General features: G+C 73.7%; 53 protein-coding genes (2 of these 53 only partly in view). 27 read left to right on the top strand and 26 right to left on the bottom strand.

Translation table 11 applies throughout. The annotated features are described in order from the left end of the window. A protein-coding gene (locus ACYP53_RS37860; RefSeq protein ID WP_459650720.1) for a class II fumarate hydratase crosses the window boundary here: on the bottom strand, positions 1–1,120 show its 5' portion. 287 nt of this gene lie to the left of the window's left edge; only the first 1,120 of its 1,407 coding nucleotides appear in the window; its start codon is at positions 1,118–1,120; its stop codon lies beyond the left edge, outside the window. Between the two features lie 349 nt (positions 1,121–1,469). Between ACYP53_RS37860 and ACYP53_RS37855 the strand changes: the two genes are divergently transcribed. After that, positions 1,470–3,437 (top strand): cholesterol oxidase substrate-binding domain-containing protein, encoded by a 1,968-nt coding sequence (locus ACYP53_RS37855; protein ID WP_459650719.1) that lies wholly within the window; start codon positions 1,470–1,472, stop codon positions 3,435–3,437. Between the two features lie 33 nt (positions 3,438–3,470). Here ACYP53_RS37855 and ACYP53_RS37850 read toward each other — a convergent pair whose 3' ends face one another. Then, positions 3,471–4,070, bottom strand: a complete 600-nt coding sequence (locus ACYP53_RS37850; RefSeq protein WP_189914104.1) for a helix-turn-helix domain-containing protein — start codon at positions 4,068–4,070, stop codon at positions 3,471–3,473. Between the two features lie 238 nt (positions 4,071–4,308). Between ACYP53_RS37850 and ACYP53_RS37845 the strand changes: the two genes are divergently transcribed. Both ACYP53_RS37845 and ACYP53_RS37840 read left to right on the top strand, forming a co-directional pair. Continuing rightward, positions 4,309–5,091, top strand: a complete 783-nt coding sequence (locus ACYP53_RS37845) for an AzlC family ABC transporter permease (RefSeq protein WP_459650718.1) — start codon at positions 4,309–4,311, stop codon at positions 5,089–5,091. Continuing rightward, entirely contained in the window at positions 5,091–5,399 is a 309-nt protein-coding gene (locus tag ACYP53_RS37840; protein ID WP_189914103.1) for an AzlD domain-containing protein, read from the top strand. Before ACYP53_RS37845 ends, ACYP53_RS37840 begins: the two co-directional genes overlap by 1 nt. A gap of 134 nt (positions 5,400–5,533) precedes the next feature. On the opposite strand, the gene ACYP53_RS37835 is transcribed toward ACYP53_RS37840, so the two are convergent. Then, complete coding sequence (locus ACYP53_RS37835) at positions 5,534–6,079, bottom strand: GNAT family N-acetyltransferase (RefSeq protein ID WP_459650717.1); 546 nt, start codon at positions 6,077–6,079, stop codon at positions 5,534–5,536. Between the two features lie 150 nt (positions 6,080–6,229). Here ACYP53_RS37835 and ACYP53_RS37830 point away from each other — a divergent pair, with 150 nt between their 5' ends. The 6 genes from ACYP53_RS37830 to ACYP53_RS37805 all read left to right on the top strand — a co-directional run bounded on the left by ACYP53_RS37830 (position 6,230) and on the right by ACYP53_RS37805 (position 12,353). Beyond that, positions 6,230–7,417, top strand: a complete 1,188-nt coding sequence (locus tag ACYP53_RS37830; protein WP_189913861.1) for an acyl-CoA dehydrogenase family protein — start codon at positions 6,230–6,232, stop codon at positions 7,415–7,417. Between the two features lie 197 nt (positions 7,418–7,614). Next, entirely contained in the window at positions 7,615–7,989 is a 375-nt protein-coding gene (locus tag ACYP53_RS37825) for a hypothetical protein (RefSeq protein WP_459650716.1), read from the top strand. Next, entirely contained in the window at positions 7,986–8,813 is an 828-nt protein-coding gene (locus ACYP53_RS37820; RefSeq protein ID WP_459650715.1) for an ATP-grasp domain-containing protein, read from the top strand. The genes ACYP53_RS37825 and ACYP53_RS37820 overlap by 4 nt, the downstream gene beginning before the upstream one ends. 188 nt (positions 8,814–9,001) lie before the next feature. Then, positions 9,002–9,880 carry an alkaline phosphatase family protein gene (locus tag ACYP53_RS37815; RefSeq protein WP_189913860.1) on the top strand — a complete coding sequence of 293 codons (879 nt, stop codon included), beginning with the start codon at positions 9,002–9,004 and terminating at the stop codon, positions 9,878–9,880. Between the two features lie 440 nt (positions 9,881–10,320). After that, the gene (locus ACYP53_RS37810) at positions 10,321–10,803 is read left to right on the top strand and encodes a hypothetical protein (RefSeq protein WP_459650714.1); all 483 of its coding nucleotides are present in this window, start codon (positions 10,321–10,323) and stop codon (positions 10,801–10,803) included. Between the two features lie 263 nt (positions 10,804–11,066). Beyond that, positions 11,067–12,353 (top strand): multidrug effflux MFS transporter, encoded by a 1,287-nt coding sequence (locus tag ACYP53_RS37805; protein ID WP_459650713.1) that lies wholly within the window; start codon positions 11,067–11,069, stop codon positions 12,351–12,353. Between the two features lie 155 nt (positions 12,354–12,508). Here the strand turns inward: ACYP53_RS37805 and ACYP53_RS37800 are convergent, their stop codons facing one another. From ACYP53_RS37800 to ACYP53_RS37755, 10 genes are all read right to left on the bottom strand, one after another. Further along, positions 12,509–14,251 (bottom strand): glycosyl hydrolase family 18 protein, encoded by a 1,743-nt coding sequence (locus ACYP53_RS37800; RefSeq protein WP_459650712.1) that lies wholly within the window; start codon positions 14,249–14,251, stop codon positions 12,509–12,511. Between the two features lie 598 nt (positions 14,252–14,849). Then, positions 14,850–15,425: a hypothetical protein gene (locus ACYP53_RS37795; protein ID WP_459650711.1), complete on the bottom strand. Its 576-nt coding sequence runs from the start codon at positions 15,423–15,425 to the stop codon at positions 14,850–14,852. 205 nt (positions 15,426–15,630) lie between these two features. Beyond that, positions 15,631–16,587, bottom strand: a complete 957-nt coding sequence (locus ACYP53_RS37790; RefSeq protein ID WP_459650710.1) for an ABC transporter substrate-binding protein — start codon at positions 16,585–16,587, stop codon at positions 15,631–15,633. Positions 16,588–16,627: 40 nt separating this feature from the next. Beyond that, complete coding sequence (locus tag ACYP53_RS37785) at positions 16,628–17,305, bottom strand: ABC transporter permease (RefSeq protein ID WP_189913855.1); 678 nt, start codon at positions 17,303–17,305, stop codon at positions 16,628–16,630. Continuing rightward, positions 17,302–17,970 carry an ABC transporter permease gene (locus ACYP53_RS37780; RefSeq protein WP_189913854.1) on the bottom strand — a complete coding sequence of 223 codons (669 nt, stop codon included), beginning with the start codon at positions 17,968–17,970 and terminating at the stop codon, positions 17,302–17,304. The genes ACYP53_RS37785 and ACYP53_RS37780 overlap by 4 nt, the downstream gene beginning before the upstream one ends. Then, positions 17,960–19,174 carry an ABC transporter ATP-binding protein gene (locus ACYP53_RS37775; protein ID WP_459650709.1) on the bottom strand — a complete coding sequence of 405 codons (1,215 nt, stop codon included), beginning with the start codon at positions 19,172–19,174 and terminating at the stop codon, positions 17,960–17,962. Before ACYP53_RS37775 ends, ACYP53_RS37780 begins: the two co-directional genes overlap by 11 nt. A 277-nt stretch (positions 19,175–19,451) precedes the next feature. Next, positions 19,452–19,838 carry a rhodanese-like domain-containing protein gene (locus tag ACYP53_RS37770; protein ID WP_189913852.1) on the bottom strand — a complete coding sequence of 129 codons (387 nt, stop codon included), beginning with the start codon at positions 19,836–19,838 and terminating at the stop codon, positions 19,452–19,454. Further along, a complete protein-coding gene (locus ACYP53_RS37765; RefSeq protein WP_459650708.1) occupies positions 19,832–20,371 on the bottom strand; it encodes a cysteine dioxygenase in 540 nt (179 codons plus the stop codon). The genes ACYP53_RS37770 and ACYP53_RS37765 overlap by 7 nt, the downstream gene beginning before the upstream one ends. A 198-nt stretch (positions 20,372–20,569) precedes the next feature. After that, a complete protein-coding gene (locus tag ACYP53_RS37760) occupies positions 20,570–20,647 on the bottom strand; it encodes a putative leader peptide (RefSeq protein WP_107086570.1) in 78 nt (25 codons plus the stop codon). 191 nt (positions 20,648–20,838) lie between these two features. Then, positions 20,839–24,033, bottom strand: a complete 3,195-nt coding sequence (locus ACYP53_RS37755) for a hypothetical protein (protein ID WP_459650707.1) — start codon at positions 24,031–24,033, stop codon at positions 20,839–20,841. Positions 24,034–24,467: 434 nt separating this feature from the next. Between ACYP53_RS37755 and ACYP53_RS37750 the strand changes: the two genes are divergently transcribed. The 4 genes from ACYP53_RS37750 to ACYP53_RS37735 all read left to right on the top strand — a co-directional run bounded on the left by ACYP53_RS37750 (position 24,468) and on the right by ACYP53_RS37735 (position 29,554). Beyond that, a complete protein-coding gene (locus ACYP53_RS37750) occupies positions 24,468–25,310 on the top strand; it encodes a nitrilase-related carbon-nitrogen hydrolase (protein ID WP_189913849.1) in 843 nt (280 codons plus the stop codon). A gap of 11 nt (positions 25,311–25,321) precedes the next feature. Beyond that, positions 25,322–26,752: a dihydropyrimidinase gene (hydA, locus tag ACYP53_RS37745; RefSeq protein WP_459650706.1), complete on the top strand. Its 1,431-nt coding sequence runs from the start codon at positions 25,322–25,324 to the stop codon at positions 26,750–26,752. A gap of 187 nt (positions 26,753–26,939) precedes the next feature. Continuing rightward, positions 26,940–27,953, top strand: coding sequence for a TIGR03842 family LLM class F420-dependent oxidoreductase (locus tag ACYP53_RS37740; RefSeq protein WP_189913847.1), 1,014 nt, complete (start codon positions 26,940–26,942; stop codon positions 27,951–27,953). A 44-nt stretch (positions 27,954–27,997) separates the two neighbouring features. After that, entirely contained in the window at positions 27,998–29,554 is a 1,557-nt protein-coding gene (locus ACYP53_RS37735; RefSeq protein ID WP_459650705.1) for an NCS1 family nucleobase:cation symporter-1, read from the top strand. Between the two features lie 93 nt (positions 29,555–29,647). Here ACYP53_RS37735 and ACYP53_RS37730 read toward each other — a convergent pair whose 3' ends face one another. After that, the gene (locus ACYP53_RS37730; protein ID WP_459650704.1) at positions 29,648–30,892 is read right to left on the bottom strand and encodes a glycosyltransferase; all 1,245 of its coding nucleotides are present in this window, start codon (positions 30,890–30,892) and stop codon (positions 29,648–29,650) included. Positions 30,893–31,070: 178 nt separating this feature from the next. On the opposite strand from ACYP53_RS37730, the gene ACYP53_RS37725 reads away from it, so the two are divergent. Together ACYP53_RS37725 and ACYP53_RS37720 are read left to right on the top strand one after the other, a co-directional pair. After that, the gene (locus ACYP53_RS37725; protein ID WP_189913844.1) at positions 31,071–31,337 is read left to right on the top strand and encodes a GlsB/YeaQ/YmgE family stress response membrane protein; all 267 of its coding nucleotides are present in this window, start codon (positions 31,071–31,073) and stop codon (positions 31,335–31,337) included. A 191-nt stretch (positions 31,338–31,528) separates the two neighbouring features. Continuing rightward, the gene (locus tag ACYP53_RS37720) at positions 31,529–31,795 is read left to right on the top strand and encodes a GlsB/YeaQ/YmgE family stress response membrane protein (protein WP_189913843.1); all 267 of its coding nucleotides are present in this window, start codon (positions 31,529–31,531) and stop codon (positions 31,793–31,795) included. A 16-nt stretch (positions 31,796–31,811) separates the two neighbouring features. Here ACYP53_RS37720 and ACYP53_RS37715 read toward each other — a convergent pair whose 3' ends face one another. The 5 genes from ACYP53_RS37715 to ACYP53_RS37695 form a co-directional block, all read right to left on the bottom strand. Continuing rightward, positions 31,812–32,744: an ADP-ribosylglycohydrolase family protein gene (locus ACYP53_RS37715; RefSeq protein WP_459650703.1), complete on the bottom strand. Its 933-nt coding sequence runs from the start codon at positions 32,742–32,744 to the stop codon at positions 31,812–31,814. Positions 32,745–32,858: 114 nt separating this feature from the next. Next, entirely contained in the window at positions 32,859–33,449 is a 591-nt protein-coding gene (locus tag ACYP53_RS37710) for a TetR family transcriptional regulator (protein WP_189913841.1), read from the bottom strand. Between the two features lie 79 nt (positions 33,450–33,528). Then, entirely contained in the window at positions 33,529–34,542 is a 1,014-nt protein-coding gene (locus ACYP53_RS37705; RefSeq protein WP_189913840.1) for an aldo/keto reductase, read from the bottom strand. Positions 34,543–34,744: 202 nt separating this feature from the next. Then, on the bottom strand, positions 34,745–35,047 hold the full coding sequence (locus ACYP53_RS37700) for a GNAT family N-acetyltransferase (protein ID WP_189913839.1): 303 nt from the start codon (positions 35,045–35,047) through the stop codon (positions 34,745–34,747). Beyond that, entirely contained in the window at positions 35,044–35,982 is a 939-nt protein-coding gene (locus ACYP53_RS37695) for a class I SAM-dependent methyltransferase (RefSeq protein ID WP_459650702.1), read from the bottom strand. The genes ACYP53_RS37700 and ACYP53_RS37695 overlap by 4 nt, the downstream gene beginning before the upstream one ends. Before the next feature lie 214 nt (positions 35,983–36,196). On the opposite strand from ACYP53_RS37695, the gene ACYP53_RS37690 reads away from it, so the two are divergent. The 8 genes from ACYP53_RS37690 to paaE all read left to right on the top strand — a co-directional run bounded on the left by ACYP53_RS37690 (position 36,197) and on the right by paaE (position 45,006). Beyond that, the gene (locus ACYP53_RS37690; RefSeq protein ID WP_459650701.1) at positions 36,197–37,648 is read left to right on the top strand and encodes a sensor histidine kinase; all 1,452 of its coding nucleotides are present in this window, start codon (positions 36,197–36,199) and stop codon (positions 37,646–37,648) included. Further along, positions 37,645–38,304: a response regulator gene (locus tag ACYP53_RS37685; protein ID WP_189913837.1), complete on the top strand. Its 660-nt coding sequence runs from the start codon at positions 37,645–37,647 to the stop codon at positions 38,302–38,304. The genes ACYP53_RS37690 and ACYP53_RS37685 overlap by 4 nt, the downstream gene beginning before the upstream one ends. A gap of 791 nt (positions 38,305–39,095) precedes the next feature. Beyond that, complete coding sequence (locus ACYP53_RS37680; RefSeq protein WP_459650700.1) at positions 39,096–40,724, top strand: M20 family metallopeptidase; 1,629 nt, start codon at positions 39,096–39,098, stop codon at positions 40,722–40,724. Positions 40,725–41,002: 278 nt separating this feature from the next. Continuing rightward, a complete protein-coding gene (gene paaA / locus ACYP53_RS37675) occupies positions 41,003–41,962 on the top strand; it encodes a 1,2-phenylacetyl-CoA epoxidase subunit PaaA (protein ID WP_373313680.1) in 960 nt (319 codons plus the stop codon). Between the two features lie 80 nt (positions 41,963–42,042). Continuing rightward, positions 42,043–42,309, top strand: coding sequence for a 1,2-phenylacetyl-CoA epoxidase subunit PaaB (gene paaB, locus ACYP53_RS37670; RefSeq protein WP_220450137.1), 267 nt, complete (start codon positions 42,043–42,045; stop codon positions 42,307–42,309). Next, on the top strand, positions 42,293–43,228 hold the full coding sequence (gene paaC / locus ACYP53_RS37665; protein ID WP_189913834.1) for a 1,2-phenylacetyl-CoA epoxidase subunit PaaC: 936 nt from the start codon (positions 42,293–42,295) through the stop codon (positions 43,226–43,228). The genes paaB and paaC overlap by 17 nt, the downstream gene beginning before the upstream one ends. Positions 43,229–43,332: 104 nt before the next feature. After that, positions 43,333–43,854: a PaaD-like zinc ribbon domain-containing protein gene (locus tag ACYP53_RS37660; protein WP_229928361.1), complete on the top strand. Its 522-nt coding sequence runs from the start codon at positions 43,333–43,335 to the stop codon at positions 43,852–43,854. Beyond that, positions 43,855–45,006, top strand: coding sequence for a 1,2-phenylacetyl-CoA epoxidase subunit PaaE (gene paaE, locus ACYP53_RS37655; protein WP_459650699.1), 1,152 nt, complete (start codon positions 43,855–43,857; stop codon positions 45,004–45,006). 76 nt (positions 45,007–45,082) lie between these two features. Here paaE and ACYP53_RS37650 read toward each other — a convergent pair whose 3' ends face one another. Together ACYP53_RS37650 and ACYP53_RS37645 are read right to left on the bottom strand one after the other, a co-directional pair. Beyond that, positions 45,083–46,225, bottom strand: coding sequence for an NAD(P)-binding domain-containing protein (locus ACYP53_RS37650; RefSeq protein ID WP_459650698.1), 1,143 nt, complete (start codon positions 46,223–46,225; stop codon positions 45,083–45,085). A 243-nt stretch (positions 46,226–46,468) separates the two neighbouring features. Continuing rightward, a complete protein-coding gene (locus ACYP53_RS37645; protein ID WP_189913831.1) occupies positions 46,469–46,840 on the bottom strand; it encodes a YbjQ family protein in 372 nt (123 codons plus the stop codon). 124 nt (positions 46,841–46,964) lie between these two features. Here ACYP53_RS37645 and ACYP53_RS37640 point away from each other — a divergent pair, with 124 nt between their 5' ends. The 3 genes from ACYP53_RS37640 (at position 46,965) to ACYP53_RS37630 (ending at position 48,961) form a co-directional block, all read left to right on the top strand. Beyond that, a complete protein-coding gene (locus tag ACYP53_RS37640; protein ID WP_189913830.1) occupies positions 46,965–47,894 on the top strand; it encodes a hypothetical protein in 930 nt (309 codons plus the stop codon). Then, a complete protein-coding gene (locus ACYP53_RS37635; RefSeq protein WP_459650697.1) occupies positions 47,834–48,100 on the top strand; it encodes a hypothetical protein in 267 nt (88 codons plus the stop codon). The genes ACYP53_RS37640 and ACYP53_RS37635 overlap by 61 nt, the downstream gene beginning before the upstream one ends. A gap of 75 nt (positions 48,101–48,175) precedes the next feature. Continuing rightward, a complete protein-coding gene (locus tag ACYP53_RS37630) occupies positions 48,176–48,961 on the top strand; it encodes an aminoacyl-tRNA hydrolase (RefSeq protein WP_459650970.1) in 786 nt (261 codons plus the stop codon). A 68-nt stretch (positions 48,962–49,029) separates the two neighbouring features. Here the strand turns inward: ACYP53_RS37630 and ACYP53_RS37625 are convergent, their stop codons facing one another. Beyond that, entirely contained in the window at positions 49,030–50,148 is a 1,119-nt protein-coding gene (locus ACYP53_RS37625; protein WP_459650696.1) for a fatty acid desaturase family protein, read from the bottom strand. 7 nt (positions 50,149–50,155) lie between these two features. After that, a complete protein-coding gene (locus tag ACYP53_RS37620) occupies positions 50,156–51,214 on the bottom strand; it encodes a ferredoxin reductase (RefSeq protein ID WP_459650695.1) in 1,059 nt (352 codons plus the stop codon). A gap of 87 nt (positions 51,215–51,301) precedes the next feature. Here ACYP53_RS37620 and ACYP53_RS37615 point away from each other — a divergent pair, with 87 nt between their 5' ends. After that, complete coding sequence (locus tag ACYP53_RS37615) at positions 51,302–52,441, top strand: PucR family transcriptional regulator (protein ID WP_459650694.1); 1,140 nt, start codon at positions 51,302–51,304, stop codon at positions 52,439–52,441. Positions 52,442–52,452: 11 nt separating this feature from the next. Here the strand turns inward: ACYP53_RS37615 and ACYP53_RS37610 are convergent, their stop codons facing one another. From ACYP53_RS37610 to ACYP53_RS37600, 3 genes are all read right to left on the bottom strand, one after another. Beyond that, positions 52,453–53,223: an ABC transporter permease gene (locus ACYP53_RS37610; protein WP_189913826.1), complete on the bottom strand. Its 771-nt coding sequence runs from the start codon at positions 53,221–53,223 to the stop codon at positions 52,453–52,455. Between the two features lie 67 nt (positions 53,224–53,290). Next, positions 53,291–54,046, bottom strand: coding sequence for an ABC transporter permease (locus ACYP53_RS37605; RefSeq protein ID WP_459650693.1), 756 nt, complete (start codon positions 54,044–54,046; stop codon positions 53,291–53,293). Then, on the bottom strand, positions 54,043–54,956 hold the 3' portion of the coding sequence (locus ACYP53_RS37600) for an ABC transporter ATP-binding protein (protein ID WP_459650692.1). It continues 4 nt past the right edge of the window; 914 of the gene's 918 nt are visible here — the last part of the coding sequence; its start codon lies off the right edge, out of view; its stop codon occupies positions 54,043–54,045. The genes ACYP53_RS37605 and ACYP53_RS37600 overlap by 4 nt, the downstream gene beginning before the upstream one ends.

The following is a 54,956-nucleotide window of genomic DNA, read 5'->3' as shown; positions in this document are numbered from 1 at the left end:
CGGACTCCAGCACGTTGCGGGCGATCACCGGGAGCATCACGTTCAGCTCGAAGTTGCCGCTCGCGCCGGCCAGCGTCACCGTCGCGTCGTTGCCGACGACCTGGGCGGCGACCATCAGCACCACCTCGGGCAGCACCGGGTTCACCTTGCCCGGCATGATCGACGAACCCGGCTGCAGGTCCGGCAGGTTGATCTCGCCGAGCCCGGTGCGCGGACCGGACCCCATCCACCGCAGGTCGTTCGCGATCTTCGTGAAGCCGACCGCCACCGTGCGCAGTTGACCGCTCAGCTCGACCAGGGAGTCCCGCGCGCCCTGCGCCTCGAAGTGGTTCCGGGCCTCGGTCAGCGGCAGGTCGGTGGCGCGGGCCACCTCCGCGATGACCGCCTCCGGGAAGCCGGGCGGGGTGTTGATGCCGGTGCCCACCGCCGTACCGCCGAGCGGGAGTTCGGCGACCCGGGGGAGCGTGGCCAGCAGCCGCTCCCGCCCGTGCCGCACCTGCGCCGCGTAGCCGCCGAACTCCTGGCCGAGCGTGACCGGGGTGGCGTCCATCAGGTGCGTACGGCCCGACTTGACCACCGTCGCGAACTCGGCCTCCTTGCGCTCCAGTGCCTCCGCCAGGTGCTCCAGCGCCGGGATCAGCTCGTGCGTCACGGCGGCGGTCGCGGCGATGTGGATCGAGGACGGGAAGACGTCGTTGGACGACTGGCTCGCGTTGACGTGGTCGTTCGGGTGGACCGGGCGGCCCAGCCGCTCCCCGGCCAGGGTGGCGATCACCTCGTTGGTGTTCATGTTGGACGAGGTGCCCGAGCCGGTCTGGAACACGTCCACCGGGAACTCGTCGTCCCAGCGGCCCTCCGCGACCTCCTCGGCCGCCGACACGATCGCCTCCGCCGTCTCCTCGTCCAGGACCCCGAGGCGGGCGTTCACCCGGGCCGCCGCCGCCTTGATCCGGGCCAGCGCGGCGATGTGCGCGCGCTCCAGCCGCTGCCCCGACACCGGGAAGTTCTCCACCGCCCGCTGCGTCTGCGCCTGCCACTTCGCGGCGGCCGGCACCCGGACCTCGCCCATCGAGTCGTGCTCGACCCGGTACTCCTGCGGCTTCGCCTGCTCGTCACCCATCGCGCGCTGCACCTCCTGTGCGGGCCGGCCGGCCCGGAACGGATCTTCCGATCACGACAGCCGCGCACGGGGCCCGGGTATTTCCGGCGGGGGTGATCGGGTTCCGGCGAGCCCGGCACGGCCCCCGACCGGCGGCGGCGCTACGCGTAGGCCGCCGTGGCTGCCCCACGCCGACCCTGCCCGGGGACCGTTCGGGTCACACTCACTCGAAGGAGTGATTCATCGGAGGTATTGCTTCAAACCGCCGTACGGCGCTTCGTACGCTCCTTCCGGGCCGGCGGACACCGCCGGCCCGCCCGGTCGGCCGCAGCTCGGCCCGGGGGGACCCAGCGCGAGGGCGGACGGACGGATGACCAAGGAACGACGGAGTACGGCGGGCACTTCGGGCACCGCGGGTGTGGTGGGCGTGACGGGCGGCGCCGGGGGCGGGCTCACCCGCCGGCAGTTGCTCGGCGCGTCGGCCGCGCTCGGCGGCGCGGCCTGGGTCCTGCGCGGCACCGTCGGACCGGACAGCGCCCGGGCCGCCGCGCCCGTACCGCCCGGACTGCCCGTCGGCACCGAGCTCTACCAGCGGGTCTTCCAGAACTGGTCCGGCGAGATCCGCACCGACCAGCTGTGGACCTGCGCGCCCCGCACCCCCGAGGAGGTCCCGGCGCTCGCCGACTGGGCGCACGCCAACGGCTGGCGCCTGCGCGCCTCCGGCTACCGGCACACCTGGGCGCCGCTCACCGTCGCCGACGGGACCCCGGAGAGCGCCCGCGTCCTGCTCGTGGACACCGCTCGCCACCTCACCGCCATCAGCGCCGACTCGCCCACCACCGTCCGGGTGCAGACCGGCGCCACCATGGAGGCCCTGCTCACGCACCTGGCCGACCGCGGCCTCGGCCTGACCGCCTGTCCGGCCCCCGGTGAGATCACCGTCGGCGGCGTGCTCGCGATCGGCGGCCACGGCACCGCCGTCCCCGCCGCGGGCGAGGTGCGGCCGGACGGGCACGGCTACGGCTCGGTGAGCAACCAGGTCGTCCGGCTCACCGCCGTCGTCCTCGACCCGGCCACCGGCCGCTACGCGCTGCGCACCTTCGACCGCTCCGAGGCGGACAGCGCCGCCTTCCTGGTGCACCTGGGCCGTGCCTTCCTCACCGAGGTCGTCCTGCGGGCCGGTGCCGACCGGTCGTTGCGCTGCGTCAGCCGGCTCGACATCCCGGCGAGCGAGCTCTTCGCCCGCCCGGGCGCGGCGGCCGGCGGTGGTGCCGGTGGTGGCGGTGGTGGCGGTGGTGGTGGCAGTGGTCTGCTCGGGGGAGTGCTGGGCGGTGTGCTCGGGGGCGGGGCGGGTGGCAGCGGACCGCGGACCTTCGCCGAGTTCGTGGAGCGCGACGGCCGGGCCGAGGCGATCTGGTTCGCCTACACCGACTACCCCTGGCTCAAGACCTGGAGCGTCGCCCCGGCCAAGCCGCTCGCCTCCCTCACCGTCGACCACCCCTACAACTACCCCTTCTCGGACAACGTGCCGGAACCGGTGGCCCGGCTCGCCGGCGACATCGTCTCCGGCGCCTGGGGATCGGCCCCGCTGTTCGGCCAACTCCAGTACCTGGTCGCGAAGGTGGGGCTCACCGGAGACATCACGGACGTCCTCCTCTCCGGTGGACTGCTCCGGGGGCTGCTCAGCGGCGACGTGCTCACCCATCTCCTCGCGGGCGGGCTGCACTCCGACCTCTGGGGCCCCTCGCGCACCCTCCTGCAGTACGTCCGGCCCACCACCCTGCGGGTCACCGCGAACGGCTACGCGATCCTCGCCCGGCGGGCCGACCTGCAGTGGGTGGTCAGCGAATTCGCCGCGTACTACCGGACGTTGCTCGCCGACTACCGGTCCCGGGGCGAGTATCCGGTGAACGGTGCGGTGGAGATCAGGGTCACCGGCCTGGACGACCCGGCGTACTCCGGCGTCCCCGGCGCCCGGCCCCCGCTGCTGTCCGCGCTGCGCCCGCGCGCCGACCGTCCGGAGTGGGACACGGCCGTCTGGCTCGACGTCCTCTCCTTCCCCGGCACCCCCGGGCTGGAACGGTTCGCCCGGGACCTGGAGCAGTGGCTGCTGCGTACCTTCGACGGCACCAGGGCGGGCCTGCGGGTCGAGTGGTCCAAGGGCTGGGCCTACACGGCCGACGCCGCCTGGTCCGACCCGGACCTGATCGACCGGGTCATCCCCGACGGCCTGCGGGCCGGCGGCGGGTCCGGCTGGGACGAGGCGGTCGCCGTCCTGGACCGGCACGACCCGCACCGGGTGTTCGGAAACCCCTTCCTGGACCGGCTGTTGAAGTGATCCCCGGCCGACCGGTCAGTGGCTGACCAGTCGTCAGATGTGTTCCATCACGATCACCGCCAGGGTGTTCGGGGCCAGCGCGCGGAACACGTGCGGGGCGTCGCCCGGGTAGCTCACGTAGTCGCCCGGGCCCAGCTCGACCGGCGCCTCCGTCGGCCCGGCCAGCGCGCGCCCGGAGCCGATCATCACGTGCTCGACCGTGCCGGGCATGTGCGGGTCGGAGGCCCTGGTCTCGCCCGGCTGCGCCTCGATCCGATAGATGTCGCGGCGGGCGTTGGGCGGGCAGGAGGAGAGCACGGTGGCCGCGTAGTCGGCGCGCTCGGAGTGGGTCACCGGGCCCTCGCCGGCCCGGATCACCTTGACCACCGGGCGCGGCGGGTCGACCAGCCGGCTGAACGGCACGTTCAGGGCGACGCCGAGTGCCCACAGGGTCTCCACGCTGGGGTTGCCGGCGCCCGATTCCAGCTGGGAGAGCGTCGACTTGGCGATTCCCGCGCGCCGGGCCAGCTCGGCCATCGACAGCCCGCTGCGCTCGCGCTCGCGTCGGATCGAGGCGGCGATCTGGCCGATCAGCTCGGTGCCGGAGCCGCCGGCCGGGGTGGCCGCCGCGGCCGGGGTGGTCTGGTCACTCATGCTCGCCACTCACGCTTTCCTCTGGCTCCTTGCTGCTCCCCGGACACCGGCGCCTGACGCCTGACGCCTGACGCCTGACGTCCGGTGGCCGGTGCGTCCAGTGCCCGGCGCGGCCGGTGCCGTTCATGCTGCCACGGCTGTCCGGGCCTGTGGGGATGCCCGAGGCGATGGACGTTCGCTCTGTCGGTCCAATCGTTCGCCTTGACGAACCAGGGGCGATGGGTTCACTCTAATGGACATGCGTTCGCTACTCCGAACACTGGAGCATGCCACCCTTCGTGACATCGCCCTGGTCTGCCTGGCCGACGCCCTCGTCGGCGCCTCCTTCGGCGCGATCAGCGTCTCCGGCGGTCTGCCCCTCTGGGTGCCGATCGCGCTCTCCGTCCTCGTCTTCGCCGGCGGCTCCCAGTTCGCGGCGGTCGGCGTGGTGCTGTCCGGCGGCGGCGCGCTCGCGGCCGTCGCCACCGGGCTGGTGCTCAACGCCCGGCTGCTGCCCTTCGGTTTCACCGTGGCCGACGCCCTCGACGGCCCGTGGTGGCGGCGGCTGCTCGGCGCGCAGCTGATCACCGACGAGAGCGCCGCCTTCGCCCTGCAGCAGAGCGAACCACGACGGCGCAAGGCCGCGTTCTGGCTCTGCGGGATCGCCCTGTACGTGGTGTGGAACGTCTCCGTGCTGCTCGGCGCCGCCGCCGGCGGACTGATCGGCGACACGGACGCGCTGGGCCTGGATGCCGCCTTCCCGGCCGTGCTGCTGGCGCTCGTCCTGCCCTCGCTCACGGACCGGCGCACCCGTACGGCCGCCGTGGTGGGCGCGGTGGTGGCGGTCGGGGCGACGCCGTTCGTCCCCGCCGGGCTGCCGGTGCTGCTCGCCCTCGTCGGGCTGCTGTTCGCGGGGCGGCCGGGTGCGGGAGGCGGGGGAGACGGGGGAGAGGCGGATGACGTGGGAGAGGCGCGAGACGTGGGAGACATGGACGGCTCTTTGGCGCGAGTGGCGCCCGTGGCGAAGGAGGCGGTCCGATGATGCCGCTGTACGCGGTGCTGCTGCTGGCGGTCGGGACGTACGCCTTCCGGATCGCCGGGCCGCTGCTCGGCGGCCGGCTCGCCCTCTCGGACCGGCTGCGGCACCTGCTCGCGGTCGCGGCGGCCGTGCTGCTGGTCGCCCTGGTGGCGACCGGCGCGCTGACCCAGGGCCACGACTTCGCGGGGTGGGCCCGCCCGGCGGGCGTACTGGTCGCGGGAGTGCTCGCGCTGCGTCGGGCGCCGTTCCCGCTGGTGGTCGTCGCGGGCGCGGCGACGACGGCGGTGCTCCGCCTGTGCGGGGTGGGATGAGCGGGGCGGGCGGCTGACAGCCGACAGCCGAGGGCCGACAGCCGACAGCTTTCAGCGAACAGATAACAGCTGACAGATTTCAGATTTCAGATTTTGAAATCTGAAATCTGTCAGCTGTTACCCGCCGTCACCCGTCAGCCCCCCAGCGCCTTGAAGAAGATCGTCGTCGGGTGCGGAACCCCGTCCGGGTCCGTCGCGTAGTCCGGCACCGAGCCGACCCGGGTCCAGCCCGCCGCCTCGTACATCCGCTCCGCCGGACTGTCCGTCTCGGTGTCCAGCACCAGCAGCCGCAGGCCCAGTTCGCGCGCCCGCTCCTCCAGCGCCGTCAGCAGCCGACCGGCCAGCCGGTGCCCGCGGTCCGCCGGATGCACCATCAGCTTGGCCACCTCGCCCCGGTGCCGGCCGTTCGCGGTCGCCGCCGGGCGCAGCTGCACCGTCCCGGCCAGCCGCCCGTCCGCCTCCGCCCGGACCGTCCAGAGCAGCAGCCGCCCGTCCGCGAGGTCCGGGCCGAGCGCCCGCCACCACCCGGTGGCCGCACCGTGGTCCAGCGGCGCGAGGAAGCCCAGGGATGCGCCGCCGTGCACGGTGTCCACCAGCAGGGTGGCCAGTTCCGGCGCCACGCCGTGCAGTTCCTCCGCCGTCACCCGGCCGACGGCGTAGCCGGCCTCGAAGCCACTCATGTCGCTTTCCTCACTCGCTCGCGCTCACCCACCGCCCGGCCCGGTGCGGAATACTCGCCGGTACTCCGCCGCAACCGCCGGGACAGCAGAGACCGGTGGTCGTGACCGGCGGCCGAGACCGGTACCGCGCCGAGACTACAAGGAGCTTCGATGACGAAGCCGACCCGGATCGATCCGTCCGACCTGCTCGCCGTCGGCGACCTCCTCTCCGACGAGGAGCGGCTGATCCGTGACACCGTCCGCCGGTTCACCGAGGAACGGATCCGCCCGCACATCGGCGACTGGTTCGAGCGCGGGGTCTTCCCGGCCCGCGAGCTCGCCCCCGAACTCGGCGCCCTCGGCGTGCTCGGCATGCACCTCGACGGTTACGGCTGCGCGGGCGCCGGCGCGGTGGCGTACGGGGTGGCCTGCATGGAGCTGGAGGCGGCGGACTCCGGGCTGCGCAGCTTCGTCTCCGTACAGGGCTCGCTCGCCATGCGTTCGATCCACGCCTTCGGTTCCGAGGAGCAGAAGCAGCGCTGGCTGCCGGGCATGGCCGCCGGTGAGCTGATCGGCTGCTTCGGCCTCACCGAGCCCGACTTCGGTTCGGACCCGGCCAACATGCGCACCCGGGCGGTCCGGAAGGGCGGCGAGGGCGGCGACTGGGTGCTGTCCGGCAGCAAGATGTGGATCACCAACGGCAGCATCGCCGACGTCGCCGTGGTCTGGGCGCAGACCGAGGAGGGTGTGCGAGGCTTCCTGGTCGAGCGCGGCACCCGCGGCCTGACCGCCACCGACGTGCACGGCAAGCTCTCCCTGCGGGCCTCCGTCACCAGTGAGCTCGCCTTCGACGAGGTGGTCCTGCCCGCCGACGCGGTGCTCCCCGGGGTGGTCGGCCTGCGCGGGCCGCTCTCCTCCCTCAACGAGGCCCGTTACGGCATCCTCTGGGGCACCGTCGGCGCCGCCCGCGACTGCTACACCGCCGCCCTGGACTACGCGAAGAGCCGGATCCAGTTCGACCGTCCGATCGCCGGGTTCCAGCTGACCCAGCAGAAGCTGGTCGAGATGATGCTGGAGGTGGAGAAGGCCTATCTGGTGGCGCTGCGGATCGGCCGGCTGAAGGAGGAGGGCGCGGCCCGCGCGCCGCACGTCAGCTTCGGCAAGCTGAACAACGTCCGCACCGCGCTGGAGATCGCCCGCAGCGCCCGGACCGTCCTCGGGGCCAACGGCATCACCACCGAGTACCCGGTGCTGCGGCACGCCAACAACCTGGAGTCGGTGCTCACCTACGAGGGCACCAGCGAGATCCACACCCTGATCCTCGGCGAGGCCATCACCGGCGAGTCAGCCTACCGCTGACGAGCTACCCGCTGGCGAGCCGTCGCTGACGAGCTACCCGCTGGCGAGCTACCCGCTGGCGAGCCGTCGCTGACGAGCTACCCGCTGGCGAGCTACCCGCCGACGGGCCGTCGCCGACGGGCCACCGCCGACGAGCCCTCGCCGAGCGGGCAAAACCGGTGGCCGGGCCCGGCGTGGCCCGGCTACCGTCCCGGCTCATGAACAGCACGCCCGTCCCGACGCCCCCGACCACCACCCTCTGGCGCCCCACCGGCCCCGAGGAGCTGGCGCTGGTCGAGGCCGCCGACTGGCGTGCCTGGCCGCCCCGGCTGCCCGACCAGCCGATCTTCTACCCCGTTCTCAACGAGGACTACGCGATCCGGATCGCCCGCGACTGGAACGTGCCGGCCTCCGGCGTCGGCTACGTCACCCGCTTCGAGGTCGAGACCGACTTCCTCGCCCGCTACCCGGTGCGGCAGGCCGGCGGCCGGACGATCCTGGAGCTCTGGGTGCCCGCCGAGGAGCTGGACGAGTTCAACCGGCACCTCGTCGGCCGCATCGAGGTCGTCCACGAGTTCCGGCCCCGGTCGTGACCGGACCGGCGCCCGCGGGGACCGGCCCGGTCACGACCGACCGGGTCCTGCTCACCTCGGCCCAGCGGACCAGCACCACCGTGCTGCTCGCCGGGGCCGCCTCCCGACGCGGCCTGGACACCGCAGTCCTCAGCACCGGTGTCCCGGGCACGGTGGAGCGGCTCGCCGGGCGGCCGGTCCACTGGTACGGCGGGCCGCTCGCCGCCGCCCGGATCGCCGGTCCGCTCGGTCTCGCCCTGCTCGAACCCGCGGACGACTGGCTGGCCCGCCTCCCCGAGGAGTTCACCCGCCGCCGGATCGAGCTCACCACGCTCGCCGAGGCCTGGACGCTGCGCCACCCGGCCTTCGTCAAACCGCCCGCCGACAAGTCGGTGCCGCCCGCCGTCTACCCGGACGGCTCCCGGCTGCCGCGCACCGGCGAGCGGATCGGCCCGGACACGCCCGTCCTGGTCAGCGAGCCGGTGACCTTCGCCGCCGAGTACCGGCTGTTCGTCCGGGACGGCGAGGTGGTCACCGGCAGCCGTTACGCCCGCTTCGGCCGGCTCGATCCGGCGCCGGTCACCGCCGGGGCCCTCGCCTTCGCCCGCCGTCTGCTCGCCGCCGTCGGCGACACCCTGCCCAGCGCCGTCGCCCTGGACGTCGGTCCGATCGCCGACCCGTACGACCCGGCCGAGCACTGGGCCGTGGTCGAGGCCAACCTGCCGTGGTTCGCCCACAGCTACGCCGCCGACCCCCAGCGGGTGCTGGACGTGGTGCTGCGCGCCGCCGGACCGGCCGTCGAGCTGGCACCGGCCGACCGCCGCTTCGTCCGCACGGCCGGCTGACCGGCCGACCGGCGGTTCGTCCGTACGTCCGGCTGACCGGCGGTCGGCGGCCTTCCGACACCTGGCGGACACCCGCCGTTCGACGGCGCGACGCCGTTCGGTACGGCGGTCGGTGAAGCATGGCGCGGTCGGCGGCGCCCTCGGCGGGCGCGGCCCGGCCGTGCGCACGACCGAAAGGAACCCCCACCATGTCCGCTGTCCAGTGGCCCCGCCCCCGGGTGCTCGTCGTCGGCATCGACGGCGTCCGCCACGACTACCTGGAGCAGGTGCCGATGCCGCGCCTCCAGGAGGTCGCCCAGGCCGGGTTCCTGGTGCCGGTCACCGTGGCGGACACCACGCCGACCATGTCCGGGCCCTGCTGGGCGACCATCGTGACCGGGGTCGAGCCCGCCAAGCACGGCGTCTGGGGCAACCACCTGGGCGGCAACCGGCTCGACGTGTTCCCCGACTTCGCCACCCGACTGGCCCGGGGCGACCGCCGGCGCACCTTCGTCGCGGCGGGCTGGGACCCGCTGATGATCAACGAGTCGGGCGGCCCGCTCTTCCGCGCCCCCGGCCGGCTCTCGTACATCGCCCCGGCCGAGGACACCCCCGAGGCCTGGGAGGTCGTGGACGAGGAGGTCACCCGGGAGGCCGTCCACGTCCTCGGCACCGCCGACCCCGAGGCCTCCTTCGTCTACCTCGGTGCGGTCGACGAGACCGCCCACTTCCTCGGCTGCGGCGAGGAGTACCGCGCCGCCATGCGCACCGCCGACGAGCGTCTCGGCCGTCTCCTGGACGCCGTCCGGGGCCGGGCCGCGTACGCCGAGGAGCAGTGGACCGTCATCGTCGTCACCGACCACGGCCACGTCGACGCCGGCGGCCACGGCGGCCGCACGGTCGAGGAGCGGACGGCCTGGGTCGCCTGCGCCGGGCACGACATCCCGGCCGGACCGCCCGCCGGCGAGATCCGCCACCCGGACGTCGCCGCCCAGGTGTACGCCTCCCTGCTGCGTCCGATCGACCCGCACTGGACCCTGGACGGCCGTCCCTTCCCGGTCGCCCGACCGGTGCCGGCCGCCGTCTGACCCGCCGTCCGACCCGCTGCCTGACCCGCGGTCTCGGGTGCCTCGGGTGCCTCGGGTGCCCCGGGTGCAGCAGGCCGGGCTGCGCCGGCGCCGGGCTTGAGCGAGGCTCGATCGGGGCTTGGGCCGGGCTCGACCCCGGCGTGCCAAGCTGAGCGCCGGACCGGCACGTGCCCGGGCCGCCGAGGCCCGGCCTCCCTGCCGAAGGGCATACGCCTGAAGGTGGAGACCGTACCCCGTGGGTTGGAGAGAAGATCGCGACTTGGTGGTGACGTTCCGCCGGTGCGGCACGGGCCACGATGGTTGCACCGGACGGCGCAGCGCGTCGCCCGGGCCGGCGGCGGAAGCGTGAAAGGCCGTCGGCGGCGAGTACGGGACGACGGGCACAGGGCAAGGACACCGGCCGGGGGCACCGGCCACGGCCACGGAGAGGACAGTCGGGCATGAAGGGCATCGTGAGCAAGGTCGCGCTGGGAGTCGCCGGGACCGGCATGGCCGTGGCCGTGGCGGCCGTGGTCATCGGCCCGCGGGTGTCCGACTGGTACGACGGCCGTCACCAGGAGCAGGCCGCGTACGAGTCCGGCACCCAGGCCAAGGCCGAACGCCGCTCGATGCCGACCTGGCTGCCCGACAACGCCTCCGGCGTCAAGTACCTGATGTCCACCATCGGCGACGACCGCCTGCTGCGCGCCACCCTCCCCGAGGGACGGCTGCCGGCCGGCTGCAGCGCCGGGCTGCCGGGCAAGTCCGCGCACCCGGTGCCGTTGGCGCTCAAGGCCGGCTGGTTCCCGGAGGGCGTCGCGGCCAAGGCCACCGGCACCTGCGGCCACTACAACGTGGCGCTGACCGGCAACCAGCTCTACGCGTGGCAGGACGGCGCGGCGGTCCAGGCGGCGCTCCGCGCCGAGCACGTGGCCAAGCACTGAGCCCTCGGCACTGATCTCTCGGCACGGAGCACGAGCCCTCGGTACCGGGCACGCGCCGGACCATCACGCGCCGGACCATGGACGACCAAGCGGCCCGCCGGGCACCGGAAGGTGCGGGCGGGCCGCCGTCGTACGGGCACGGGACACCGCCGGCTGCGTACGGCGGACATACTGGGTGCACCCCTGCTGTCGAAACCCGACCGGGCTGCGATAGGACGGAACGCGAACGAACCCGTCGTCACCCCCCGTCCGTGAGGAGAGCCATGCCCGGCCCGACCGTCGGCCCCGCCGACGACACGTCGACCGCTGCCGCCACCGCCCCCGCCACCGGCCAGACCGGCATCGGCCGGGCCACGATCGCCGTGCTGGGCGGTCTCACCGCGCTCGGACCGCTCACCACCGACCTCTACCTCCCCGGCCTGCCATCGATCGCGGACGACCTCGCCGCCGAACCGGCCGCCGTCCAGCTCACCCTCACCTTCTCGATGCTCGGGGTCGCGGCCGGGCAGCTGCTGTTCGGACCGTTCAGCGACCGCTTCGGGCGCCGCCCGCCGCTGCTCGTGGGACTCCTCCTCTACACCGTGTCCAGCGTGGTGTGCGTGCTCGCCCCGAACCTGTCGGTGCTGATCGCCGCCCGCTTCGTCCAGGGCGCCGCCGGCTCGGCGGGGCTGGTGATCGGCCGGGCCGTCGCCCGGGACCGCTTCCAGGGCGTCGCGCTGCTGCGCTTCCTCGCCTCGATCGCCCTGATATCCGGGCTGGCGCCGATCCTCGCCCCGATCATCGGCGCGCAGCTGATGCGGTTCACCTCCTGGCGCGGCACCTTCGGCGTGCTCACCGCCCTCGGCCTGCTGCTCACCCTGGCCGCGTTCGGGGCGCTGCGCGAGACGCTGCCGGCGCAGGCCCGGCACGGCGGCGGGGTCGGCTCGACCCTGCGGACGATGGGGCGGCTGCTGCGCAACCTGCCGTTCCTGGGGCTCGCGCTGACCAGTTCCCTCGCCTTCGGGGCGCTGTTCGGCTACATCAGCGGCTCGTCGACGGTGCTCCAGCACGTCTACCAGGTCTCTCCGCAGACCTACAGCCTGCTGTTCGGGCTGAACTCGGTGGCGCTCGTGGTGATGACACAGGTGAACGGGCGGCTGCTGGCGCCGCGCTTCACGCCGCGGGCGCTGATGCTGGGCGGGCTCGCGGCCGCCGTCGTCGCCGGGGTGGCGCTGGTGCTGCTGACCACGGTGTGGGACTTCGGGCTGGTCGGCTTCTGCCCGCCGCTGTTCGTGATGATGGGCAGCCTGGGCGTCGTCCTGCCGAACACCGCCGCGCAGGCGCTCGGCCTGGTCGAGCCCCAGGTGGCGGGGACGGCGTCGGCACTGCTCGGGACGGGCAACTTCCTGGCCGGCGCGGTGGTCGCCCCGCTGAGCAGCCTCGGGGGACGACCGTCGGCGGTCCTGCTCGCGCTGGGGGTCCTGGCCTGCGGGGTGCTCGCGACGGCGGCGTACCTGGGGCTGTGCCGGCCGGGGCGGACGGCGGCGAACCCGGTGACGGCGGGTCGCTGACGAGCGCCGGGCGCGCGGGACGGAAGGCAGCGGACGGCAGACGGAAAACAGATGACAGATGACAGCTGACAGATGTTGAAATCTGTCAGCTGTCATCTGTCATTCGTTCCCGGTTACCAGTTACCAGTCACCAGTCACCGGTTTCCCGGCACCGCTCACGCGATCGAGAAGTCGTCCCCGAACACGTTGCCCTGGCCGTACCAGCCGTGCAGGTACACGGTGACGGTGCCGGAGGCGCCGGTGGTGAAGGGGACGGACAGCTTCGTCCAGCTGCCGGAGCTGGCCCAGGAGCTCGCCGTGGCACCGCCGTTGACGCCCACGTAGGCGTAGTTGCCCTGCACCCAGCCGGTCAGCGTGTAGCTGGTGTTGGGCTTCAGGGTGACGGTCTGGGTGCACTCGCCGGTCTGGCCGGCGGTGGCCGCCGCCTGCAGGGCGTGGGTGCCGGAGTGGGCCGGGGTGGAGACCACGGCGCCGCCGCTCTGGCAGTTCCACGGGGCCAGGCTGCCGGTCTCCAGGTCACCGTTGACCAGACCGGTCGTCGGGGTGGTCCCGGTGACGGTCAGCGTGTAGGTCGCGGTGTGGGTGCCGGACGGCGCGGTGGCGGTCACGGTCAGCGGGTAGCTGCCGGGCGTCACCGACGAGGTGGTGGTGATGTTGAGCGTGGCGCTGTTTCCGGCGGTGACGGTGCCGGGAGTGACGGTGGCGGTGACGCCGGCCGGGGCTCCGCTGACCGAGAGGTTGACGCTCTGTGCCGAACCCGCCGTCACGGCCGTGGCGATGGTCGCGGAGGCGGACGAACCGGGCTTGACCGTACCGGAGTTCGGGCCGGCGGAGACCGAGAAGTCGTTGGTCACCGTCGTGCCGCTGGTGAACGGCGCGAAGACGTGGGTGAAGTCCCACATGTTCTGGGCGATCCCGGAGCAGTTGTCGTCGCCCTTGGTGCCCGGGCAGCCGCCGTTGTCGCGCTGGAGTGCCCAGAAGGACAGGGTGTTGATGCCCTTGGAGACCGCCCAGTTGTACACGGTGGTGGCGTTGGCCAGGGTGAAGGTCTCGGCCGGACCGAAGTCGTCGACGCCGATCATCTCGGTGATCCCGATCGAACCCCACAGCTGGGCGGGGGTCTTGGACGGGTAGAGCCGGGCGAGCTGGTTGTAGAGGCCCTGCGCGGAGGTCTGGGTGTCGGCCGCCATGTCGTGGGCGGCGTTGTCGTAGTAGTCGAAGGTCATCATGTTGACGACGTCGATCCGCGCGTTGTTGCTGACCGCGTTCCGCAGCACCGCGAGGCCGCTGTCGGCGAGCCCGCTGGTGGTGGTCGGCAGGGTGTAGGAGAACTGGACGGTCCGCCCCTTGGTGGCGGCCCAGTCCTGCACCAGCTTGATCGCCTTGTTGCGGCGGTCGATGCCGCCGGTGTTGGTCAGCGAGTTGTCCTCGATGTCGAGGTCGATCCGGCTGATGTCGTACGTCGTGATGACGTTCTCGAAGGCGGCCGCGATCTGGTTGACATCGGTGCAGCTGTCGGCGAGTTCGGTGCCGGTGTTGTCGGCGGTGTAACCGCCGAAGGACGGGATCACGTCCCCGCCGTTGGCGCGGATGGTCGCGATGTCGGCACCGAAGGTCGCGGAGGACACCGGCATGGAGGAGTCGCCGTTCCAGTACGGCGTGCAGGAGCCCTTGGTGGCGGCCTGCAGGAACGCCATGGTCAGGTGCTTGGCGCCGGACTGCGCGGCCAGCTGGGCCGGGCTCTGGCCGGTCCAGGCCTCGAAGTAGGGGGCGAAGACCCGGTTGGGGAGCGGGGTGGCGGCCTGGGCGGTGCCGGTCCCGACGGCGACCAGCCCGGCCGAGGCGGCCAGTGTGGCGCAGGCCGTCAGCGCGGCCTGGATTGCTCTGCGAAGACGCATGGATTCTCCAACAGACGTGGTGGGGCAGGACGTTGGGGACGTGCGAACGGGCCGGGGCACGGCGGCCGTGTGGGGTCGACCGTGCGCCCCCGGCCCGGAGGTCCGGATCGGGTGGAACAGTGCGGAACGGAACAGTGCGGAGCGGAACAGTGCGGAACGCGGAGCAGGGCTGAGCGGAGTGGTGGGCGACGGGGCCGGGGCTTGCGGGCACGCGGAAGCCCACCGACGTGCGTGGACGCGGGCGGCGGAGCGGATGCGCGCGGCCGTACGGAGCGGGGGTGGAGCGGAGCAGGGCAAGGCAGTGCCTCAGCCGCCGGTGGTCACACCCCCACAGTGCATCCCGGTCGGATCGACATGCTTATGTTTGGACTAGACCACTGGTCTGTCAAGAGACCTGACAGTTCGTCGACACACGGCCCGGGGGCCCGAAGGGGGCGGATCGTCGTGCGGGGGAACACGAACCTCCGGAAGAGGGGTGCCGGGCGACGAGGACCGGGGCGAAGAGGGCCGGGAAATGCGAAGACCGTGGCCGCGCACCCAGTGGTGGGGCGCGGCCACGGCTGCCCGGCGCTCAGGACGCCGAGCGGTTCGGGGCGGGTCAGCGCGTCGCCGGGCAGAGGGTGGCGCGCAGTGCGTCGTTGATCTTGGCCGCGGTGTCCGGTCCGAAGCCCTGCGGGTGGTCGGGCGTGGTGAAGCGCTGGTTGGCCAGCTCGACCAGCTTCCCCTTGTCCTTGGGGAACTGGTACATCGACTGGCACTGGTTGCGCGCCCGGTCCACGGCCTGCTCGGGCTTGCCGCCGACGATCGCCGGGTCGATCGCGTCCAGCGCGGCGACCAGCTTGCCGGTCAGATCGGCGCCGGGCTTGGCCGGCAGTCCGGCGTCGGCGGGCGGGGCGGGCTTGGCCGGCGCGGGGGCTCCCGAGGCGGCGGCGTCGGGTGCGGGCGTGCCCGTGGCGCCGTCGGCCGTGGGGGCGGCCGTGTCGGGCGCGGGGGCCGCCGGCGTCGAGGCGGCGTCGGTGGGCGCGGCGGTCGAGCCGGCGGTCGACGAGGCGGTGGCGGTGGGGGTGCCGGCCGCGGAGGTGGCCTTGCCCGAGCTCGATCCCGAGCTGGAGCAGGCAGCGAGGCTCACCGCGGCGAGTGCCGTGAGGGTGGCGGCGAGGAGACGAGTGCGCATGGCGCTCAGAGTGTCATGTTCGCGGCGCAGAAGGGAAGGTCCCGGGGAGGTGACGGACGGCGGCCCGGGGAGGGGTTCCCCGGGCCGCCGTGTGTCGTGTCGTGCCGAGCGCGATACCGCCCGGTCGTCAGCCGAGACCGTCGGCCGAGACCGTCAGCCGGGGTCGTCAGCCGAGACCGTCGGCCGAGACCGTCAGCCGGGGTCGTCAGCCGAGACCGTTGGACTTCAGCCAGTCCTTGGCCACGGCCGACGGGTCCTCCTTGTCCACCGCGACGCGCTTCATCAGCGCCAACAGCCCCGCCGTGTCCAGCTTGGCCGACACCGCGTTGAGCGCCGCCGTCGCGGTGGCGTCCACGCCCGCCTTGTTGACCAGCGGGGTGACGTTCTGCGCGCCGAAGACGTTCTTCGGGTCGGCCAGCGGGACGAGCTTGTACTGGCCGATCTTCGGGTCGGTGGTGAACACGTTGCCGACCTGGATGCTGCCGTCCTTGAGCGCGTTGGCCGTGGTGTCGGCGGTGGGCTTCCACTCCTTGAAGGTCAGCCCGTAGACGTCCTTGAACTGCTGCTCGCGGCGGTTCTTGAACTCCGGCGGGCCGCCGAGGACGAACTCGCCGGCCTTGGCGGCCAGGTCGGAGATGCTCTTGAGGTTGTACTTGTCGGCGGTCTCCTGGGTGACGCTGAGCGAGTCCTTGTCCTCGGCGGGGGAGGAGTCCAGGAGGCCCAGCGTGGCGGGGAGCGCCTTGGCGAGCGCCGCGTTCACGTCCTTGGTGTCGACGGCCGTGGACTTGGCGTCCAGGTAGGCGAGCAGCGAGCCGTTGTACTCGGGCAGGACGGTCAGGTTGCCGCTCTGCAGCTGTCCGTAGAGGACCTCGCGGCTGCCGATGTTGAACTTCTCCTCGACCTTGACGCCCTTGGCCTTGAGGGCCTGCGAGTAGATCGAGCCGAGCAGGACGTTCTCCGGGAAGTTCGCCGAGCCGACGACCACGGTCGATCCGGAGCCGCCGCCCGAGCCGCCCGAGCCGCCGGAGCCCGCCGCCGCCGAGGTGCTGGAGCCCCCGCCGAGCGGGTCGCCGCCGGAGGAGCCGCAGGCGGTGGCGCCGAGGGCGAGTGCGGCGAGGGTGCCGAGTACGACGACGCGTCGGCTTCTCTTCAATGTCGACATGGTGACAGATGTCCTTCCGGAGAGGATGGGGAGAGGAGGTTCAGCGGGCCCGGTGCTGGGCGCGCACCCCGGGCGGGAGCGCGAACCGGGCGAGCAGGGAGAAGAACAGCTGGGCGGCGACCGCGAGCAGCACCACCAGCAGCGCCCCGCCCACCGTCACGGCGTACTTGCGGGTCGCCAGCCCGTCGATCACGTAGCGGCCGAGCCCGCCCAGCCCGACGTACGCGGCCACCGTGGCGGTCGCGATCACCTGGACGGTCGCGGTGCGGAAGCCCGCCAGCAGGGTCGGCGCGGCCGAGGGCAGGCAGACCTGCCACAGCACCTGGGGGTGGGTCAGGCCGATGCCGCGCGCGGCGTCCCGGACGTCCGGGTCGGTGCCGCGCACCCCCTCGACGGCGGCCACCAGCAGTGGCGGGGCGGCGAGCGCGACCAGCGGGAGCAGGACGGCGGAGTCGCCGACCCCGGCGAGCAGCACCGCCAGGGTCACCAGGCCGAGGGTCGGCAGGGCGCGGGCGGCGCCGGCGAGCGCGGTCACCACGGTGACGCCGCGCCCGGTGTAGCCGATCAGCAGCCCGAGCGGGACGGCGAGCAGCGCCGCGTACAGCAGGGCCTCGCCGGAGAGCAGCAGGTGTTCGGAGACGCGGTGCACGATCGAGTCCGGACCGCTGCGGTGGTCGGGGGCGGTGAAGAAGTCGCCCAGCCAGGTCAGCCAGTTCACGAGCCCGCCCCCTTCTCCCGGACGGCCCAGGGCGCGAGCACCCGCCGGGCGCCCACCAGCAGCAGGTCGACGGCCAGCGCCAGGACGGCGATCAGCGCGATGCCGGCCACGATCGGGGTCGGGAAGGTGCGCTGGAAGCCGTCGATGAACAGGTAGCCGAGCCCGCCGCGCCCGATCAGCGCCCCGACGCTGGCCAGCGAGATGCTGGACACCGCCGCGACCCGGAGCCCGGCGATCAGGTACGGGACGGCGGCGGGCAGCTCGACCGAGGTCAGCCGGTGCCACGGCCCGTACCCCATCGCGGTGGCGGCCTGCCGGACGGCGTCCGGGACGGCGCGCAGCCCGTCCACCGTGGTCGGCAGCAGGACGGCGAGGGCGTAGAAGGTGAGCGGGATCATCACGGTCGCCTGCGTCGCGAGCCCGGTGTACGGGATCAGCACCACGAACACGGCCAGCGAGGGCAGCGCGTAGACGATGTTGAAGACGGCGGACAGCGGTTGGTAGAGCCGCGGGAAGCGGGCGCAGGCCAGGCCGAGCGGGATCGCCAGCAGCAGGCCGATGAGCACCGGGACGAGGGCGATCACGGCGTGGTCGGCGAGCAGGTGGCCGAGGTAGCCGACGTGGTCGCCGATCCAGTACCAGCGGACGATCGGTTCATCGTCCACCGGGGGCTCCGTCCGCGGGGCCGGCGTCCGGGGCGTCCCCGGTGGCCGGCTTGTCGGTCCGGACAGGCCCGCCGGATCCAGGCCCGCCGGACCCGGGCCTGGCCGTCTCGGGCCTGGCCGCCCCGGGCCGGGACGACCCCGGGGCGAGCGCGGCCAGGACGGCCTCGCGGCTCGCGGTGCCGGTGGCCCGGCCCTCGGTGTCCAGCGCCACCGCGACGCCGGCGGGGGAGAGGACGGCGGCGTCCAGCGCGGTGCGCAGGGTGTCGGTGTCCGGGTGGAACCCGGCGACCGGGTGCAGCTCGGCGGTGACGGCGGCGCGGTCGATCCAGCCGATCGGCCGGCCTTCGTCGTCCAGGGTCAACTCCCAGCCGCCGTGGGTGAGTCCGTCCTCGGGACCGTCCTCGGGACCGTCCTTGCGGCCGTCGCCCACCGGGCGCAGCGCGATGGCGCTCGCCGGGCGCAGGCCGAGGCCGCGCAGACCGCGGTCGCGGCCGAGGAAGGCGGCCACGCCGTCGTCGGCGGGGGTGGTGAGCAGCGTGTGCGGGTCGGCCAGCTGGGCGATCCGGCCGTGCTCGCGCAGCACCACCACCTGGTCGCCGAGCCGGACGGCCTCCTCGATGTCGTGGGTGACGAACAGCACCGTCTTGTGCAGCTCCGACTGCAGTCGCAGCAGTTCTTCCTGCAGTCCGGCGCGGACGACCGGGTCGACGGCGCTGAACGGCTCGTCCATCAGCAGCACCGGCGGGTCGGCGGCCAGGGCACGCGCGACGCCGACCCGCTGCTGCTGGCCACCGGAGAGCTGGAACGGGTACCGCTTGGCGGTCTCGGGCGCGAGCCCGACCAGTTCGAGCAGTTCGGCGGCCCGGGCGCGGGCCTTCTTGCGGTCCCAGCCGAGCAGGTTCGGGACGGTGGCGATGTTGTCGATCACCTTGCGGTGCGGGAAGAGTCCGGCCTGCTGGATCACGTACCCGATGCCGCGGCGCAGCTTGGCGGGCTCCAGCTCCGCGACGTCGGTGCCGTCCAGCAGCACCCGGCCTGAGGTGGGCTCGACCATCCGGTTGACCATGCGCAGCAGGGTGGTCTTGCCGCAGCCGGACGGTCCGACCAGGACGGTTATCCGACCGGTGGGGACCTCAAGGTCCAAGCCCTCGACGGCGACGGTTCCGTCGGGGTGGCGCTTTCCGGCGCCCTCGAATCTGATCACGGGGTGTTTCCTCGTCAGGGCGCCCGGAGGAGGGGGCGCCTGTGTCGGTCGTTCGGTTGATGGCGGCTTGTCGACAAACGGCGGTGCGGATCGGTGCTGTGACGCTTGGCGTACCGACCGCGCCGGGCGTTCCTCCGCCCGCGTGGCTGCCCAGGATCGGACCGGCGGAAACTCCGATCAGACTATGACCTGCATCATCTCCTGTCTCTGATTTACCGCCGGGCGCGTGCCGTGGGGCCGAGGGCGGGGCGGGTGCCGCCCCGCCGGGCGGCCCGGCTCAGCCGCCCTGACGGGTCGGCAGGCCGTCCGCCGCCCACCCGACGAAGCCGCCGTCCAGGTCGGTCGCCCGGTGCAGGCCCAGTTCGCGGAGCGAGGCGGCGGCCAGACTGGAGGCGTAGCCCTCCGAGCAGACCACGATCACCTCGACGTCGTAGCCGGAGGCCTCGGGGATCCGGTGACTGCCCGTCGGATCGAGCCGCCACTCCAGCACATTGCGCTCGATGATCAGCGAGCCCGGGATCTCCCCCTCGGCCGCCCGCTGCGCCGCCGGACGGATGTCCACCAGCAGGGCGCCCTCCAGCTGGGCGTGGTACGCCTCCCGGGCGCGTGGGCGGTGGACGCCCTCGCGGGCCCGCTCCACCAGGTCGTCGATCGTGGTCACCATTGTTCCGGTCCTTCCTCGGAGGTGCGGACGAGCCCGCCGGCCCGCAGGTCGTAGTGCGCCATCGAGCTCAGCGGGGGCGAGTAGGCGTGCAGGGTGACGGCCGGCCCGGACGCGGTGTTGCGCACGTCGTGCACGTACTCCGGGCCGAAGGCGCGGGCGGTGCCGGCCGGCACCCGGCGGATCAGCAGTCCCTGGTCCGGGCCGCCGAGGGACAGCTCCTCCAGCTCGCCCAGGGCGACCGCGAACGCGCCGCGCGAGCCGCCGTGGTCGTGGAAGCCGGTGGACTGGCCTGGCAGCCAGCTGATCAGCCACACCTCGTGGTCGTCATCGGCCACCAGGCGCCGGTACCAGCGCTCCTCGGTGGAGAGGCGGACGTGGTGGATCCACTGGTCGGGCTGTTCGGCCAGCTCGCGGACGATGGCCCGGAGGGTGCTGGGGGTGAGCGGGGCCCGGGCTTCCGCGGGGGCTTCCGCGGCGGCAACGGCGCCGGTCGGGGTGGCGGGGGCGAGGTCCAGGCTGGTGTGCGTGCTCATCAAGGCGTCCTCGGGTGCGCGGGAACGTCGGCGGGGTGCGCCCGGGTCCGGCGGCGGTGAGCGGGCGCGGACCGACGGAGCGGCCCGGCGCGCACGGGGTGCGCCGGAGTGGGGCGGGGAGATCAGGACTGCGGGTACGGGTGCGCGGTACGGGCCCTGGCAGACGTCACAGGGTGGGACCGGCGGGGCAGTGCAGGGTCAACAGGCACAGATGGAACTCGCCTGGCGTCGCAGATCGACGTGCAGGCGGCAAACCAGAGTGGCGCCGGAGTCCATGTGCCGGATCCTTCCCGAGCGAACCGGACGAAGTCAAGCCGGTCCGCCGACCGGTCGACAGCGGGTCGAGGGCCGGTCGACGGTCGGTCGAGGGCCGGTCGAGGGCCGCGCGTGGCGCTGCCGGGCCGGTGGCCGGCACCGTCGAACGGCCTCGACCCGGCGGCCCCCGACCCGGCCGGTCATCGCCCCGGCTACTCCTCGGCCGGGCGGCGCGGCCCCGGGGGAGCCTTCTCGGACGCGGACGCGGAGCCCGGGGTGGTGGCGGAGGCCGCGGGCACCGGGGCGGCCGATCCGGTCTGCGGAGCCGTCCGGGCGGCCAGGGCCTCCTCGATCACCGGTGCGGCGCGGTCGCCCAGGTAGCGGCCGAGGGCCTGGTAGGCGTCGAACTGGCGGTGGTCGAACCACTGGTCGCTGGTGCCGTCGTTCGGGAAGGCCGGGTTCTCCGTCGCGTAGGCGTGCAGCTCGTACGGCAGGTCGGGGGTGAGCGCCGCCTTGAGGACGATCAGCGTGCCGTGCCGCTCGGCCTCGGGCGTGTCCCCGTCCAGGTCCGGGTAGCGGATGTCACCGGTGATGACCGCCCGGGCCGACAGCCGGTCGGACAGTCTCGCCGCCAGCCCGTGCAGTGGTGGCCGGCCGGCGTCCTTGCCGACCGGCCCGTCGTACCGCCCGTCGGACGGCCCGTCACCCGACCCGTCGGCGGCGCTGCCCGGGACCAGCAGGTCCGGCCGGTGCAGGGTGATCTCCACGCCCAGCTCCTCGCGGGCCAGGGTGATCGCGGCGGCGAGGGCGGCGGCGTGGCCCGCGTCACCGCTGGAGTCGACGCAGACCGCCGTGCGCACCCGGTGCCGCAGCAGTTCGACCAGCCCGAGGTTCTCGTAGTGGCCGCCGTCGGTGGTGAGCAGGAAGCGGTCGTCCGCCGGGAACCGCCCGACCAGCTCCCGCAGTTGGTACGGCAGCCGGCGCACGGCGGGCTGCGCGGGGCGGCGCCAGTCCCGGGTGCCGGACCAGTCCGGGCCGAGTACCGCCGGGTTGGGCAGCCAGGTGCCGAGGCGCGCGTTGGTCACCGCGAACAGCCCCTGGTAGACCCGGGATTCACGCCCCATCGCGGAGGCGAAGGCGGCCCCGGAGACGGCCATCGCCGACTGGACGGTGAGGTCCCGGGCGATGTGCCGCCGGGTGCGCCGCTCCAGCAGGTCGGTGCGCGCGTACCCGACGTCCGGACCGCCCACGTAGTCGTACGAGAGCGAGTAGGAGACCGCCCGACGGCCGGGTGGTGTACGGGAGTTGCCGGACAGGTTGGCCGCCGCCGAGAAGATCACCTGCGGGAAGTCGGGGTGCCGCGCGCCGTAGTGGCTCAGCCAGGTCTGCTCCCGGAAGAAGTGGTACGGGCGGGCCACCGAACGGCCGCCCTCGGTGGCCCGCCGGACCGCGAACGCCGAGGCCAACCGCAGCCGGTAGAACGGGTGCAGACTCATCCAGGTCTGGTCGAGGTTGAGCCCGACCGCGCCGAGCACCAGCGGCAGCAGCACCTGGACGGCCGTCGGCCAGGCGTACCCGGTGGCGACCGCCCAGCCGAGGGCCAGCAGCGCGCCCGCCGTCAGCGCCAGCGCGGCCGCCCACACCACGAGGTACTGGGCGAGGCCGGCGGTGAGCCCGCCGCCGGCCCGGCGGATGCCGCGCAGGGCCCCGCCGAGCGCGGCCGCGCCCTGGCCGATCGTCCGGCGGTCGCGCCAGAGTATGCCCAGCAGCAGTGCCAGGTAGCTGAGCACCACCGTCAGGCTGAGCCCGGCGCCGGTCCGCTGCGGGCCCGCCGCCATCGCCTGCTGCAGCCGTACCGCGCCCCAGGCCAGTCCCGGAACCGCCAGCACCCCGACGGCGAGCAGACCGGCCAGCGCGAGCGCGGTGAAGTAGAGCCGGCGCAGCACGCGCGGCAGCAGCGCCTGCCAGCCGAGCGAGGGGAAGGCCAGCAGCCACAGCAGCCAGCACCCGGCGGCCGCCGCCAGCAGCACGCCCAGCGCGGTGAGCGCGGGCGCCCGTAACTCCAACGGGCCCGGCACGGCGCCCGGGTGGCGCAGACCGGCCGCCGCCAGGTGGCCCAGCTCGGTGAGCGGGACGGCGTGGTAGAAGCGGCTCAGGCCGAGGCCGAGCGCCAGGACGGCGGCCAGCAGCAGGGTGAGGGCGGACAGCACGCCGCGCAGCAGCGTCCCGAGGGCGACCAGCCACTCGCCGGCGCCGTCGGCGACGTACTTGCCGTGCCGGCGGAGGTGGTCCTCCTCCGGGGAGCCGGGCTCCATCACGGTGTCCGCCGTGAGGCCCGAGACGGCCCGTACCGGATCGCCGGGCGCGGAGTCGCTCAGCGCGAGCTGCAGCGCTCCGACGGTGTACCCGCCGCCGGAGACGGAGACCAGGTAGCGGGCGCGCTTCAGCCAGGGCCGCAGCGACTGGAGCGCGCCGAGCGTCACGCAGGCCGACCGGATCCCGCCGCCGGAGACGCAGAAGCCGAGTTCGGCGGGCTCGCGGCCGGGCGGCACCTGGGCGGCGTCGCGCCAGTGCGCGTGCGGGGCGGGGCCGGCCGGTGAGACCGGTGGGGCCGGTGGGGTGGCTGAGGCCGCCGGGGCCGGTCGGCCAGGTCGACGGCGGGGGGTCGGTGGTCTGCCGTGCCGGGTGGTCGTCGGCCACGGCGGGATCAGCGCCGGGCGGTCGGGGGTGCCCTCGTCGGTCGTGTGCTCGTCGGTGGCACCGTCGCGGGCGGTCGCTTCGCTTCCGAAGGGGCGCGACGGCAGGAGGCCGCGAACCGCCCGGGCGGCGGTCACGGTCAGGATGCCCACCGCCACCAGCCCGGCGGGCAGGAGCAGCAGCCACTTGACGGTGGCGAGCGCGGTGGCGGCGGCGAAGGGGGTGTCGGACCCGGTGGCACCGAGGCCGTCCAGCCCGCTGCGCAGCAGGGCGTCCTCGGCGAGGTCGCAGCAGGCGGCGAGCAGGCCGGCGCCGCCGACCGTGACCACCAGGGCACGGCCGCGCCCCCTGCCGAGCGGGTACCCGCCCAGCACGTACCCGCCGAGCAGCGCCGCGGCCACCAGCGTCAGCCCGTAGCCGCCGATCAGCCAGACGTCGGCGCGCAGCGCGGCCAGGTAGTCCCCGGCGCGACCGGCGACCACCGCCTCGGCGGCCGTGCGGGTGCCGGCCAGCTGGAGGGCGACGTCCCGCACCGGCGGTGCCTGGCGGCGGAAGAGCAGCGCGCCGAGCACGACCGGCAGCAGTGCGGCGAACGCGAGCAGCAGGCCCGCCCAGGCGGGCAGCGCGGGCGGCGCGGGCGGCGCGGGCGGCCGCTGAGCCGGGCCGTCGCCCGCCGCCGTATGCGCCGCGCCCGCGGCGGATTTCGTCACCACAGCCATCCCTCACCCCCGTGTGGCGGCTCCGATCCCCCGTGGCCGGGCCGCCGAACTCGTATGAAATCACTGGGGACTGGCGATCCCCGGTGATCCACGACGATGTTCACGCGGCTTCTACCCCACGATGGCCGAATCCGCACCCCGGGTGCCCCGTTTCACTCGAATGAGTAAGGAGGTCACTCCCGGGGTAGATGACCGTTTCATCCCACCCAGGGCCATCCGCGTGTCCGCGTAACAAGATCGCCCCAGACGCGTTACCGCCGACGTATTGTCAGGCCACCAAGGCCCGGCCTACCGTCAGCAGATCGCTTTCTACGCACGTAGACACCTGCGGATCCCCGAGCGGACCCGCGGGTGAGACCCGCCCCGTCAACCCTCGGACCGCGGGCCCGGCCGCACGGCCGGGACGCGGAGTTGCGGAGGTACCCATGTCGCAGATCGTCCGTGCCGCGCTCGTCCAGACCCGTTGGACCGGTGACCAGGAGAGCATGATCGCCCTCCACGAGCAGTACGCCCGGGAGGCCGCCGCCCAGGGCGCGAAGATCATCGGCTTCCAGGAGGTCTTCAACGCCCCGTACTTCTGTCAGGTCCAGGAGGCCGAGCACTACCGCTGGGCCGAGGCCGTCCCCGACGGCCCGACCGTGCGCCGGATGCAGGACCTCGCCCGCGAGCTCGGGATGGTCGTCGTCGTCCCGGTGTACGAGGAGGAGCAGACCGGCGTCTACTACAACACCGCCGCCGTGATCGACGCCGACGGCAGCTACCTCGGCAAGTACCGCAAGCACCACATCCCGCAGGTCAAGGGCTTCTGGGAGAAGTACTACTTCAAGCCCGGCAACCTCGGCTGGCCGGTCTTCGACACCGCCGTCGGCAAGGTCGGCGTCTACATCTGCTACGACCGGCACTTCCCCGAGGGCTGGCGCGCCCTCGGCCTGGCCGGCGCGCAGATCGTCTACAACCCCTCCGCCACCAGCCGGGGCCTGTCCGCCTACCTCTGGCAGCTCGAACAGCCCTCCGCCGCCGTCGCCAACGAGTACTTCGTCGCCGCCATCAACCGGGTCGGCACCGAGGAGTACGGCGACAACGACTTCTACGGCACCTCCTACTTCGTGGACCCGCGCGGCCAGTTCGTCGGCGACGTGGCCTCCGACAAGGAGGAGGAGCTCGTCGTGCGCGACCTCGACCTCGGCCTGATCGAAGAGGTCCGCCAGCAGTGGGCGTTCTACCGGGACCGCCGCCCCGACGCCTACGGACCGCTCGCCGAGGCCTGAGGAGCAGCGCGATGACCACCCGCGACCCGCAGCAGCGCACCATCGTCCGCGGCGGCCTCGTCATCACGGCCACCGACGAACTCCACGCCGACGTCCTGATCGAGGGCGAGCGCGTCGCCGCCCTCGCCGCCACCGGCAGCTCCGCGGCCGAGGCCTGGACCGCCGACACCGTCATCGACGCCACCGGCCACTACGTCATCCCGGGCGGCGTCGACGCGCACACCCACATGGAGCTGCCCTTCGGCGGCACCGCGGCCTCCGACACCTTCGAGACCGGCACCCGGGCCGCCGCCTGGGGCGGCACCACCACCATCGTCGACTTCGCCGTCCAGCCGGTCGGCGGCTCGCTGCGCGAGGGCCTGGACGCCTGGCACGCCAAGGCCGAGGGCAACTGCGCCGTCGACTACGCCTTCCACACCATCGTCTCCGACGTCAACGACGGTGTGCTGAAGGAGATGGACACCCTCGTCGACTCCGGCGAGTCCACCTCCTTCAAGCTCTTCATGGCCTACCCCGGGGTCTTCTACAGCGACGACGGCCGCATCCTGCGCGCCATGCAGCGCGGCGCCGCCAACGGCGGGCTGATCATGATGCACGCCGAGAACGGCATCGCCATCGACGTCCTGGTCGAACAGGCGCTCGCCGCCGGGAAGACCGACCCCCGGTACCACGGCGAGGTCCGCCGCGAACTGCTGGAGGCCGAGGCCACCCACCGGGCGATCAAGCTCGCCCAGGTCGCCGGCAGCCCGCTCTACGTGGTGCACGTCTCCGCGGCCTCCGCCCTCGACGAACTCGCCCGGGCCCGCGACGCCGGGCACAACGTCTTCGGCGAGACCTGCCCGCAGTACCTGTTCCTCTCCACCGACAACCTCGCCGAGGAGGGCGCCGACGGCTTCGAGGGCGCCAAGTACGTGTGCAGCACGCCGCTGCGGCCGCGCGAGCACCAGGAGACGCTCTGGCGCGGGCTCCGCACCAACGACCTCCAGGTGGTCTCCACCGACCACTGCCCGTTCTGCTTCGTCGGCCAGAAGGAGCTCGGGCGCGGCGACTTCTCGAAGATCCCCAACGGCCTTCCCGGCGTGGAGAACCGGATGGACCTGCTCCACCAGGCCGTCGTGGACGGGCACATCAGCCGGCGCCGCTGGATCGAGATCGCCTGCACCACGCCGGCCCGGATGTTCGGGCTGCACCCGCGCAAGGGCACCATCGCGCCGGGCGCCGACGCCGACCTCGTCGTCTACGACCCCACCGCGGTCCAGACCGTCTCCGCGGCGACCCACCACATGAACGTGGACTACTCCGCGTACGAGGGCCGCCGGCTCACCGGTCGGGCGCGGACGGTGCTCTCCCGGGGCACCGTCGTGCTGGACGAGGGCACCTGGCTCGGCCGGGCCGGGCACGGCACCTTCCTGCGCCGCGACACCTGCCAGTACCTGGTCTGACCGCCGCCGCGCGATCCGGACCCGCACGTCCTTTTGTCGACCTGCCGCTGCCCGGTTGCCTGGCCGTCCACCGACCGGCCGCCCGGCCTCGGGGCGGACCCCGAGGCCGGGCGTTCGGGCCGCGGGCGGGCGCCGGCCCCCGTCGTCCCCGTCGTCGCCGTTAACCCTCTTATCCCTGGAGCCCGTCATGGACATCGGCCTCGTCCTGCAGACCGACCCGCCCGCCCGCCTGCTCATCGACCGGATGATCCGCGCCGAGCAGGCCGGGTTCAGCCACGGCTGGACCTTCGACTCCTGCGTGCTGTGGCAGGAGCCCTTCGTCATCTACAGCCGGATCCTCGCCGAGACCGAGCGGCTGACCGTCGGCCCGATGGTCACCAACCCCTCCACCCGCACCTGGGAGGTGACCGCCTCCCTGTTCGCCACGCTCAACGACATGTACGGCAACCGCACGGTCTGCGGCATCGGCCGCGGCGACTCCGCGATGCGGGTCGCCGGACGCCGTCCGGCCACGCTCGACCGGCTCTCCCAAGCCATGCACGCCATCAAGGAGTTGGCCGAGGGCCGCACCGTGGAGGTGGACGAGACCGAGATGCACCTGCCCTGGGTCGGCCCGGGTGCTTCGCTGCCGATCTGGATGGGCGCGTACGGGCCGAAGGCGCTGGCGCTGACCGGCCGCCAAGCGGACGGGTTCATCCTGCAGTTGGCCGACCCGTACCTCACCGAGTTCATGGTCAAGGCGGTGCGGTCCGCCGCCGTCGAGGCCGGCCGGGACCCGGACTCGGTCACCATCTGCGTCGCCGCGCCCGCCTACGTCACCGCCGACGACTCGCCCGCCGCCCTCGCCCACGCCCGGGAGCAGTGCCGCTGGTTCGGCGGAATGGTCGGCAACCACGTCGCCGACCTGGTCAACCACTACGGCGAGCACTCCGACCTGGTGCCGGAAGCGCTCACCGAGTACATCAAGGGCCGCCAGGGCTACGACTACAGCCACCACGGCCGGGCCGGGAACCCGGACACCACCTTCGTCCCGGACGAGATCGTCGACCGCTTCTGCCTGATCGGCCCGGCGGAGACGCAGCGCGCCCGGCTCGCGGAACTCCGCTCCCTCGGCGTCGACCAGTTCGCCGTCTACGCCATGCACGACGCGATCGAGAGCACCATCGACGCCTACGGGACGGACGTCATCCCCCACCTGTGACCCCCATGTGATCCCAGCACAGCAGCGGCAGACGGGAGTTGCCCATGACCGACACCGCGACCGGCGGCGGCAGACAGCGGCAGCACCCCGACGGCCGGGTCGAACTCGACCCGACCGTCGGGGAGTTGCCCCCCAATGGCTTCACCAGCGACGACCTGCGGCCGGTCCCGGTGGCACGGCGCACCTGGACCACGTACAACTTCCTCGCGCTCTGGGTCGGCATGGCCCACAACATCCCCTCCTGGACACTGGCCTCGGGCCTGGTCGCGATCGGCATGGACTGGAAGCAGGCGGTGCTGACCATCGCCCTGGCCAACCTGATCGTGCTCGCGCCGATGCTGCTCATCGGGCACGCGGGCACCAAGTACGGCATCCCGTTCCCGGTGTTCGCCCGGGCCTCGTTCGGGCTGCGGGGAGCCAACCTGCCCGCGCTCGTCCGGGCGGCGGTGGCCTGCGCCTGGTTCGGCATCCAGACCTGGATCGGCGGGGAGGGCATATTCCTGCTGGCGGGTAAGATATTCGGCCAATCCTGGGTCGCCGCAGGGGAGTTCGCCGGATACCCGTGGACCCAGTGGCTCTCCTTCCTGGTGTTCTGGCTGATCGAGATGGCCGTGATCGCGAGGGGGATGGAGGCGCTGCGGCGCTTCGAGAACTGGGCGGCGCCGTTCGTCATCGTCGGCGCGCTGGCGCTGCTGGTGTGGATCACCGTCAAGGCGGGCGGGCTCGGGCCGCTGCTCGACCAGCCGTCCGCGCTGGGGTGGGGCAGCGGGTTCTGGAGGGTCTTCTTCCCGGCGCTGATGGGCATGATCGGGTTCTGGTCCACGCTGGCGCTCAACATCCCGGACTTCACCCGCTTCGGCGGCAGCCAGCGAGCCCAGATCCGCGGCCAGGCGCTGGGCCTGCCCACCACGATGACGCTGTTCGCGCTGCTGTCCGTCCTCGTCACCTCGGGCTCCCAGGCCGTCTACGGCGAACCGGTCTGGGACCCGATCCGGCTGGCCGCGAAGATGGAGAACCCGGTCGGCATCCTGTTCGCGCTGCTGACCGTCCTGGTCGCGACGCTGTCGGTGAACATCGCCGCCAACGTCGTCTCACCGGCCTACGACCTCGCCAACCTGCTGCCCCGGTTCGTCAACTTCCGTACCGGGGCGCTGATCACGGGCGTGGTCGGGATCGCGATCTTCCCGTGGCGGCTGATCTCCGATCCGCACGTCTACATCTACACCTGGCTGGGCGTGGTCGGCGGACTGCTCGGCACGGTCGCCGGCGTTCTGATCGCGGACTACTGGCTGCTGCGCCGGACCCGCCTCGACCTCGCCGAGCTGTACCGGCCGGGCGGTGCGTACTGGTACGCGGGCGGATGGAACTGGCGGGCCGTCACGGCGCTGCTGGTGGGCGGTCTGCTGGCGGTGGGCGGCTCGTACTCGACCGTGGACGCGCACGGCGCCGAACAGGGTCCGTTTCCGGCCAACGGCCTCATCCCCTTCCTCAAGCCGCTCGCGGACTACGGCTGGGCGGTCGGGCTGGCGGGGGCGGCGGGCCTCTACGTGCTGCTCAATGTCGGGCGGCGGTCGGGCGGGCGGCTGACGAGTGACACCTGACGGCGAACAGATGACAGCAGACAGATGACGGCGAACAGATGACAGATGACGAAATCTGTCATCTGTTCGTTGTTCGCTGTTCGTCGTCGCCCGTCACCCCGCCGCCGTGACCCGTTCGACGGCGGCCAGGACCTTCGCGGCACCGTCCTCTGCGGCGAGCGTGGTGGCGACGGTGCGGGCGCGAGTGCGGTAGTGGGGCGTGTCCAGGGCATGGCGGAGGGCGGTCGCGAGGCGTGCCGGGGTGAGGGCCCCGAGGGGAACAGGCCCGGGGGAGACGCCGAGGGCGGCGAGCCGGGCGGACCAGAAGGGCGCGTCCAGTTGGGCGGGGATCGGGATGGCGGGGGTCCCGGCGCGAAGGGCAGCAGCCGTGGTTCCGGCACCGGCGTGGTGGACCACGGCCGCCGTACGGGGGAACAGCCAGTCGTGCGGGGTGTCGCCGATGGTCAGCACGGTGTCCGAGTCCTCGGCGGCCAGACCGCTCCAGCCCGCCTGGAGGAGCAGGCGCACCCGGGCCGCGCGGGCGGCGGCGAGCACCGTGGCGGTGAGCCGTTCGGGGTCCGGGACGACCAGGCTGCCGAAGCCGACGAAGACCGGCGGCGGGCCGGCGGCGAGGAAGTCGACGAGCCGGCCCGGGGGTTGCCAGTCCGGCTGTGCGGGCGGCCACCAGTAGCCCGCGACGTCCAGCCGGGGGTGCCAGTCGGCCGGGCGGGGGACGACCGTCGGCGAGAAGCCGTGCAGGACGGGGTGGGCGCGCCGGGCCCGGGCGATGCCGAGCGGCGGCAGGCCGAGCCGGCGGCGCAGTCCGCGGACGGCGGGGACGAACAGCTGGTCGGTCGCGGCCTGGACGGCGTGCCCGGCGAGCAGGTTGCCGGGCCGGGAGAGCGACCGGGTGCCCGTGACGGCCGGTGCGAACTCCCGTGTGGGGGCCATGGGTTGGAGGAACAGCCCGATGGTGGGGAGTCCGGCGGCCTCGGCGGCGACCTGGCCGAGCGCACTCGTGGTGCTGGTGGTCAGCAGGAGATCGGTGTCGAGTGCGACGGCCTCGACGATGCCGTCGCCGAGCGCGGGCATGAACTTCCGTCCGAGTCGCAGCAGTTGGAGTACCACGCCCGGTCCGCTGCCGGCTTCCAGCAGCCGTCGGCCCTGCGCGGAGGCGAGTTCGGCGCGCGGGTCGACCGGCAGCGGGCGGAACTCCAGCCCGGCCGCCCGTACGGACTCGGCGAAGGTGGTGTGGGTCGCGACGGCCACCTGGTGTCCGGCCGCCCGCAGGCGGACCCCGAGCCCGGTGAAGGGGGCCACGTCGCCGCGCGACCCGGCGGTGGCGATCAGGATGCGCATGGCCGCAGTATTCCGGCGGGGGCGGCCCGCAGGAAGGACGCCACGCACGGCCGTGGATCCGGGCGGCCGATCCGGGCGGCCGATCCGGGCGGGCGGAACCGGGTGGCGGGCGGTGGCGTCCTTCGGAGCAGAGCGCACGGAACGGGGCCGTGGCGCCGGGAACGGGAGGGACGGACGCATGGGCATCGTCGCGTGGATCGTGCTGGGCCTGCTGGCGGGGGCGCTGGCCAAGCTGCTGCTGCCGGGGAAGGACCCCGGTGGTCTGATCGTCACCACCCTGATCGGCATCGCCGGCTCGTTCGTCGGCGGCTGGATCGCGTCGCACTTCATGCACCGGTCGATCAACGCGCACTTCTTCGACGGGGCGACCTGGGTGTCGGCGATCGGTGGCGCCCTGGTGCTGCTGATCGTCTACCGGCTGCTGTTCGGCAACTCGCGCCGCTGACGGGCGGCCCGGAGCAGGGTGGTCCGGCGCGGGGCGGTTGGGAGCGGGGTGGTCCGGAGCCGAGTCGTCCGGGTGGCCGGTTCGCGCCGGTCCTCGCGGGCGCCGGAAACCATGCGGCGCCCTCGCGCGTCCTTCGGTACGGGCCCGGAGTCTCGACGGGGCCGGCACGCCGATGACGCGAGGGGCGACGGATGAGCTGGATGGCGTGGATCCTGCTGGGCCTGGTGTCGGGGACCCTGGCCCGGATGGCGTTGCCCGGGAGGGGCGAGCGCGGGTTGATCAGCACCACCCTGATCGGCATCGCCGGGTCCTACGTCGGCACCTGGATCGTCTCGCACTGGATGCACGGAACGGTGAAGGTGGGCTTCCTCGACCTGACGACCTGGGTCTCGGCGATCGGTGGCGCGGTGGTGCTGCTGTTCGCCTACGGGGTGCTCCTGCGCATCGTCCGGCGCTGACCGGCCGGAACCGGGGTCACTCCGGCCGCGGGCCCGCGCCCGACGCCACCCCGGCGACCCAGTCCGGCAGGTCCTCGCGGGCGGCGAGCCAGGCGGTCGGGACGTCGGCGAGCCCGGTGCGGGCGGCGACCACCCCGGCCGAGACGGCGCAGGTGGTGTCCTGGTCGCCCCAGCCTTCCAGGGTGTGCCAGATGGCCTCGGGCAGGGAGTCCAGGTGCCCGGCGGCGGACCAGAGGGCGAACGGGACGGTGTCCGGCGCCGAGATCAGGATCCCGGAGCCGAGCACGTTCGCGGCGTGCCGGACGCTGGCGTGCCCGGGCAGCCGGGCGGCGATCCGCAGGCCGGACCGGACGTCGCTGTCCGGCAGCCGTCCGGCGATCTCGGTGAGCAACTCGGCCCGGCCGGGCGCGGTTCCGCCCCGGCTCCGGACGGCGAACGCGGCCGCGAGGGCGACCGCCACCGCGCCGATGACGGCCTCCGGGTGGAAGTGCGTGGTGAGCGCCTGGAGTTCGGCCTGACGGGCCACCGCGTCCAAGTCGTCGGCGAACCAGGCGCCCAGCGGGGCGGCCCGCATCGCGGCGCCGTTCCCGTACGAGCCCTGGCCCTCGAACTGGCCCGCCGTGATGGCGCGCCAGTCCCCGCCCGCCCCGATCCCGCGCAGCACCCGGTGCATCGACGGGCCGTACTTGCGTCCGTACTCGCGTGTGTACTCGGCGGCGAACTCCCCGGCCAGCGCGTCCTGTCGGACCTCGCCGTGGGCGGCCAGGTGGCGGACCAGCACCAGCGCCATCGCGGTGTCGTCGGTCCAGTGCCAGGGGGCGGGGCGGACCAGGCGGGCGGCCAGTGCCGCGGGTGCCTCGTCCACCGGGACCGAGAACCAGCGGTCGCCGAAGGCGTCGCCGAGGGCGAGCCCTTGCAGGCTGTCCAGGACCGGACCGGCCGCACGCATGTCATCCTCCGAGTGAGATCAACTGTGTGCGGCCAGTCTGTCGGACGGGCGGGGCGCCCGGCGACCGGATTTCCCTCCGGCCTTCGGGGGGCAGCGGCTTTTGGGGAGCAGCGGTCAGGACTTGGCCTTCAGGCCGCCGAGGACGAGCTTCCAGACGGCCTCGAAGCGGTCGTCGGCGCCCGGGGCGGACCAGGTGGGCGCGAAGGCGGGGTCGTGGAACGGGGCGGTCGCGTCGAAGACGGCGCGGGCGGTGTTGAGGATGTGGGCGAGCTTGAACTCCTTGCCGTCCATGCCGTCCTGGACGATCTGCGCGATCTGCCCGACCAGGGTGTCGATGTGCGCGTCGACGGTGCCGCTGTTCTCCTCGACCAGCACCATGTAGGTGGCGAAGAGCTCCGGGTCGTCCAGCGCCTTCTTCCGCTTCGCCGCGAACAGCGTCGTCAGCCAGCGGTGCAGCCGCTCGGCGGAGTGGCCGCCCTCGGTGGAGATGGCCGCGAGCTCGTGGTGCGCCTGGTCGAGCCAGCGCTGGGTGACCGCCTCGCGCAGCGCGGCCTTGCTGGGGAAGTGGCGGTAGACGCTGCTGTGGCTGACGCCGAGGATGCGGGCGACGTCCACGACGGTGGCCTTGGCCGGGCCGAACCGCCGGAGGACGTCCTCCGCCGCGATCAGGATCTGCTCGGCGGTGAGTGTGGTGTCCGTGGTCACGGGGAGGTCCGTCCTTAGGTCGTGCGGTCGGGGTCGTGCCTGTCGTGCTGATGGTGCTTGTCGTGCCGGTGGGTTCCGGTCAGTGCTCGCTGTCCAGGTGGGCCATCTGCGCGGCAGCGTACCGGTCACCCGCGGCGGAGCCGGCCGGGACGGCGGCCTCGACGGCGGCGAGGTCGGCCTCGGTCAGCGTGACGTCGAGGGAGCCGAGGGCCTCGGTGAGGCGCTCCCGGCGGCGGGCGCCGATCAGCGGGACGACGTCCTGGCCGCGCGAGGCCACCCAGGCGATGGCGACCTGGGCGACGCTCGCGCCCTTCGCGGTGGCGATCGCGCGCAGCGCCTCGACCAGCGCGAGGTTGTGGGCGAGGTTCTCGCCCTGGAAGCGCGGGCTGTGGCTGCGGAAGTCGGTGCCGGTGAGGGCGCGGTCCTGGCCCCAGTGGCCGCTGAGCAGGCCGCGGGAGAGCACGCCGTACGCGGTGACGCCGATGCCGAGTTCGCGGGCGGCGGGGAGGACGGTGGCCTCGATCGAGCGGCTGAGCAGCGAGTACTCGATCTGGAGGTCGCTGATCGGGTGGACGGCGGCGGCCCGGCGCAGGGTGTCGGCGCTGACCTCGGAGAGGCCGATGTGGCGCACGTAGCCGGCCTTCACCAGGTCGGCGATGGCGCCGACGGTCTCCTCGACCGGGACCTTCGGGTCGAGGCGGGCGGGGCGGTAGATGTCGACGTGGTCGGTACGCAGGCGGCGCAGGGTGTAGGCGAGCGCGGTCTTGGTGGCGGCCGGGCTCGCGTCGTAGCCGAGCCACTGGCCGTCCGGGCCACGCTGGGCGCCGAACTTCACGCTGATCCGCACGGCCTCGCGGTCGCGGCCGCGCAGTGCCTCGTGGATCAGCAGTTCGTTGTGGCCCATGCCGTAGAAGTCGCCGGTGTCGAGGAGGGTGATCCCGGCGTCGAGGGCGGCGTGGACGGTGGCGATGCTCTCGGCCTCGTCGGCCGGGCCGTACAGGTCGGACATGCCCATGCAGCCGAGGCCGAGGGCGGAGGTGACGGGACCGGCGGTGCCGAGGTGGCGCTGCGCGGGGCGGGAGGTCGAAGACATGGGCACTCCAGGGGGTCCGGGGGTGGATGCGGCGCCGAGCGGGGGTGAGGGGCGCGGCGCGGCAGGGTGGCCCGGGTGCCACTATGGCACGACAGCGAACAGATACCAAAATCTGTTCGCTGTCGTCTGTTATCTGAAAGTTGAAATCTGTCGATTGTCATCTGTCAGCGCCGGCGCCCGACCAGGCGCCGCTCGGCGGCCGTCAGTCGGCGACCCGGCTGCGGTTCTCGTAGGCGAGGTCGGTGTACTCGGGGTGCCTGAGCATCCAGCCCTTGATGAAGGGGCAGGTGGCGAGAACGGGCAGGTCGCGGGCGCGGGCGTCGTCCAGTGCGGCACGGGCGAGCGCGCTGCCGATGCCCTGGCCCTCGAACGCGGGCTCGACCACCGTGTGCGGGTAGACCACCAGGTGGTCGCTGCGCAGGTACTCGGCGAAGCCGGCCAGTACGCCGTCCACCCATGCCTCGAAGCGGTTCTTCTCTTCCACGTCGCGGATCGAGACGGTCATCGCGGGACCTCACTGTCGGAGAGTCGGAGAGTCGGGGCCGGGCCCGGCCCCGGTCCATCATCGAGCGGGGCCGCCCCGCCCGTCGATTCGGAGGCCGTGTCGTCGCGCGTCCCGGGCTCGGAGCCGGTCCAGGTCTCCCGCCCGCCGGGGGAGCGCAGCAGGTGGGCGCGGGCGGGCGGCAGGTTGCGCCACACCGTGCGCTCGCCCAGGCCGTACGACGCCTCGAACCGCCGCAGCAGCCGCACCACCGCCCGGTGCCGGGCACCCCGGCGGGGGCCGGAGGTGAGGGTGCGCGCCGTCGCGGTGCCGAGGTAGCCGAAGTACGTCAGCTCGCCGCCGGGGGTCAGCAGCCGCAGGTAGAGGTCGAGGATCTCGCGGACCTGCGCGGGACGGAAGTTGGTGAACGGCAGTCCGGAGACGATCGCGTCGTACCGTTCGCCGTGCTCCGCCGTCGCCGCCTCCGGTCCTGCCGCCGTCTCCGGTCCTGCCGCCGTCTCCGTCGGCGCCGACGGAGAGGCGGGCAGAGGTGCCGACGGGCGGCACTGCGGCAGTTCCTCGACCCGGCAGGCCGACAGCCGAAGGCTGACCGCCGGGTGGCGGGCGGCCAGCACCGGGTCCTCCCGCAGTCGGTCGGCGAACCGCGGGTTGGCCTCGACCACGTGCAACCGGTCGCCCGGGCGCAGTACTTGGACCAGCCGGCGGGTCACCACGCCCGTGCCGGCGCCGACCTCGAGCACCGAGATCGGGCGGTTCGGGCGGCTGATGACCGGTACCACCAGCGCGTTCACCAGCTCCGGACCGCTCGGGGCCAGCGCGCCGGTGTCGTGGAAGGCGCGCAGCGCCTCGGCGAGGAACAGCAGGCGGTCGCCTCCGGACGGTGAACCGTGCCTCGGGGGTGGGGAGTCGGGACGGTGGATGAGCTGGTCGTTCGTCATACCGTTGACGCTAGGAAGGGTGGGAGCGCCGCGAATCGGCCGGTCAGCGACGCGTACCCCCGACGAAAGTCGAGGGTGCGGTTGGTCGGAAGACAGGGGCGCCGTGGAGCCGGGCGCCCCTAGCATCGGGACCGGGACCGGGGCCGGGGCCGGGAGTGGGGGTGGGACCGGGGACGGTAGCGACGGCCCGCGGAGCGGAGAAAGGAGGGACCAGATGCGCAGGAGCCTGCTCGGCTGGTACGGCCTGGACCACCGGCCCTGGGCCGACACCTCGCTGCTGCTCGGCGTGCTCGCCCTCACCGTCGAGGAGTCCATGGTCCAGTGGCTCCACGTCGACGGTCCGCTGCGCGTACCGCGGACGGTCATGGTCGCGCTCGCCGCGCTCTCACTGCTCTTCGCCCGCCGCCACCCGGTCGCCTCCGCCGTACTGCCGGTGCTCACCGCGGGGTTGCTCAACCGGGCTTTCCCCGGCCTGTTCAGCGTCTTCTACCTCGCCCACCTCGGCCGGGCCGGCCCGGCGATGGCCGGTGGCGCGGTCATCGCGGTGGTCAGCGCGACGGGTGCGGACTCGCTGGTCGGCTGGGCCGGCACCACGGGGTCCCAACTCCTGGTCCAGGCCGCCACCTTGTCCTTCGGCCTGTGGCTCCACGGCAGGCGGGTGCTGATCCGCACCCTGCACGCACAGGTCGACGCGCTGCGCCGCGAGCGGGAGTTGCGTGCCGAGCAGGCCCGATCCGCCGAACGGGCGCGGATCGCACGGGAGATGCACGACGTGCTCGCCCACCGCCTGAGCCTCCTGGTGCTGCACGCCGGGGTGCTGCGGGACCAGGCCCGGCTCGGCACCGTCGCCGCTGATCAGGCCCGGCTCGCCCACCGCCTCGAACTGCTGCGCACCACCGCCGCCCGCTCGCTCGACGACCTGCGCGACGTCCTGGGCGCGCTGCGGGCAGATCCGCCGGTCCGGCCGGCCGCCGGTACCGAGGAGCCGTCCGAGCCGACGGCGGCCGGGCCCGTCCCGGCGCCCGCCCTGCGTGACCTCACCGAACTCGTCGGCGAGGCGACCCAGGCCGGGCAGCGGGTCGAACTGGCCCTCGCCGGAGATCCGGAGACTGTCCCGACCACCCACCGGCTGGCCGTGCACCGCCTGGTTCAGGAGGCGTTGACCAACGCCCGCAAGTACGCGCCCGCCGCGCCGGTCAGCGTCCGGGTCGGCTACGGGGAACCGGCGACCACCGTCGAGGTCCGCAACGGCCCGGCCGAGGCGCCGCCGGACGGACCGGTCCCGGGTGGTGGCTACGGCCTGGTGGGGCTGAGCGAACGGGTCGGCGCACTCGGCGGTCACCTCGACGCGGGCCCGGACGGCGGCGGAGGTTTCCGGCTCTCCGCCCGGCTGCCCGCGCCGGGGCGCCCGCTGCCGTCGGTGGACGCCTCGCGCCCTGCCCGCACCGGCGCTCCCCTTCCGGGGCCGGACCGGTCCGAGCGACGGCAGCGCTCCGAGCCGCCGAACCGGTCGGAGCCGCCGGACCGGTCGGAGCCGCCGAACCTTCCGGAGGCGCCGAACGTTCCGAAACCGCCGAACCGGCCGCAGCAGCCGGAGCACCCGAAGCAGACGCAGCACCCGCAGCAGCCGGAGCACCCCGAGCAGCAGCCGAAGGACGTCGCATGATCCGCACGATGGTGGTTGACGACGACGCGCTGGTGCGCCTCGGCCTGGTCGACCTGCTCGCCCAGGACCCGGCGCTCACCGTGGTCGCCGAGGCCTCCGACGGGCTCCAGGCCGTCGAACTCGCCGGGAGCCGGCGGATCGACGTGGCCCTGATGGACATCCGGATGCCCCGGCTCGACGGCATCGCCGCCACCCGGCGCCTGCGCGAACTGCCCGACGCCCCGCGGGTCATCGCGCTCACCACCTTCGACCTGGACGAGTACGTGTACCAGGCACTCGCCGCCGGGGCGGACGGCTTCCTGCTGAAGGACACCCCGCCCGCCGAGATCGCCCGGGCCGTGCACGTCGTCGCGGGCGGCCAGGGGATGCTGCACCCGGCGGCGGCGCGGCGCCTGATCGACCGCTACCACCGGGTCGGCGCACCCCGGTCGGTCGCCGCGCGCGGGCGGGTCGCCGGGCTCACCCCGCGCGAGACCGACGTGCTGCGGGAGCTCGCCGACGGGCTCTCCAACGCCGAGATCGCGGGCGTCCTGGGGATGCGGGAGAGCACCGTCAAGGCGCACGTCAGTCGGATCCTGACCGGGCTCGGCGTCGGAAACCGGGTCCAAGCCGCGTTGCTGGCCCGCGATGCCGGGTTGGTGGGGGACGGTTTCTGAGCACGGTGGCCCCGCCTCGGGCGGCACCGTCGGCGACGCCTCGGGCGAGGCCTCCGGCAGCGCCGTCGGCGACGCCTCGGGCGAGGCCTTCGGTGGCGGCGCACGGCGGGGCTCGTCGGGGCACCGCATCGGCGGGTGTTCACGCGGGTGTTCCCCGGACGTTCCCGTGGAGTCAGGCCGGGTGTCGGAGCGGGCTTCCCTGAGCCGTCGCGTGCTCCCGGTTGGTACCGCCCGCTGAGCCGCTGTCACCCATCCGGCGTGGAAATGCCGTGCCTTGGCGGTTTGCGCTGCCGAACTCGGGCGGCGGGTCCATGGTGGAGATGGGCGCGATCCGGCGACCGCGTCCGCGCGCCGATCCAGGCCCGCGCGCCGTGCGCCCGCTGCCGCTCTCCGACGGGTGTCCGAGGCTGGGCCCGGTACCGGCACGCTGGGAGCAGGGCCACCTCGCAGGAAACCGAACGGTTCTTCTAGGCTCACATCTCGGCTTCCCTGCGGCGGTCCGGCCATTGCGCCCACCGCGAGGAAGCCGCCGTCCACGGCGGCTCCGGGCGGACCGGGGCCACCGGATCGAGCGAGGAGGACGCAATGCCAAGCACGCCGCCCAGCCGTTCCACCGTACTTGGGCCAGACGGGCCGCTCCGGCGGACCGCCGATCATCCCGGCCGCACGGTGACGTCCGGCCGCACGGTGACGTCCGGCCGCACGGTGAGGTCCGGCCGGGGCCGGCACCCGGGCGGGAGCGGTCGGCCGGTCCGGCCGCTGAATACCGGCGGCGGCCGCGGAGGCGAGCGTTGAGTCCCCAGATCGTCGGGTCGCCCACTGCCCAAGGTGCTGCCACCGAGCCCGACAGAACCCAGGTCTCCGTCCCTGCCGCCGCCGACGGCGAAGCGCTCGCCGGGGCGGCCGCCACCCCCGTCACGACGGTCGCCACCGCCGCCGCGGTGACCAGGACCGCCACGGGCGCCGTGATCACCGCGGCCACCTCGACCACCGAACCGGCCGCGAGCCCGCCCGCGGTGCCGCCCGCGGTGTCGGCCGCGAGCCCGCCCGCAGTGTCGGCCGCGAGCCCGCCCGCAGTGTCGGCCGCGAGTCCGGCCACGGCGACGGCCGTGTCCCCGACCGCCCCCGCGAACACGGCCACGGCCCCTGTCACCCCCACCACCCCCGCCGCCCCGGTCACCGCCGCTGCCACCGCTGCCGGCACGGCCGCCACGGCAGCCGCCACCGCGAAGGCCACCGTCACCGCGGCGCTGCCCGGTCTTCCGCAGGCGCTCAGCGCCCGCGCCCGTACCCTCGCCGGCGCCGTTCGACGCCGCTGCGCCGACCTGGCCCGGATCGAATCACCCAGCGGGGACGCCCCACGACTCGACGCCCTCGCCGAAGAGTTGGCGGCCGGATTCCGCGCCACCGGGGCCACCGCCCGCCGTGAACCCGGACCGGCCGGCGACCACCTGGTCCTGGAGTGGGAGGGCCGGGACGAGACCCTGCCGCACCTGCTGATCGTCGGCCACCATGACACCGTCTGGCCGGTCGGCACCCTGGCGGACTGGCCGGTCACCGAGGAGGACGGCCGGCTCACCGGCCCGGGTGTGGTCGACATGAAGGGTGGACTCGCCATCCTGGAAGGCGCGTTGGCGCTGCTGGCGGATCTGGGGGAGCGCCCGCACCGGGCCGTGCGGCTGGTCGTGGTCTCCGACGAGGAGGTCGGCAGCCCGGACGGGCGCCGCCTGGTCGAGCGCCAACTGCGGGGAGCCGCCGCGGTGCTGGGGCTCGAACCGCCGCACCCCGACGGTCGGCTGAAGACCGCGCGGCGCGGTAGCACCCGGGTCCGGCTCACCGTGACCGGGCGCGAGGCGCACGCGGGCAACGACGCACACGACGGGGTGTCCGCGGTCGACGAGCTGGTGGACCAGCTGGTGGCCGTCCGCGACCTCGCCGGTCAGCCGGGTACGGAGCTCAACGCCGGTCGGATCAGCGGTGGTTCGCGTGCCAACGTCATCGCGGGCCGGGCCGAGGCCGAACTCGGCCTGCGGTTCTCCACCGCCGAGGCGCAGCGCCGTACGCTCGACCACCTCGCCCGGCTCACCGCGCTGCGCCCGGGCGCCCGGGTGCGGACGGAGGTGCTGTCCAGTCGTCCGGCGTGGCCCGAGCGCACCGGCAACCCGCTGCTCCGGCACGTGCGTTCGCTCGCCGCGGTGCTCGGGCAGCAGTTGGACGGTGCCCCGGCGGGCGGGGCGGGGGACACCAACCTGCCGGGTTCGCGAGGGCTCCCGACCCTGGACGGCTTCGGCGCGGTCGGCGCCGGCGCCCACGCCCGGCACGAGCACATCAGGCTGGACCAGATCGGCCCACGGATCGCCCTGCTGGCGGCGCTCCTCGCCGTACCGCTGCCGCGACTGCGCGACCGTGCGGAGGGGTGAGCGGGAGGTAGGGCGGTCCTTCGACGGCCGGCCGCCGACAGTCGGCACCTGACGGCGAACAGATGACAGGGAACGGATAACAGCGAACAGATGACAGATGACAGCTGACAGATTTCGAAATCTGTCAGCTGTTATCTGTTCCCCGCCTTGCCATCGCTCCGCCCCGCCGCGCAGAATGGTACCGACCGAACGGTCAGTCGGTTGGCGTCCGGACCCCGGGCGGACCGCAGGGCAGGACACGAGAGGGGACCGTGGTGACAGCAGAGGTGGCCGAGGCGATCCCCGCGCAGACGCCGGAGGACCGGTTCGAGGCGGTCGTCGCGGCCGAGCAGCGGATCGAGCCCAGGGATTGGATGCCCGACGCCTACCGGGCCACCCTGATCCGCCAGATCGCCCAGCACGCCCACTCCGAGATCATCGGCATGCAGCCCGAGGGCAACTGGCTCACCCGGGCCCCCTCGTTGCGCCGCAAGGCGATCCTGCTCGCCAAGGCCCAGGACGAGGCCGGTCACGGCCTCTACCTCTACGCCGCCGCCGAGACCCTCGGTGTCGACCGGGCCGAGCTCACCGAGAAGCTGATCTCCGGCCGTCAGAAGTACTCCTCGATCTTCAACTACCCGACCCTCACCTTCGCCGACGTCGGCGTGATCGGCTGGCTGGTGGACGGCGCGGCGATCTGCAACCAGGTCCCGCTCTGCCGCTGCAGCTACGGCCCGTACGCCCGGGCGATGGTGCGGATCTGCAAGGAGGAGTCCTTCCACCAGCGCCAGGGCTACGAGCTCCTGATGACGCTGATGCGCGGCACCGAGGCCCAGCGCCGGATGGTGCAGGACGCGGTGGACCGCTGGTGGTGGCCGTCGCTGATGATGTTCGGCCCCTCGGACGCGGACTCGCCGAACTCCGCCCGCTCGATGGCCTGGCGGATCAAGCGGCACAGCAACGACGAGCTGCGCCGGCGGTTCGTCGACATGACCGTCCCGCAGGCCGAGCACCTGGGCGTCACCCTCCCCGACCCCGAGCTGCGCTGGAACGAGGAGCGCGGCGGCTGGGACTTCGGCGAGCCGGACTGGTCCGAGCTGAACCGGGTCATCCGCGGCCAGGGCCCGTGCAACGCGCAGCGGATCGACCGCCGCCGCGCCGCCCACGAGGACGGCGCCTGGGTCCGGGAGGCGGCCGTCGCCTACGCCGCCAAGCGCGCGGCCGAGCAGTCGCACACCGAAGAGGAGAACGGAAAGTGACCGAGCCCCACACCGGTTCCGCCGACACCGGTTCCGCGCACACCGGGTCCGCTCACAGCGGGTCCAAGGCCGGCTGGCCGCTGTACGAGGTGTTCGTGCGCCCCCGGCGCGGCCTGAACCACGTCCACGTCGGCTCGCTGCACGCGGCCGACGACCGGATGGCCCTGCTCGCCGCCCGCGACCTCTACACCCGCCGCAACGAGGGCGTCAGCCTCTGGGTGGTCCGCTCGGACGCGATCACCGCGTCCACCCCGGACGAGCGGGACCCGTTCTTCGAGCCCAGCGGCGACAAGGTCTACCGCCACCCGACCTTCTACGACATCCCCGAGGATGTCCCGCACATCTGACGGGGGAGCCACCGTGCACGACCACACCACGTCCACCACCGACGACGACCACGTCTACCTCAGCCTCGCCGAGGCCACCCCGGGCCCCGAGGGCGAGGGCCGCTGGGCGTACGGGACGGGCTTCGCCGACCCGCTGCTCGGCGTGGACACCGCCCTGCCCGCCGGCACGGACGGCGCGGACCTCGCGGCCTACTGCCAGATGCTCGGCGACGACGCCCTGGTCCTCTCCCAGCGGCTGATCGAGTGGTGCACCCGGGCGCCCGAGCTGGAGGAGGAGGTCGCGCTCGCCAACCTCGGCCTCGACCTGCTCGGCCAGGCCCGCCTGCTGCTCACCCGGGCCGGCCAGGCGGACGGTTCCGGCCGCACCGAGGACGACCTGGCGTACTGGCGCGAGGACCACGAGTTCCGCAACGTCCGGATGGTGGAGGCGCCGAACGGCGACTTCGCGTACTCGATCGCCCGGCTGCTGCTGTTCGCCACCGCGCGCGGCGCCCTGTACGAGGCGCTGGCCGGGCACCCCGACCCGGTGCTGGCGGCGGTCGCCGCCCGGGGCGTCAAGGAGCTGGCGTACCACCGCGAGTACGCCACCGCCTGGACGCTGCGCCTCGGCGACGGCACGCCGTACTCCGCCGAGCGGATGCGGGCCGGTCTGGACGCCGTCTGGCCGCTGCTGGAGGAGCTGTTCACGGCGCACCCGGTGGAGCTGCGGGTGGGCGTGGACCCGGCGACGCTGCGCGAACCGGTGCTGGCCTCGCTCGGCGCCGTCCTCGCCGAGGCCGGACTGACCGTGCCGGAGGTGCCGCCGCTGGCCACCGTGCTCGGCCGGGCCGGCCGGGACGGCGTGCACACCGAGGCCCTCGGCCCGCTGCTCGCCGAGCTGCAGGTGCTGGCCCGCGCGCACCCGGGGGCGACGTGGTGACGGGAACCGACGTGGTGACGGGAACCGTCGGCGCGGCGGTCGCGGGCAGCACCCGCGACCGGGCCTGGGCGGTCGCCGCGGCCGTCCCGGACCCGGAACTGCCGATGCTCACCCTGGCCGACCTCGGCGTCCTGGCCGAGGTCGAGGTGGACGGCGCCGGCGGCGCGGTCACCGCCTGGCTGACCCCGACCTACTCGGGCTGCCCCGCCGTCGCCGAGATGGCGGCCGACGTGGACCGCCGGCTGCGCGCCGCCGGGTACCCGGAGGTCCGGGTACGGCTGCGGCTGGACCCGCCGTGGTCCACCGACCTGATCACCGCCGAGGGCCGCCGCAAGCTCAGCGAGGCCGGCATCGCCCCGCCGCGTCCGACCTCCGCCGTCGGCGCGTCCGGACCGGTCCCGCTCGCCCTCGGCCCGACCCGCACCGGTGTGAGCGCGGGCACGGGCGCAGGCACAGGCGCGGGCGTCGGCGCCCGGAGCCGCGCCGCGGTCGCGCCCCCCGTGCCCTGCCCGCTCTGCGGCGACACGGAGACGGAGGAGCTGTCCCGCTTCGGCTCCACCGCCTGCAAGGCGCTCTGGCGCTGCCGCGCCTGCCGGGAGCCCTTCGAACGCGTCAAGGAGATCTGAATGCCCGCCGCCGTCCCGTCCGCCCCCGCCGACACCCCGGCGACCGGCATCCGCCCGGCCCGCCGCCCCACCTTCCACCGGCTGCGGATCGACCGGGTGGAGCGGCTCTGCGAGGACGCCGTGGCGGTGACCTTCGCGGTGCCGGACGAGCTGGCCCAGGACTACGCCTTCCGTCCCGGGCAGACCCTGACGCTGCGCAAGCTGGTGGACGGGGCCGACGAGCGCCGCTCGTACTCGATCTGCGCCCCGGTCGGCGGACCGCTGCGGATCGCCGTCCGGGAGGTGCCGGGCGGGCTGTTCTCGCGCTGGCTGGTGCGCGAGGCGCGGTCCGGCGAGGAGGTGGAGGTGCTGACGCCGTCGGGCCTGTTCACCCCCGAGCTCGGTGTCCCCGCCGACCACGTGCTGCTCGCGGCCGGCTCCGGCATCACCCCGATGCTGTCGATCGCCGGTTCCGTGCTGGCCGCCGACCGCCGCTCCACCGTCACCCTGCTCTACGGCAACCGCCGCAGCGACACCGTGATGTTCGCCGACGAGCTGGCCGACCTGAAGGACCGCTACCTCGGCCGCTTCCAGCTGGTCCACGTGCTCTCCCGGGAGACCAGGGACGCCGAACTGCTCAGCGGTCGCCTCGACCCGGAGCGGGTGCGGGCGCTGCTGGCGGCGCTGGTGGACGTCGGGAGCGTCGGGCACTGGTGGCTGTGCGGGCCGTTCGGCATGGTCGCCGGGGCGAAGGAACTGCTCACCGAACTGGACGTCCCGGGCGAGCGCGTGCACCAGGAGCTGTTCCACGCCGAGGACGAGCCGCTCCCGGAGCGCGACGAGGACTGGGACCGGACGGACGCCTCGTCCGACCGCGCGGCGGGCACCGAGGGCGTGCGCAGCGAGGTCACCGTCGTCCTCGACGGCCGTGGCAGCACCCTGTCCCTCCCGCGCGACCGCTCGATCCTGGACGGCGCCCAGCGCTCCCGCCCCGACCTGCCGTTCGCCTGCAAGGGCGGGGTCTGCGGCACCTGCCGGGCCCTGGTCACCGAGGGTGAGGTGGAGATGCGCCGCAATTTCGCCCTGGAGGAGAAGGAACTGGCGGCCGGCTACGTCCTCACCTGCCAGGCCCGCCCGGTCACCGACCGGGTGACGGTCGACTACGACCGCTGAGGCCTGGGCCGGCGCCCGCGCCGTCGGCGGCCGCCGGTGGGCGGTCTGACCCGCCGCCGGCCAGCCCCGCAGCCGGTCAGACCGCCGCCGGCTCGGGCAGCTTCGCCGGGTCGCCGAGCAGCTCGACCAGGTCGTTGACGGCCGCGCGCCCGGCCCGGTTGGCGCCGACGGTGCTGGCGGACGGGCCGTAGCCGACCAGGTGGACGCGCGGATCGGCGGTGGCGCGGGTGCCGGTCAGCGCGATGCCGCCGCCGGGGGAGCGCAGGCCGAGCGGCGCGAGGTGGCCGACCTCGGGCCGGAAGCCGGTGGCCCAGACGATCGCGTCCACCGCCAGCTCCTGGTCGCCCCAGGCGACTCCGCGCTCGGTGAGACGGTCGAACATCGGCCGCCGGTGCAGCGCGCCCAGCTCCTCGGCGCGCCGGTAGGCGACGGACGGGCCGAGCCCGGTCACGCTCACCACGCTGCGCACCGGCAGCCCTTGGCGGACCCGCTCCTCGACCTTGGCGACCACCGCACGCCCGTACTCGGGGGTGAACGGCCCCTCGTGGTAGACGGGTTCGGAGCGGGTGACCCAGACCGTCTCGCCGACCGCCGCGACCTCGGACAGCACCTGGATCGCGGAGGCGCCGCCGCCGACCACCAGGACGCGCCGGCCCGCGAACTCCTCGGGCCCGTGGTAGTCGGCGTAGTGCAGCTGGCGGCCCGCGTAGTGGCCGGGGTAGTGCGGGAGGAACGGCCGGGTCCAGGTGCCGGTGGCGTTGATGAGCGCCCGGGTGGACCAGATGCCGTGGTCGGTCTCGACCAGCAGTCGGGAGTCGGGGCGCTCGGACTCGGCGCGTACGGCGCGCACCGCGACCGGGCGTACGACCGGGAGCGCGTGCCGGGCTTCGTACGCCGTGAAGTACCCCGGCACCACCTCGCGTGCGGGGGCCTCGGGGTCGACCGACGGGAGCTCGGCGTCCGGGAGGTCGTGGAAGCCGTGCACGGTGGCCATCCGCAGGGACGGCGAACGGTGCGCCCAGGCGCCGCCGGGCCCGGCGTTGGCGTCGAGCACGACGAAGCCGCCGTCGGCGCCCGCCCGGTACGGGGCGAAGCCGCGGCGGCGCAGGTGGTAGGCGGCGGACAGACCCGCCTGCCCGGCGCCCACCACCAGGACGTCCACCCGCTGTGGCGCGCCGGAGTCCACCGCGCCGGGGTTCACCGCACCGGAGTCCGTCACACCGGAGCCTGCCGGGCCCGAGTTCACCGCGCCGGGGTTCACCGCACCGGAGTCCGTCACGCCGGAGCCCGTCACACCGGAGCCTGCCGGGCCCGAGTTCGCCGCGCCCGAGTTCGTTGCACCGTAAACAGTCACGCCGGTGAAACATCGGGGCCCCGGTGACTGTTCCCGCCGTTCTCGGACGGGGGTGCCGGGCACCGGGCGCGGTGTGCGCAGTCGGAGGGTGCGGCGGCGCGGGGCCGCTCAGGCGAGCGGGGAGATCACCGCGGCGGTGCCGTAGGCGCAGACCTCGGTGCCGACGTCCGCCGCCTCCGTCACGTCGAAGCGCATCATCAGGACGGCGTTGCCGCCGCGGGCCTTGGTCTGCTCGACCAGCCGCTGCATCGCCTCGTTACGGCTCTCGACCAGCGTCTTCGTCAGCCCGCGCAGCTCGCCGCCGATCAGCGATTTCAACCCGGCGCCGATCTGGCTGCCGATGTGGCGGCTGCGGACGGTCAGTCCGAAGACCTCGCCGATCACGTGATCGACCCGGAAGCCGGGGATGTCATTGGTGGTCACGACCAGGACGTCGGCGTTCGGGCCCTGCCCGCCGCCGTACTCATTGATGTCAGCCATGGCACTCATCCTGCCCAGGTGAGGCGTCCGAGTGACAGAGGCACGGCGGGGCAGTGGCCGATAAGGCGTCCGGAAGCTGGTCCGGACCGGTGATCGGGCGGCCGAAAAGCCGTACCGTAGCCCCATGGGCGAGCGAAGCGATCATCCACAGGGGCCGGGCGCGGCGGAGGACTCCGGCGCGCAGGAGATCGAGGCGACGGTGGTGCTGGGCCTGCGGATCACCGACTGGCCGGCCCTGCGCGCGGCCGCGATCAGGGCCGTCGAAGAGCTGGACTTCGACGGGGTCGACCCGGCCGGCCAGCGCCGCGAACTCCTGCGCGAAGTCGCCGAGGACGCCAACGCGGCGCTCGGCGCCCTGCTGCACCCGGACCGGCTGGTGGCCGCCATCCCCGGAGTCGAGGCGGTCGGCGGCACGCTGGAGATCAGCGTGACCGAGGACTTCACCCCCGACTTCGCCGAGCTGTTCCCGCTGGAGGGCGACGAGGAGGACGGCGGCGCGGGCGCGGACTGGACGCTCACCCCGCGCACCGCCTGCCTGCTCCACGCCCAGCTGCTCGGACTGGCCGACGCCGCCTACGACGACCTCGACGAACACGGGGACGAGGCGGTCACCGACAACGAGGACCCGGACTGGACGGTCTACGCCCGGCTGCCCCAGCGCACCTGGCGGATGCACCGGGGCTGGCGCCGCACGATGGCCCGGGCCTTCGACGACCTGGCCGACGACCTCGCGCTCGGCGAGTGGCCGCTGCCGCGCTGCCTGGCCGAGGAGATCGCCCTGCGGATGGCGCTGGTGGACGCCCGGACGCTGCTCGGCGCGCAGCCCGAGTCGGTGGCGGACATGATGGGCGACCTCCCGGCCGACCTCTACGACTACGACTGGGACGGCTGCCACGACGAGCTGTTCGGCGTCTTCGGGCCCGACGACGGCGACCCGGAGCTCGCCGCCGAGCAGCGGACGGAGATGCTGCTGGCGGCCACGCACCCGGAGGGGTGGTTCCTGATGTACGAGGACGCGGAGGAGCGCGACCCCCAGCGCGGCTACCGGCGCTGACCGGGCGTCGGCCCCGGCGTGCCCGGCGTGCCTTCTACCCCTCGCTGCACCTCAACCTGGCCTCCGACCACCTCAAACTCGGCGAGCCCGACCTCGCGCGCGAGCAGCTCGAACGGGCCGTGCGCAGCCTGGACGCGCTGCCCGAGGACGCCTTCAGCGCGGGCATCCGGACCGCCGTGGACGAGCTGCGGCAGCGGCTGCGCTGAACCGGAGCCGCCCGGGGCGGGCCGAGCCGGGCGGGACGGGGCTGGCATGCTGGTCGGGTGACTTCTCCGTTCGACATGCCGGCTTCCGCGCCTTCCGCCTCCTCGCACGACTCCGCCTCCGACATCGACCGCGAGCCCGGTTCGGGTCCGGGTTCGGGCTCCGGCTCCGGTTCCGGTGGTTCTCCGGCGCCGGAAGAGCGTGACGCGCGGCCGCAGTACGTGCTGCCGCTGGTCGTCCGGGTGGAGAAGGCCACTCCGCCGGGGCGGACGGACGCCTTGGAGACCTCGGCCCGGGCGGTGCTCACCCTGCTCTCCGACCCTCGGGTGACCGAGGCGGACGGTGAGTGGGCGGAGCAGGTCGTGGCCTGGGAGGACGCCCGGATCCGCAAGGTGGTCCGGCGGGCCCGCAGCGGTGAGTGGCGTCGGGCGGGCGAGCTGCCGGGCGTCACCGTGCAGGGGCGGGAGGCGGAGGTGCGGGTGTTCCCGCCGATCCCGCTGGACGGCTGGCCGAAGGAGCTCGCCAAGCTGCAGGTCTCCGGGACGGACCTGGAGGAGACGGCCGAGCCCGGTGCGCCCGAGCCGGGGCTGCCGGTGCTGTGGCTCAACCCGGAGCTGGAGATGAGCGCGGGCAAGACCATGGCGCAGACCGGGCACGCCGCCCAGCTCGCCTGGTGGCGGCTGGACGACGCGCAGCGCAAGGAGTGGGCGGAGTCCGGCTTCGCGCTGGCGGTGCGGACGGCCGCGCCGGAGGCGTGGGAGGAGCTGGTCCGCAGCGGGCTGCCGGTGGTCCAGGACGCGGGCTTCACCGAGATCGCCCCGGGAAGCTGCACGGTGATCGCGGATCACCCCGCGCTGCGCTGAGCCTGGGAGCGCTGCGCTGAGCCCGGGAGCGCTGCGCTGAGCTGAGCCCGGGAGAAGGAATACCGGGGTCAGGCCGCGACGAGCTCCTTCTCGGGGGCCGGTGTCCTGACCTTGGGCTTCCTGTTCGGCAGCGAGAGCCGGAAGACCTTGTGCCACGCGGAGAACACCTGCTTGGGCAGCGACCCGGTGACGTACTCCAGCTCGTACTTCTCGAACAGCGCGCGCACCTTCACCGCGACTTCGGCGTACCGGTTGCTCGGCAGGTCCGGGAACAGGTGGTGCTCGATCTGGTGGGACAGGTTGCCGCTCATGAAGTGCATGGCCCTGCTGCCGCTGATGTTCGCCGAGCCCATCATCTGGCGCAGGTACCACTGGCCGCGCGTCTCGCCGTTGATCGACCGGCGCTCGAAGACCTGGACGCCCTCGGGGAAGTGCCCGCACATGATCACCGAGTGGGTCCAGAGGTTGCGGACCAGGTTCGCGGTGAAGGTGGCGGCGAGCGTGGTGAGGAACGACGGGCCCGACAGCAGCGGGTGGATCACGTAGTCCTTGAGCACCTGCTTGCGGATCTTGCGGCCCACGGCCCTGGCCCGGGCGCGGAACTCCGGGTCCTTGCGGCGGCGCTTGCGCAGGTTCTTGCCGAGCTCCAGGTCGTACGCCGCGATGCCGTACTCGAAGAAGCAGGCGTTGATGAAGTTCCACAGCGGCTGGCCGAGGTGGAACGGGTGCCACCTCTGGTCCTCGTCGACGCGCATGATGCCGTAGCCGAGGTCGTTGTCCTTGCCGATCACGTTGGTGTACGTGTGGTGCAGCTCGTTGTGCGAGTGCTTCCACTGCTCGGACGGCGAGACGTGGTCCCACTCCCAGGTGGTGGAGTGGATCTTCGGGTCCCGCATCCAGTCCCACTGGCCGTGCAGGACGTTGTGGCCGATCTCCATGTTGTCCATGATCTTCGCCACGGACAGGCCGGCGGTGCCGAGCAGCCATGCGGGCGGGAAGATCGAGAACAGCAGCACGCCCCTGCTGGCCAGTTCGAGCTTGCGCTGCGCCGAGATGACCTTGCGGATGTAGGCGGCGTCCTTCTCGCCGCGGTCGGCGAGCACCTCGTCGCGGATCGCGTCCAGCTCGCGGCCGAGCTCCTCGATCTGCTCCGCGGTCAGGTGGGCGGTGGGGTCGATGGCGGTCAAGGTGCGTCTACCGTTCGATGTCGCAGGGGCCCGCCGCGGCGGACACGCAGGTCTGGATGAGGACGCCCGGTTCGGCCTCGGTGATCTCGCCGGTGCGCAGGTCGCGGACGGCGCCCGCCTTGAGCGGCGTGACGCAGCCGAAGCAGATGCCGATGCGGCACCCGGAGGGCATGAGCACGCCGGCCTCCTCGCCGACGTCCAGCAACGGCGTGGCGCCGTCCGCGTCGACGGTCGTGCCGGTGGCGCTGAACGTGACCTCGCCGCCGTCGCCGCCGGTGACGACCGTGCGGGGGCGGAAGCGTTCGGTGTGCAGGCGCTCTCGGAGGCCGTGCTCGGTCCAGTGCTCCTCGGCGGCGTCGAGCAGGCCCGCGGGCCCGCAGGCCCAGGTCTCGCGCTCGGCCCAGTCGGGCACGAGTTCGCCGAGACGGGCGATGTCGAGCCTGCCGTCCGTGGCGGTGTGCACCTCGGTGAGGCGCAGCTTCCTGTCCGCGGCGAGGCGGTGCAGTTCGTCGCGGAAGATCACGTCCTGCGGCTGCGGCGCGCAGTGGACCATGACGACGTCGTCGAACCCGGTGTCGCGCAGCATGCCCATCACGGGCGTGATGCCGCTGCCGGCCGTCAGGTAGAGCACCTTGGCGGGCTTGGCCTGCGGCAGGACGAAGTCACCGGTCGGCTGGTCGAGGTGGACCAGCGTGCCCGGTGCCGCCCTGCGGACGAGGTGGTTGCTGACCTTGCCGTCCGGGATCGCCTTCACGGTGATCGTGATGCGGCCGTCCCGGCGGTCCGTCGGTGAGGTGAGGGAGTAGGCACGCCACAGGCGCCTCCCGTCGACGTCGACCCCGATCCGCACGTACTGGCCGGCCGTGTGGCCGCGCCAGCCCCGTCCCGGCTTGATCACGACGGTCGCGGCGTCACCCGTCTCGGGGTGCACGGCCTCGATGCGCCCACGCAGGTCGGCGCCCGCACGCAGCGGGCTGACCAGGTCGAGGTAGTCCGACGGCAGCAGCGGCGTCGTGACCATCTCCAGCAGTTTCCACGCCCTGCTGCGGAGGGCTGCACTCGTCATGACTCCAGCTTGCTGCGCCTCAGGGCGTAAAGTCCTGACCGTAGGGCGTAAATCTGCTCCGCAGAATTGTTCGCAGGGAACAAGAACATGAGCCATGCCATCCGGAGGGCCGGCGAGCCGGTCCTGGACGAGACGACGGTCACCGCGCTTCGGGCCGCGCTGACGGCCACCGCCGACGAGGTCGTCGAGGCGATCATCGACGAGGTCCCTCCCTACGCCAACGCCCTTTCGGGCCGTATGGGCGGCACCATCCGCCGAGCCGTCCGCACCGCCCTGGGGCACTACCTGGACCTCGCGAGCGGGAACGCCACGGGCGGCGACGCCGGTGACGCGGCCTACGAGCTGGGCCGCGGCGAGGTGCGCGACGGCCGTTCGATGGACGCCCTGCTCAGCGCCTACCGCGTCGGCGCCCGGGTGGCCTGGCGATGCCTGGCAGCGGGTGCCGTACCCGCGGGTCTGCCCGCCGCCGAGGTCGCCAGGTTCGCCGAGCTGACCTTCGCCTACATCGACGAGCTCTCCGCCGCGAGCGCCGCGGGCCATGCCGACGAACTGGCCGCCCGGGGCAGGGCCCAGGAACGCCACCTGGAACACCTGGCCCGCGACCTCCTCGCCGGCGCGAGCCCGGACGTGCTGCTGGCCGCCGTCCAACGGGCCGGGTGGCAGCCCCCGGTCTCGCTGACCGCGGTCGTGCTGCCCGCCGTCCAGGCCCGGCCCGCCTACCGCGTCCTCGACCCGAGCACTCTCGTCCTCGACGATCTGCCGGACACCACCGGCGTGCTGCTCGTCCCCGACGCCGACCGATCGCACCTCCTGCGGCAGCTGACCGACCGGGCCGCCGTGGTCGGCCCGGCCCGGCCATGGACTCGTGCGTCCGCCTCGTACGCACGAGCCGTACGTGCGCGCTCCCTCTCCGCCGACATCCGCGACACCGAGGAGCACCTGCCGGAGCTGGTGCTGAGCGCCGACGTGGACGCGTTCGCCGACCTGCGTGCCCGAGCCCTCGCGCCGTTGCGGGCCCTGCCCGTCGCGACCGCACGGCGGCTGGAGGAGACGTTGAGGGCGTGGCTGCTGCACCAGGGCAGGCGGGACGAGGTGGCGGCGGCGTTGTTCGTCCATCCTCAGACGGTCCGGTACCGGATGTCGCAGCTGCGGGAGCTGTTCCCGGATCTGGCCTCGCCGGACCGGGTCCTCGAACTGACCTTGGCGGTGGGGCTTCGGGGTGGCTGACGGGTGACATGTCACCCTTCCCCGCGCCGCTCCAGGACGCGCAGACCGCCGTACGCCGCAGCGCCCGCCCACAGGGCCATGATCAGCAGCCCGGTCCAGTAGCCGTAGTGGATGCCCGGCTCGGGCTGGGTGCGCATCGCGTACAGGCCGGCCCGGTCGGGCAGGAACTGGCAGACCTCGCGCACGCCGGGGATCGCCGCGAGGAAGGTCGTGCCGAGGAACAGCAGCGGGGTGAGCAGGCCGAGGGCGGCGCTGAAGTTGCCCAGCATCGCGGTGACTCCGAGGCAGAGCACCACCAGCAGCGGGTGGTAGAGCACGCCGGCCAGGAAGCTGCGGCTCAGCCCGGGAGTGGACGTGTCCAGGCCGACGGTGGCGGCGACGGCCAGGAAGGAGCCCGCCGTCGACAGCAGCCCGAGCAGCAGTCCCAGCCCGGCGCCGAGCAGCAGTTTGGCGCCGTACAGCCGCCCGCGCCGGGGGACGGCGGTGAGCGAGACGCTGATCATGCGGGTGTTGAACTCCTGCCCGATGAGCAGGATCCCCGCGCAGGCCACGGCGACGTGGCCGAACAGCAGCCCGTAGTAGATCCCGCCGGCCGGGTCCTCGCCGGGGGTGTGGTCCTTCGTGCCGTAGGCGAGGTTGACGGCCGCGGTGATGCCGACGGTCAGCACCAGGGCGGTCAGCGGGGCGGCCCACTGCGAGGGCAGGGTGGTGAACTTGATCCGTTCGGCGCGCAGGGCGGTGATCGGGCCCGGGTTCATCGTCGTTCTCCGTTCGTTCGTCATCCCGTCCGTCCATCCCGTCCGTCCATCCCGTCCGTCCATCCCGTCGTTCAGTCCCGCCCGTCCGGTGTCACGTGGTGCGCCGAAGGGCGCGCAGGCCGGCGTACGCCGCCGTGGCGGCCCAGAGCGTCATGATCAGCAGCCCGGTCCAGTGCCCGTAGGCGACGTCCGGGTCGTCGGCGTAGTGCAGCGCGTACTGGCCGGCGCGGTCGGGCAGGAACTGTGCCGCCAGCCGGGCCCCGGGCAGACCGCCGAGAGCCGGCGAGACCAGGAAGACGGTCGGGACGAGCAGGCCCATGGCGGCGGTGAGGTTGCCGAACAGCGCGGTCAGCCCGAAGCAGAACACCACCATCAGCGGCGGGTACAGCACCCCGGCGACGACGGCGCGGGTGAAGGCGGGGCCGTGCCAGTCGCCGGGGACGGTCGCCGCGTAGCCCGCGAAGGCACCCGCCGTGCCGGCCGCGCCGACGGCGAGGCCGACCAGTGCGCCGAGGGCGAGCTTCGCGCCGTACATCCGGGCGCGGCGGGGGACGGCGGTGAGCGAGACGTCGATCATGCGGGTGTTGAACTCCTGGCCGATCAGCAGGATGCCGAAGCAAGCCAGGGCCACGTGGCCGAAGTTGAGCCCGTAGAAGACGCCTACGCCCGGGTCGTCGACGATGTTGGGATCCGCGCCGCCGAGTGCGGCGCCCACGGCCGTGGTGACGCCCGCGGTGAGCAGCAGGGCGAACAGCGGGGTGAGCCAGAGCGATCGGAGGGTGGTGAACTTGATGCGTTCGGCGCGCAGGACCTGGAGGATGTGCGCCGCGGGGGCGAGGGGGCTCATGCCGCCACCTCCGCGCGGTACTCGACGCTGTCGGCGGTCATCCGCATGAACGCGTCCTCCAACGAGTCCTGTTGGACCGCGATCTCGTACAGCACCACCCCGTGGGCGGCGGCGAGTGCGGCGATCCGCTCGGGTTCGGCGCCGGTCACCTCCCAGGCGCCGCCGTCGACCCGGACGGCGGTGAAGTCGTGGCCCTCGCCGTCGAACAGCGCGGCCAGCTTGGCCGGGTCGACGGCGCGTACCCGGATCCTGGTGCGGCCGTGCCGGTCGATGAAGTCGGCGGTGGCGGCGTCCGCGAGCAGTCGGCCGCGGCCGATCACCACCAAGTGGTCGGCGGTGAGCGCCATTTCGCTCATCAGGTGGGAGGAGATCAGCACCGCGCGTCCCTCGGCGGCCAGTCGGCGCAGGAGCGTGCGGATCCAGCGGATGCCTTCCGGATCGAGGCCGTTCACCGGCTCGTCCAGCAGCAGGACCGCCGGGTCGCCGAGCAACGCGGCCGCGACGCCGAGGCGCTGGCGCATCCCGAGCGAGAAGCGGCGGATCCGCTGGCCGGCGGCGTCGGTCAGGCCGACCTGGCCGAGCACCTCGTCCACCCGGCCCTCCGGCAGCCCGTTGCTGGCGGCGAGCCAACGCAGGTGGCCGCGCGCCGTCCGGCCGCCGTGCAGGGCCTGGGCGTCCAGCAGCGCGCCGACCTGCCGCAGCGGGTCCGTGAGTTCGGCGTACGGGCGGCCGGCGACGAGGACCCGTCCGGCGGTGGGCCGCTCCAGGCCGAGGGCGAGGCGCATGGTGGTGCTCTTGCCGGCCCCGTTCGGGCCGAGGAAGCCGGTCACCACGCCGGGCCGGACCTCGAAGCCGAGGTCGTCGACGACACGTCGTCCGCCGTACTCCTTGGTGAGGCCCTGGAATTCGA

The sequence above is a fragment of the Kitasatospora sp. Ki12 genome, assembly GCF_054601375.1.
This window is presented reverse-complemented; position numbering and strand designations above follow the sequence as displayed.

Bases quoted from the DNA above. Each gene is read 5' to 3' on its own strand.
- ACYP53_RS37855 (WP_459650719.1), top strand. From the start codon at position 1,470: ATGACCAAGGAACGACGGAGTACGGCGGGCACTTCGGGCACCGCGGGT.
- ACYP53_RS37850 (WP_189914104.1), bottom strand. From the start codon at position 4,070: ATGAGTGACCAGACCACCCCGGCCGCGGCGGCCACCCCGGCCGGCGGC.
- ACYP53_RS37845 (WP_459650718.1), top strand. From the start codon at position 4,309: ATGCGTTCGCTACTCCGAACACTGGAGCATGCCACCCTTCGTGACATC.
- ACYP53_RS37840 (WP_189914103.1), top strand. From the start codon at position 5,091: ATGCCGCTGTACGCGGTGCTGCTGCTGGCGGTCGGGACGTACGCCTTC.
- ACYP53_RS37835 (WP_459650717.1), bottom strand. From the start codon at position 6,079: ATGAGTGGCTTCGAGGCCGGCTACGCCGTCGGCCGGGTGACGGCGGAG.
- ACYP53_RS37830 (WP_189913861.1), top strand. From the start codon at position 6,230: ATGACGAAGCCGACCCGGATCGATCCGTCCGACCTGCTCGCCGTCGGC.
- ACYP53_RS37825 (WP_459650716.1), top strand. From the start codon at position 7,615: ATGAACAGCACGCCCGTCCCGACGCCCCCGACCACCACCCTCTGGCGC.
- ACYP53_RS37815 (WP_189913860.1), top strand. From the start codon at position 9,002: ATGTCCGCTGTCCAGTGGCCCCGCCCCCGGGTGCTCGTCGTCGGCATC.
- ACYP53_RS37810 (WP_459650714.1), top strand. From the start codon at position 10,321: ATGAAGGGCATCGTGAGCAAGGTCGCGCTGGGAGTCGCCGGGACCGGC.
- ACYP53_RS37805 (WP_459650713.1), top strand. From the start codon at position 11,067: ATGCCCGGCCCGACCGTCGGCCCCGCCGACGACACGTCGACCGCTGCC.
- ACYP53_RS37800 (WP_459650712.1), bottom strand. From the start codon at position 14,251: ATGCGTCTTCGCAGAGCAATCCAGGCCGCGCTGACGGCCTGCGCCACA.
- ACYP53_RS37795 (WP_459650711.1), bottom strand. From the start codon at position 15,425: ATGCGCACTCGTCTCCTCGCCGCCACCCTCACGGCACTCGCCGCGGTG.
- ACYP53_RS37790 (WP_459650710.1), bottom strand. From the start codon at position 16,587: ATGTCGACATTGAAGAGAAGCCGACGCGTCGTCGTACTCGGCACCCTC.
- ACYP53_RS37770 (WP_189913852.1), bottom strand. From the start codon at position 19,838: ATGGTGACCACGATCGACGACCTGGTGGAGCGGGCCCGCGAGGGCGTC.
- ACYP53_RS37765 (WP_459650708.1), bottom strand. From the start codon at position 20,371: ATGAGCACGCACACCAGCCTGGACCTCGCCCCCGCCACCCCGACCGGC.
- ACYP53_RS37760 (WP_107086570.1), bottom strand. From the start codon at position 20,647: ATGGACTCCGGCGCCACTCTGGTTTGCCGCCTGCACGTCGATCTGCGA.
- ACYP53_RS37750 (WP_189913849.1), top strand. From the start codon at position 24,468: ATGTCGCAGATCGTCCGTGCCGCGCTCGTCCAGACCCGTTGGACCGGT.
- hydA (WP_459650706.1), top strand. From the start codon at position 25,322: ATGACCACCCGCGACCCGCAGCAGCGCACCATCGTCCGCGGCGGCCTC.
- ACYP53_RS37740 (WP_189913847.1), top strand. From the start codon at position 26,940: ATGGACATCGGCCTCGTCCTGCAGACCGACCCGCCCGCCCGCCTGCTC.
- ACYP53_RS37735 (WP_459650705.1), top strand. From the start codon at position 27,998: ATGACCGACACCGCGACCGGCGGCGGCAGACAGCGGCAGCACCCCGAC.
- ACYP53_RS37730 (WP_459650704.1), bottom strand. From the start codon at position 30,892: ATGCGCATCCTGATCGCCACCGCCGGGTCGCGCGGCGACGTGGCCCCC.
- ACYP53_RS37725 (WP_189913844.1), top strand. From the start codon at position 31,071: ATGGGCATCGTCGCGTGGATCGTGCTGGGCCTGCTGGCGGGGGCGCTG.
- ACYP53_RS37720 (WP_189913843.1), top strand. From the start codon at position 31,529: ATGAGCTGGATGGCGTGGATCCTGCTGGGCCTGGTGTCGGGGACCCTG.
- ACYP53_RS37715 (WP_459650703.1), bottom strand. From the start codon at position 32,744: ATGCGTGCGGCCGGTCCGGTCCTGGACAGCCTGCAAGGGCTCGCCCTC.
- ACYP53_RS37705 (WP_189913840.1), bottom strand. From the start codon at position 34,542: ATGTCTTCGACCTCCCGCCCCGCGCAGCGCCACCTCGGCACCGCCGGT.
- ACYP53_RS37700 (WP_189913839.1), bottom strand. From the start codon at position 35,047: ATGACCGTCTCGATCCGCGACGTGGAAGAGAAGAACCGCTTCGAGGCA.
- ACYP53_RS37695 (WP_459650702.1), bottom strand. From the start codon at position 35,982: ATGACGAACGACCAGCTCATCCACCGTCCCGACTCCCCACCCCCGAGG.
- ACYP53_RS37690 (WP_459650701.1), top strand. From the start codon at position 36,197: ATGCGCAGGAGCCTGCTCGGCTGGTACGGCCTGGACCACCGGCCCTGG.
- ACYP53_RS37685 (WP_189913837.1), top strand. From the start codon at position 37,645: ATGATCCGCACGATGGTGGTTGACGACGACGCGCTGGTGCGCCTCGGC.
- paaC (WP_189913834.1), top strand. From the start codon at position 42,293: ATGTCCCGCACATCTGACGGGGGAGCCACCGTGCACGACCACACCACG.
- ACYP53_RS37660 (WP_229928361.1), top strand. From the start codon at position 43,333: ATGCTCACCCTGGCCGACCTCGGCGTCCTGGCCGAGGTCGAGGTGGAC.
- paaE (WP_459650699.1), top strand. From the start codon at position 43,855: ATGCCCGCCGCCGTCCCGTCCGCCCCCGCCGACACCCCGGCGACCGGC.
- ACYP53_RS37645 (WP_189913831.1), bottom strand. From the start codon at position 46,840: ATGGCTGACATCAATGAGTACGGCGGCGGGCAGGGCCCGAACGCCGAC.
- ACYP53_RS37640 (WP_189913830.1), top strand. From the start codon at position 46,965: ATGGGCGAGCGAAGCGATCATCCACAGGGGCCGGGCGCGGCGGAGGAC.
- ACYP53_RS37630 (WP_459650970.1), top strand. From the start codon at position 48,176: ATGCCGGCTTCCGCGCCTTCCGCCTCCTCGCACGACTCCGCCTCCGAC.
- ACYP53_RS37620 (WP_459650695.1), bottom strand. From the start codon at position 51,214: ATGACGAGTGCAGCCCTCCGCAGCAGGGCGTGGAAACTGCTGGAGATG.
- ACYP53_RS37615 (WP_459650694.1), top strand. From the start codon at position 51,302: ATGAGCCATGCCATCCGGAGGGCCGGCGAGCCGGTCCTGGACGAGACG.
- ACYP53_RS37610 (WP_189913826.1), bottom strand. From the start codon at position 53,223: ATGACGAACGAACGGAGAACGACGATGAACCCGGGCCCGATCACCGCC.
- ACYP53_RS37605 (WP_459650693.1), bottom strand. From the start codon at position 54,046: ATGAGCCCCCTCGCCCCCGCGGCGCACATCCTCCAGGTCCTGCGCGCC.